The sequence below is a fragment of the Aeromonas sp. 159 genome, assembly GCF_963862045.1.
GTDB lineage: Bacteria > Pseudomonadota > Gammaproteobacteria > Enterobacterales > Aeromonadaceae > Aeromonas > Aeromonas veronii.
The window spans coordinates 1-56,126 of record NZ_CAWLMI010000040.1; the positions used below are offsets into that span (position 1 = coordinate 1).

The 56,126-nt window shown below is 59.4% G+C and carries 52 protein-coding genes, 6 tRNA genes and 1 pseudogene (1 of these 59 running past the window's edge); 29 read left to right on the plus strand and 30 right to left on the minus strand.

All coding sequences use genetic code 11. The features are described 5' to 3' along the window. Positions 1-188 precede the first annotated feature (188 nt). Positions 189-1,688, plus strand: a complete 1,500-nt coding sequence (locus AACR14_RS08245) for a M17 family metallopeptidase (RefSeq protein WP_019445804.1) — start codon at positions 189-191, stop codon at positions 1,686-1,688. Between the two features lie 14 nt (positions 1,689-1,702). Continuing rightward, positions 1,703-2,383 (plus strand): pyrimidine 5'-nucleotidase, encoded by a 681-nt coding sequence (yjjG, locus tag AACR14_RS08250; protein WP_019445805.1) that lies wholly within the window; start codon positions 1,703-1,705, stop codon positions 2,381-2,383. A gap of 116 nt (positions 2,384-2,499) precedes the next feature. Here the strand turns inward: yjjG and AACR14_RS08255 are convergent, their stop codons facing one another. From AACR14_RS08255 to dusC, 3 genes are all read right to left on the minus strand, one after another. Beyond that, on the minus strand, positions 2,500-3,219 hold the full coding sequence (locus tag AACR14_RS08255; protein ID WP_019445806.1) for a substrate-binding periplasmic protein: 720 nt from the start codon (positions 3,217-3,219) through the stop codon (positions 2,500-2,502). A gap of 160 nt (positions 3,220-3,379) precedes the next feature. After that, positions 3,380-3,748 carry a TraR/DksA family transcriptional regulator gene (locus AACR14_RS08260; RefSeq protein WP_019445807.1) on the minus strand — a complete coding sequence of 123 codons (369 nt, stop codon included), beginning with the start codon at positions 3,746-3,748 and terminating at the stop codon, positions 3,380-3,382. A 97-nt stretch (positions 3,749-3,845) separates the two neighbouring features. Further along, positions 3,846-4,790, minus strand: a complete 945-nt coding sequence (gene dusC / locus AACR14_RS08265; RefSeq protein WP_019445808.1) for a tRNA dihydrouridine(16) synthase DusC — start codon at positions 4,788-4,790, stop codon at positions 3,846-3,848. A gap of 123 nt (positions 4,791-4,913) precedes the next feature. On the opposite strand from dusC, the gene AACR14_RS08270 reads away from it, so the two are divergent. The 5 genes from AACR14_RS08270 to nfo all read left to right on the plus strand — a co-directional run bounded on the left by AACR14_RS08270 (position 4,914) and on the right by nfo (position 10,348). After that, positions 4,914-5,291 (plus strand): YbaN family protein, encoded by a 378-nt coding sequence (locus AACR14_RS08270; protein ID WP_019445809.1) that lies wholly within the window; start codon positions 4,914-4,916, stop codon positions 5,289-5,291. Between the two features lie 134 nt (positions 5,292-5,425). Next, on the plus strand, positions 5,426-5,971 hold the full coding sequence (gene apt / locus AACR14_RS08275; protein ID WP_005352403.1) for an adenine phosphoribosyltransferase: 546 nt from the start codon (positions 5,426-5,428) through the stop codon (positions 5,969-5,971). A gap of 172 nt (positions 5,972-6,143) precedes the next feature. After that, positions 6,144-8,738 (plus strand): DNA polymerase III subunit gamma/tau, encoded by a 2,595-nt coding sequence (dnaX, locus tag AACR14_RS08280; protein WP_019445810.1) that lies wholly within the window; start codon positions 6,144-6,146, stop codon positions 8,736-8,738. 114 nt (positions 8,739-8,852) lie between these two features. Then, on the plus strand, positions 8,853-9,182 hold the full coding sequence (locus tag AACR14_RS08285) for a YbaB/EbfC family nucleoid-associated protein (RefSeq protein WP_005333445.1): 330 nt from the start codon (positions 8,853-8,855) through the stop codon (positions 9,180-9,182). A 323-nt stretch (positions 9,183-9,505) separates the two neighbouring features. Then, positions 9,506-10,348: a deoxyribonuclease IV gene (nfo, locus tag AACR14_RS08290; protein ID WP_005333444.1), complete on the plus strand. Its 843-nt coding sequence runs from the start codon at positions 9,506-9,508 to the stop codon at positions 10,346-10,348. Positions 10,349-10,443: 95 nt separating this feature from the next. Here the strand turns inward: nfo and AACR14_RS08295 are convergent, their stop codons facing one another. Beyond that, positions 10,444-11,349, minus strand: coding sequence for a LysR substrate-binding domain-containing protein (locus AACR14_RS08295; protein WP_019445811.1), 906 nt, complete (start codon positions 11,347-11,349; stop codon positions 10,444-10,446). Positions 11,350-11,451: 102 nt separating this feature from the next. On the opposite strand from AACR14_RS08295, the gene AACR14_RS08300 reads away from it, so the two are divergent. The 4 genes from AACR14_RS08300 to AACR14_RS08315 all read left to right on the plus strand — a co-directional run bounded on the left by AACR14_RS08300 (position 11,452) and on the right by AACR14_RS08315 (position 15,894). After that, on the plus strand, positions 11,452-12,444 hold the full coding sequence (locus tag AACR14_RS08300) for a TDT family transporter (protein ID WP_005352390.1): 993 nt from the start codon (positions 11,452-11,454) through the stop codon (positions 12,442-12,444). Between the two features lie 258 nt (positions 12,445-12,702). After that, a complete protein-coding gene (gene lpxM, locus AACR14_RS08305; protein WP_026034980.1) occupies positions 12,703-13,692 on the plus strand; it encodes a lauroyl-Kdo(2)-lipid IV(A) myristoyltransferase in 990 nt (329 codons plus the stop codon). A 150-nt stretch (positions 13,693-13,842) separates the two neighbouring features. Further along, positions 13,843-14,838: an LpxL/LpxP family acyltransferase gene (locus AACR14_RS08310; protein ID WP_019445813.1), complete on the plus strand. Its 996-nt coding sequence runs from the start codon at positions 13,843-13,845 to the stop codon at positions 14,836-14,838. Positions 14,839-15,033: 195 nt separating this feature from the next. After that, the gene (locus AACR14_RS08315; RefSeq protein WP_019445814.1) at positions 15,034-15,894 is read left to right on the plus strand and encodes a PA4780 family RIO1-like protein kinase; all 861 of its coding nucleotides are present in this window, start codon (positions 15,034-15,036) and stop codon (positions 15,892-15,894) included. Between the two features lie 60 nt (positions 15,895-15,954). On the opposite strand, the gene AACR14_RS08320 is transcribed toward AACR14_RS08315, so the two are convergent. The 3 genes and pseudogenes from AACR14_RS08320 to AACR14_RS08330 all read right to left on the minus strand — a co-directional run. Then, the gene (locus AACR14_RS08320; RefSeq protein ID WP_019445815.1) at positions 15,955-16,479 is read right to left on the minus strand and encodes a GNAT family N-acetyltransferase; all 525 of its coding nucleotides are present in this window, start codon (positions 16,477-16,479) and stop codon (positions 15,955-15,957) included. Then, positions 16,476-17,714: a GGDEF domain-containing protein gene (locus AACR14_RS08325; RefSeq protein WP_019445816.1), complete on the minus strand. Its 1,239-nt coding sequence runs from the start codon at positions 17,712-17,714 to the stop codon at positions 16,476-16,478. The genes AACR14_RS08320 and AACR14_RS08325 overlap by 4 nt, the downstream gene beginning before the upstream one ends. Positions 17,715-17,937: 223 nt before the next feature. Then, positions 17,938-18,057 (minus strand): annotated as a pseudogene (locus AACR14_RS08330) (prolyl-tRNA synthetase associated domain-containing protein); the annotation flags it as partial. 166 nt (positions 18,058-18,223) lie between these two features. Between AACR14_RS08330 and AACR14_RS08335 the strand changes: the two are divergent. Together AACR14_RS08335 and AACR14_RS08340 are read left to right on the plus strand one after the other, a co-directional pair. Continuing rightward, positions 18,224-20,650 carry a DNA polymerase II gene (locus AACR14_RS08335; RefSeq protein WP_019445819.1) on the plus strand — a complete coding sequence of 809 codons (2,427 nt, stop codon included), beginning with the start codon at positions 18,224-18,226 and terminating at the stop codon, positions 20,648-20,650. 74 nt (positions 20,651-20,724) lie between these two features. Further along, positions 20,725-20,976 (plus strand): DinI family protein, encoded by a 252-nt coding sequence (locus AACR14_RS08340; protein ID WP_005333426.1) that lies wholly within the window; start codon positions 20,725-20,727, stop codon positions 20,974-20,976. Between the two features lie 177 nt (positions 20,977-21,153). Here the strand turns inward: AACR14_RS08340 and AACR14_RS08345 are convergent, their stop codons facing one another. From AACR14_RS08345 to dcuC, 5 genes are all read right to left on the minus strand, one after another. Then, positions 21,154-22,017, minus strand: coding sequence for a DUF2927 domain-containing protein (locus AACR14_RS08345; protein ID WP_019445820.1), 864 nt, complete (start codon positions 22,015-22,017; stop codon positions 21,154-21,156). Between the two features lie 26 nt (positions 22,018-22,043). After that, positions 22,044-22,547: a M48 family metallopeptidase gene (locus tag AACR14_RS08350; RefSeq protein WP_005333421.1), complete on the minus strand. Its 504-nt coding sequence runs from the start codon at positions 22,545-22,547 to the stop codon at positions 22,044-22,046. A gap of 144 nt (positions 22,548-22,691) precedes the next feature. Further along, complete coding sequence (locus AACR14_RS08355) at positions 22,692-24,335, minus strand: hypothetical protein (RefSeq protein ID WP_019445821.1); 1,644 nt, start codon at positions 24,333-24,335, stop codon at positions 22,692-22,694. A gap of 186 nt (positions 24,336-24,521) precedes the next feature. Then, entirely contained in the window at positions 24,522-26,168 is a 1,647-nt protein-coding gene (locus AACR14_RS08360; protein ID WP_019445822.1) for a bifunctional metallophosphatase/5'-nucleotidase, read from the minus strand. Positions 26,169-26,259: 91 nt separating this feature from the next. Continuing rightward, positions 26,260-27,612 carry an anaerobic C4-dicarboxylate transporter DcuC gene (gene dcuC / locus AACR14_RS08365; RefSeq protein WP_019445823.1) on the minus strand — a complete coding sequence of 451 codons (1,353 nt, stop codon included), beginning with the start codon at positions 27,610-27,612 and terminating at the stop codon, positions 26,260-26,262. A 195-nt stretch (positions 27,613-27,807) separates the two neighbouring features. Here dcuC and AACR14_RS08370 point away from each other — a divergent pair, with 195 nt between their 5' ends. After that, positions 27,808-28,272: a hypothetical protein gene (locus AACR14_RS08370; protein WP_026034981.1), complete on the plus strand. Its 465-nt coding sequence runs from the start codon at positions 27,808-27,810 to the stop codon at positions 28,270-28,272. A gap of 183 nt (positions 28,273-28,455) precedes the next feature. Then, on the plus strand, positions 28,456-29,052 hold the full coding sequence (locus AACR14_RS08375) for a DUF922 domain-containing protein (RefSeq protein ID WP_019445825.1): 597 nt from the start codon (positions 28,456-28,458) through the stop codon (positions 29,050-29,052). A gap of 100 nt (positions 29,053-29,152) precedes the next feature. Here AACR14_RS08375 and mnmC read toward each other — a convergent pair whose 3' ends face one another. Then, positions 29,153-31,165, minus strand: coding sequence for a bifunctional tRNA (5-methylaminomethyl-2-thiouridine)(34)-methyltransferase MnmD/FAD-dependent 5-carboxymethylaminomethyl-2-thiouridine(34) oxidoreductase MnmC (gene mnmC / locus AACR14_RS08380; protein WP_192811951.1), 2,013 nt, complete (start codon positions 31,163-31,165; stop codon positions 29,153-29,155). Between the two features lie 90 nt (positions 31,166-31,255). On the opposite strand from mnmC, the gene fabB reads away from it, so the two are divergent. Continuing rightward, a complete protein-coding gene (gene fabB, locus AACR14_RS08385; RefSeq protein ID WP_005336905.1) occupies positions 31,256-32,467 on the plus strand; it encodes a beta-ketoacyl-ACP synthase I in 1,212 nt (403 codons plus the stop codon). 306 nt (positions 32,468-32,773) lie between these two features. Here the strand turns inward: fabB and AACR14_RS08390 are convergent, their stop codons facing one another. Continuing rightward, a complete protein-coding gene (locus AACR14_RS08390; RefSeq protein ID WP_019445829.1) occupies positions 32,774-34,459 on the minus strand; it encodes an aspartate:alanine antiporter in 1,686 nt (561 codons plus the stop codon). Between the two features lie 137 nt (positions 34,460-34,596). On the opposite strand from AACR14_RS08390, the gene AACR14_RS08395 reads away from it, so the two are divergent. Then, on the plus strand, positions 34,597-34,761 hold the full coding sequence (locus AACR14_RS08395; RefSeq protein ID WP_156808798.1) for a hypothetical protein: 165 nt from the start codon (positions 34,597-34,599) through the stop codon (positions 34,759-34,761). Between the two features lie 471 nt (positions 34,762-35,232). Here AACR14_RS08395 and AACR14_RS08400 read toward each other — a convergent pair. Next, positions 35,233-35,308: transfer RNA gene (locus tag AACR14_RS08400), tRNA-Asn, on the minus strand. 133 nt (positions 35,309-35,441) lie between these two features. On the opposite strand from AACR14_RS08400, the gene uvrB reads away from it, so the two are divergent. The 3 genes from uvrB (at position 35,442) to AACR14_RS08415 (ending at position 38,535) form a co-directional block, all read left to right on the plus strand. Then, a complete protein-coding gene (gene uvrB, locus AACR14_RS08405) occupies positions 35,442-37,454 on the plus strand; it encodes an excinuclease ABC subunit UvrB (RefSeq protein WP_019445830.1) in 2,013 nt (670 codons plus the stop codon). Beyond that, positions 37,451-37,708: a YkvA family protein gene (locus tag AACR14_RS08410; RefSeq protein WP_019445831.1), complete on the plus strand. Its 258-nt coding sequence runs from the start codon at positions 37,451-37,453 to the stop codon at positions 37,706-37,708. The genes uvrB and AACR14_RS08410 overlap by 4 nt, the downstream gene beginning before the upstream one ends. Positions 37,709-37,887: 179 nt before the next feature. After that, on the plus strand, positions 37,888-38,535 hold the full coding sequence (locus tag AACR14_RS08415; RefSeq protein WP_019445832.1) for a DedA family protein: 648 nt from the start codon (positions 37,888-37,890) through the stop codon (positions 38,533-38,535). A gap of 78 nt (positions 38,536-38,613) precedes the next feature. Here the strand turns inward: AACR14_RS08415 and dsbB are convergent, their stop codons facing one another. Then, positions 38,614-39,135, minus strand: coding sequence for a disulfide bond formation protein DsbB (gene dsbB / locus AACR14_RS08420; RefSeq protein ID WP_019445833.1), 522 nt, complete (start codon positions 39,133-39,135; stop codon positions 38,614-38,616). 98 nt (positions 39,136-39,233) lie between these two features. After that, positions 39,234-40,814, minus strand: coding sequence for a Na(+)/H(+) antiporter NhaB (gene nhaB / locus AACR14_RS08425; protein WP_019445834.1), 1,581 nt, complete (start codon positions 40,812-40,814; stop codon positions 39,234-39,236). A 333-nt stretch (positions 40,815-41,147) separates the two neighbouring features. Here nhaB and fadR point away from each other — a divergent pair, with 333 nt between their 5' ends. The 6 genes from fadR to AACR14_RS08455 all read left to right on the plus strand — a co-directional run bounded on the left by fadR (position 41,148) and on the right by AACR14_RS08455 (position 46,716). After that, on the plus strand, positions 41,148-41,861 hold the full coding sequence (gene fadR, locus AACR14_RS08430; protein ID WP_026034983.1) for a fatty acid metabolism transcriptional regulator FadR: 714 nt from the start codon (positions 41,148-41,150) through the stop codon (positions 41,859-41,861). Positions 41,862-42,126: 265 nt separating this feature from the next. Beyond that, positions 42,127-42,267: a TIGR02808 family protein gene (locus AACR14_RS08435; protein ID WP_005345965.1), complete on the plus strand. Its 141-nt coding sequence runs from the start codon at positions 42,127-42,129 to the stop codon at positions 42,265-42,267. A gap of 188 nt (positions 42,268-42,455) precedes the next feature. Continuing rightward, positions 42,456-43,013, plus strand: coding sequence for a YaeQ family protein (locus AACR14_RS08440; RefSeq protein WP_019445836.1), 558 nt, complete (start codon positions 42,456-42,458; stop codon positions 43,011-43,013). A 12-nt stretch (positions 43,014-43,025) separates the two neighbouring features. Beyond that, positions 43,026-43,910 carry an AEC family transporter gene (locus AACR14_RS08445; RefSeq protein ID WP_019445837.1) on the plus strand — a complete coding sequence of 295 codons (885 nt, stop codon included), beginning with the start codon at positions 43,026-43,028 and terminating at the stop codon, positions 43,908-43,910. A gap of 222 nt (positions 43,911-44,132) precedes the next feature. Beyond that, positions 44,133-44,597 (plus strand): hypothetical protein, encoded by a 465-nt coding sequence (locus AACR14_RS08450; RefSeq protein ID WP_019445838.1) that lies wholly within the window; start codon positions 44,133-44,135, stop codon positions 44,595-44,597. A 283-nt stretch (positions 44,598-44,880) separates the two neighbouring features. Continuing rightward, complete coding sequence (locus AACR14_RS08455) at positions 44,881-46,716, plus strand: sigma 54-interacting transcriptional regulator (protein WP_019445839.1); 1,836 nt, start codon at positions 44,881-44,883, stop codon at positions 46,714-46,716. A gap of 169 nt (positions 46,717-46,885) precedes the next feature. Here AACR14_RS08455 and AACR14_RS08460 read toward each other — a convergent pair. The 7 genes from AACR14_RS08460 to AACR14_RS08490 all read right to left on the minus strand — a co-directional run bounded on the left by AACR14_RS08460 (position 46,886) and on the right by AACR14_RS08490 (position 49,266). Continuing rightward, positions 46,886-46,962 (minus strand) — tRNA-Val (locus AACR14_RS08460). A gap of 38 nt (positions 46,963-47,000) precedes the next feature. Next, positions 47,001-47,077, minus strand: a tRNA-Val gene (locus tag AACR14_RS08465). A gap of 34 nt (positions 47,078-47,111) precedes the next feature. Further along, positions 47,112-47,188: transfer RNA gene (locus AACR14_RS08470), tRNA-Val, on the minus strand. A gap of 18 nt (positions 47,189-47,206) precedes the next feature. Further along, positions 47,207-47,283, minus strand: a tRNA-Val gene (locus AACR14_RS08475). Positions 47,284-47,295: 12 nt separating this feature from the next. Beyond that, positions 47,296-47,372 (minus strand) — tRNA-Val (locus tag AACR14_RS08480). A gap of 159 nt (positions 47,373-47,531) precedes the next feature. After that, the gene (locus tag AACR14_RS08485; RefSeq protein ID WP_019445840.1) at positions 47,532-48,911 is read right to left on the minus strand and encodes an MATE family efflux transporter; all 1,380 of its coding nucleotides are present in this window, start codon (positions 48,909-48,911) and stop codon (positions 47,532-47,534) included. Positions 48,912-49,059: 148 nt separating this feature from the next. Continuing rightward, complete coding sequence (locus AACR14_RS08490) at positions 49,060-49,266, minus strand: YaeP family protein (protein ID WP_019445841.1); 207 nt, start codon at positions 49,264-49,266, stop codon at positions 49,060-49,062. A 130-nt stretch (positions 49,267-49,396) separates the two neighbouring features. Here AACR14_RS08490 and AACR14_RS08495 point away from each other — a divergent pair, with 130 nt between their 5' ends. Then, positions 49,397-50,299 (plus strand): DMT family transporter, encoded by a 903-nt coding sequence (locus AACR14_RS08495; RefSeq protein ID WP_019445842.1) that lies wholly within the window; start codon positions 49,397-49,399, stop codon positions 50,297-50,299. 103 nt (positions 50,300-50,402) lie between these two features. Continuing rightward, entirely contained in the window at positions 50,403-51,020 is a 618-nt protein-coding gene (locus tag AACR14_RS08500) for a riboflavin synthase (protein WP_019445843.1), read from the plus strand. Positions 51,021-51,206: 186 nt separating this feature from the next. Here the strand turns inward: AACR14_RS08500 and AACR14_RS08505 are convergent, their stop codons facing one another. The 4 genes from AACR14_RS08505 to AACR14_RS08520 form a co-directional block, all read right to left on the minus strand. Then, positions 51,207-51,410 (minus strand): CPXCG motif-containing cysteine-rich protein, encoded by a 204-nt coding sequence (locus AACR14_RS08505; RefSeq protein ID WP_005336871.1) that lies wholly within the window; start codon positions 51,408-51,410, stop codon positions 51,207-51,209. A 274-nt stretch (positions 51,411-51,684) separates the two neighbouring features. Then, on the minus strand, positions 51,685-52,344 hold the full coding sequence (hxpB, locus tag AACR14_RS08510) for a hexitol phosphatase HxpB (protein ID WP_019445844.1): 660 nt from the start codon (positions 52,342-52,344) through the stop codon (positions 51,685-51,687). A gap of 129 nt (positions 52,345-52,473) precedes the next feature. Further along, positions 52,474-53,652 (minus strand): formate-dependent phosphoribosylglycinamide formyltransferase, encoded by a 1,179-nt coding sequence (gene purT / locus AACR14_RS08515; protein WP_019445845.1) that lies wholly within the window; start codon positions 53,650-53,652, stop codon positions 52,474-52,476. Between the two features lie 85 nt (positions 53,653-53,737). Continuing rightward, positions 53,738-54,628, minus strand: a complete 891-nt coding sequence (locus AACR14_RS08520) for a DMT family transporter (RefSeq protein WP_050547829.1) — start codon at positions 54,626-54,628, stop codon at positions 53,738-53,740. 225 nt (positions 54,629-54,853) lie between these two features. On the opposite strand from AACR14_RS08520, the gene AACR14_RS08525 reads away from it, so the two are divergent. Beyond that, entirely contained in the window at positions 54,854-55,441 is a 588-nt protein-coding gene (locus tag AACR14_RS08525; RefSeq protein WP_005352326.1) for an FMN-dependent NADH-azoreductase, read from the plus strand. Between the two features lie 198 nt (positions 55,442-55,639). Here AACR14_RS08525 and AACR14_RS08530 read toward each other — a convergent pair whose 3' ends face one another. Further along, positions 55,640-55,819, minus strand: a complete 180-nt coding sequence (locus tag AACR14_RS08530; protein WP_019445847.1) for a hypothetical protein — start codon at positions 55,817-55,819, stop codon at positions 55,640-55,642. A 163-nt stretch (positions 55,820-55,982) separates the two neighbouring features. Then, positions 55,983-56,126 carry the 3' portion of a DUF4250 domain-containing protein gene (locus tag AACR14_RS08535; RefSeq protein ID WP_019445848.1) on the minus strand. It continues 45 nt past the right edge of the window, so only the last 144 of its 189 coding nucleotides appear in the window; its start codon lies beyond the right edge, outside the window — the gene reads right to left on this strand; its stop codon occupies positions 55,983-55,985.

Here is a 56,126-nt window from a genome sequence, read left to right on the forward strand (position 1 = left end):
TCCGGCCCCCGCAACCAACTTTCTGAACGTTACCTTCCTGTATCGCCAATCATTGAACAATCCTTCTTGATGCTCGTCACCATCTGGTGATTGCTGCTATTTCTGACGCTTTTTCAAGACCAAAACTGGTCGTATCAACCATTTGTTGGGTATCATCAGGTATCTCTTCATGGATGAGGCACGCGCCTGTGATCACTCCCTTCACCTATCTTCCTCCTGCTATTGAAAGCCGGGATGCCACGCTGGCCGAAGCCCTTGCCCAAGGGCTGCCGTTGCAACTGCTGCTGATCGCCGAAGAGCAGAAGGAGTCTTTACTTTCGCTGCCCGCTCTTGCGGGTCTCCATACCCAGCTTGCGCTGGGGAAAAAAGCGCCCTTTACCCTGATGCACGGCAATACCCTGTTGCAGGTGATGTTTGTGGCCGGCAGTGTGACGCGGGATCACCGCCTCTATAAACAGATCAGAGGCTGGATTGCTCCTCTTTCTGGGCTCAATGTGGAGCGGCTCGGGCTGCATCTGGAAGGTTTTTCTCCCTCCGAGCGAGTGATGCTGGCCGAAGTGATGTTGTCAGCCCTGCTTGCCGCCAATATTTCGTTGCCCACCAGCAAGCGACGCAGTGAAAGCAGCTGGAGCTATCAGCAGATCAAGGTTTCACCCGCAGTGGTGCTGGACTTGGCACGCCTTTACAGCGAAGCGGGGGGCAACGGGCTGGCTCGCCATCTGGCGGTGTTGCCTGCCTCCGAGCTGACGGCCGCCAGCTATCGCGAGTTTGTCAGCAAGCTGGCGCAAGATGAGGGGTGGCAGTGCCATCACTATGATCAGGCGCAGCTGGCCGAGCTGGGGGCGGGGGCGTTTCTGGCCGTTGCTCGTGGTTCGGAAGACAATCAGGGGGCCATGGTCAAGCTCAGCTACTACCCGCCCAAACCGGTGCGCCGCATTGCACTGGTGGGCAAGGGAATTTGTCACGACTCCGGCGGTTACAACCTCAAGGTCTCCGGCAGCATGTATGGCATGCATCTGGACATGGGGGGCAGCGCGGTGGCGCTGGGGGCCCTCTACGCCATCAGCCGAGCTCAGCTACCCTACGAGGTACACTGCTGGCTGGCCATTGCCGAGAACCATATCGGCCCTCATGCATATCGTCCTGGCGAGGTGGTGACTGCCATCAATGGCACCTCCATCGAGGTGGTCGATACCGATGCCGAAGGGCGAATGGTACTGGCCGACACCCTGGCGATGGCGGTGCAGGATACTCCGGATCTGCTGCTCGATTACGCGACCCTGACCGGGGCCTGCAAACGGGCGCTGGGTAGCCGCTACAGCGGCGTCTTTACCAATCGCAGCGAATGGATGACATCGCTGGTCAATCTGGGTCAGCGCAGCGGCGAGCGGATCTGGCCCTTCCCGCTTGATGACGATTACGACGACAACATCGAGAGCGAGTGGGCCGATCTGTTGCAGTGTGCGCCGGGCAGTTCGCCGGATCACATCGATGCGGCCCGTTTCCTCGCCCACTTCGTGCCCGAGCAGACCCCCTGGCTGCACTTCGACCTTAGCGGTTTTCGCAACAAGGGGGGCAATGGGGTGGTCTCCAGCGAAGTGACAGGCTTTGGCGTGCGTCTCACGCTGGATCTGCTGGCCAGCCCGCTTGGCAGAGTTGGTCGCCAAACCTCTGAACAATCTGAATGATAACAAGGAGTTCTGTGAAACAACCAAGCTATGACTGGGTGCTGTTCGATTTGGATGAAACCCTGCTCGATTTTCCGGTCGCCTCCGCGCTGACGCACACCCTGCAGATCTATGGCGTACAGGCTGATGACGCCAGCATGGCGCAGTACCACGCCCTCAACCACGGGCTCTGGCAGCAGTACAACGACGGCGAGATCGATGCAACGGCGTTGCAGCAGACCCGCTTCTCCCTCTTTGCCCAGCAGGTCGCCGCCGATCCCATGGCGATGAACAACACCTTTCTGGAGCAGATCATTGCCCTTAGCATGCCTCTTGAAGGGGTGGTCGAGACTCTGCAGCAGCTGCGCAACAAGGTGCGGATGGGGATCATCACCAATGGTTTCAGCGTGCCCCAGCGGGGGCGGCTCGGCAAACTGGGCTGGAGCGAGTGGTTCGAGCCGCTGGTGATCTCCGACGAAATTCGGGTGACCAAGCCGGCGCCAGCTATTTTCCAGCACACCCTCTCCCTGATGGGGCAGCCGGATCCTGCGCGGGTGCTGATGGTGGGGGATAATCCGAAAACCGATATTGCCGGGGCGGCGGCGCAGGGGCTGGCAACCTGCTGGTACAACCCGGCGCGGCAAGCGGGCGAGTGCGATGCCACCCACGAAATCCACCACTTCGCCCACCTTGCCGACATTGTGCTGGGACGCTGATAGCTAGGTTTAACCATCACGTTATCGGTGACCAAAACGTCCTGGCAAGTTGCAACCAGAGCTGTTTGAGACAGGATTGGGTTTGCTTGAGACTGCAAGGGGAGCATATGCTCCCCTTACTTATGAGTGTTTTCCTGTGAATGCAGGGATCTGAACTGGTAGCGATCGAGGATCTGCTGATAGTCTGGACTCTGTTTCAATTGATCGATAGCCTGATTGATCCGCTGCAGTTGCGCTTCTGTGGTGCTCTCTTTGCTCAGCATCAGGTGAACCGGTGTCTGTTCGATATGCAGCAGAATATACAGCTTGTCCTGCACGCCATCCTTACCCTGCCACTCCTGCAGTCCGTGGGGGTCCAGAATAAACCCCTGGATCCGACCCCCTTGCAACATCTTCAGCAACTGATCCAGCCGCAGGCGCATCTGCAAACGGGGCTGCAGCTCGGGCCTTGCCATCAACTGGCGGAAGGTATTGCCGTAATCAAAGCCCTTGAGCACCCCGATATGGAAGTCAGGGGTGTTGATCAACTGCTCCAGGGTGGTGATCCCGCGCCAGCGTTCGGCATCTTGCCGACGGATGACGATGGCCGTCTCCTCTTCCCGATAGGGGTGGCTGAAGCGGGCATATTGCTGCCGCTCGGCGGTGATATTGGCTGACATGGCCAGTTGAACAGTGCCGAATTTCAGCTCGTGCAACACGCGAGCCCAGGGCATTTCACTGAATTTGGCCTGATAACCGGCCCGCAGGAAGATGGCGTTGAGCAGCTCCACATCCAGTCCGCGGAGCTGTTGCTGTTCATTGCGATAACTGAAGGGCTGCCAGTCGACCCAGCCCACGACCAATGACTCTTGTGCCGTAGCCTGGCAACACAAACACCATAACAACAAGAGTCTGTACACAACGCATACCCTCGAACAGGCTGATACGGTGAGTATTGGACAGGAACGACGGAGTAACCAGTGCTGAGGGTTGAGCGGATGCACAGATGTGCATCCCTCACAGTTCGTGGGCGTGGAATCCCTTGCGATAGCGGGCTTCGCAGCGCGGGCAGCGTTGCAGGGTCGGATCCTGTTCCAGCTGTTCGATGGAAAGCGGCTCTTCACAATCGGAGCAGAGGCCATAGAGGCCGAGATCCATCTGGCAGAGTGCCGCATCGATCCGCTTGAGGCGGGCCACGCTCTGCTCAACCTTCGGCAGATCCAGCCGGCTGGTCAGTTCCACCAGTTGATCCTGCTCGCAGTGACCGACCTGTTCGGCCCACTCGTCACGGCGGCAGGCTTTGAGCTGACCGATCAGCGTTTCTCGTACTTGGGCCCAGTCTGACAGCAGGCGATTACGCCAGACAGTCAACTGTGCTTGCGTCATTTCACACACATTATCCCCCACAGGACAGACGACAGATTCGGGGCAGTATAGGGATCCGATAACTCTATCAAGATGATATGCGTCAAGTTAAACGTGGTTAGCCGTGGCTTTTGGCTGCTTGCAGCAGGGCATCGCGGATGGGAGCCGTCTCTTTGAGCACCCGGATCTCCTGAAACAGCTGGTCCGCTTCGGGATATTCCCGCTTGAGATAGCTGAACCACTGTTTGATGCGGCTGGGGTAGTAGTCGGCTTTTTCGCTGGCCAGATCCTGCTCGGTATAGCTCACCATCAACTGCAGCACCTCGGCCCAGCTCATGTGCGGGCAGCCGGTTTTCATCACGTTGGCCAGATTGGGCAGGGAGATGGCGCCGCGCCCGACCATCAGGGCATCGCAACCCGAGAGCCTGGCGCAGGCGAGGGCATCTTTGTGATCCCAAATCTCGCCGTTGGCGGTGACGGGGATGGGCAGGGCGCGGCGAATGGCGTCCACATACTCCCAGTGAGCGGGGGCCTTGTACCCTTCGCGTTTGGTGCGGGCATGAACGGCCAGCTCGTTGGCGCCCCCCTGGAAGACCGCCTGGGCGTTCTCCAGATAGAGATCCTTGTCATCGTAACCGAGGCGAATTTTGGCGCTCACCGGCAGATGGGCGGGCACCGCCTCGCGCACCGCCTTGACGATGCGATAGATGGTCTCGGGCTCTTTGAGCAGCACCGCACCGCCCTTGCTCTTGTTGACCGTAGGGGCAGGACAGCCGAAGTTGAGATCGACTCCGGGGGAGCCCAGCTCGATGGCGCGCAGGGCGTTCTCGGCCAGCCACTCGGGGTGTTGCCCCAGCAGTTGTACCCGCACCGGGGTGCCTGCGCGGGTTTTGCCATCTTGCAGCAGTTCAGGGCAGAGGCGGTAGAACACCTTGGCGGGTAGCAGCTGATCGACGACCCGGATAAACTCGCTCACGCAGAGATCGTAATCGTTGACGGAGGTGAGTACCTCCCGCATCAGGTGATCCAGTACCCCCTGCATGGGGGCCAAAATAACGCGCATAACGGCTTTCCGACGAGAGTGGCAAGAAAAAAGAGCGCAGATTGTAGTGGGGTTGCGGCCCGCTGTCAGCACCCGCTCAAACTCTGTTAGGCTAGAGGGAGATAAATCACGCAAGGAGAAGGAATGAAGCGTTGGTGTCTGATGGCGCTCGGGTGGCTGGCATTTGCCACCGGTATTGTGGGCATTGTGCTGCCCCTGTTGCCGACTACCCCCTTCATGTTGCTGGCTGCCGCCCTGTTTGCCCGCTCGTCGCCCCGTTTTCATCGCTGGCTGTTGACCCATCCCTGGTTCGGTCCGCCCATCGTCGATTGGCAGCAGTATCGCGGCATTCGTCGTCAGGCCAGACGGCGCGCCATTATCTTCATTTTGCTCACCTTTTCGGTGTCGCTGGCGGTGGTGCCACTGCTGTGGGTCAAGGGGCTGCTGGTTGTCATAATGGTGATCCTGCTCACTTGGTTAATGCGTCTGCCAGTGCTGGAGCCAGTTGCAATGGCGAAGTGAAGTCCCTAAGCTATTGCAGCAATAATGCTATGGAGTCGGCCTGTCATTTTTGCGTGACAGGCTTTTTTATTTCCCGCAGAAGGGAATTGAGAAAAAATGGCCACCCCTGGGTCAAAAAAATAAGCGGTCAACACATGAATCCGGAAACCCTGAAATTTATCGAAGCAAGCATCAAGACCATTCCCGACTATCCGAAGCCGGGTATTCTGTTTCGTGACATTACCAGCCTGATCGAAAACGCCGAGGCCTTCAAGGCCACCATCGATCTGCTGGCCAATCATTATCGTGATCAAGGGATCACCAAGATTGTTGGCACCGAAGCTCGCGGCTTCATCTTTGGCGCGCCGGTTGCCTATGCCATGGGACTGGGCTTCGTGCCGGTCCGCAAGCCGGGCAAGCTGCCGCGCGAAGTGATCGAGGAGTCCTATGCCCTCGAGTACGGCACTGACACCCTGCAACTGCACACCGATGCCATCGTGCCCGGTGACAAGGTGCTGGTCGTGGACGATCTGCTGGCGACCGGCGGTACCGTCGATGCGACCGTCAAGCTGATCCGCCGCGCCGGTGGTGAAGTGGCCGATGCGGCCTTCATCATCTCCCTGCCGTCTCTGGGCGGCGATGCCCGTCTGACTGCCGCTGGCATCAAGGTGGTCTCACTGGTCGAGCTGGCCGGCGAGTAATGCCTCTTCGGCCCGATCTTCTGCATTGGGCCTGCATTGAACCGGTGCCCTTGCGGGCATCGGTTTGAAAATCAAGCGATCCCTCCCGCTCTGACCGATAGCCGATACAGCCAGCCCGCCATTTGTGTTAGCATCCGGCCTCAATGCCCTGTCTTCCCTGCATGATGGATTTATGAGCTATCAGGTTCTGGCGCGTAAATGGCGCCCCCATACGTTTGAACAAGTGGTAGGCCAGCAACATGTGCTGACCGCCTTGACCAACGCCCTGGATCAGGGACGGCTGCATCACGCCTATCTGCTGAGCGGTACCCGCGGGGTCGGCAAGACCACCATCGCCCGTATTCTGGCCAAGAGCCTCAACTGCGAGCAGGGGATCAGCAGCCACCCGTGCGGCGTCTGTGATACCTGCCGCGAGATCGATCAGGGCAACTTTGTCGACCTGCTGGAGATTGACGCGGCGTCCCGCACCAAGGTGGAAGATACCCGCGAGCTGCTCGACAACGTGCAGTACCGTCCGGCCCGCGGCCGCTTCAAGGTCTACCTCATCGATGAAGTGCACATGTTGTCGCGCCACAGCTTCAACGCGTTGCTGAAAACCCTGGAAGAGCCGCCCCCCTATGTGAAGTTTCTGCTGGCCACCACGGATCCGCAGAAGCTGCCCATTACTATTCTCTCGCGCTGCCTGCAGTTTCATCTGAAGAGTCTGGATCAGACCCAGATTGCCAAGCAGCTCGAATGGGTGCTGGATCAGGAGGGGCAGCCGTTTGAGCCGCGCGCCCTGCTGGCACTGGCCAAAGCCGCCGACGGCAGTATGCGCGATGCCCTGAGCCTGACCGATCAGGCGCTGGCCCACGGTAACGGCAGCGTGCGCCTCGACAGCGTGCTGGCGATGCTGGGCACGCTCGATCACCGCCATCTGCACCAGCTGCTGGAAGCCATTTTGCGGCAAGATGCCCCCGCGACCATGGCCAAGATCACTGAGATCGCCACCCTGGGCCCCGATTTTGATCAGCTCCACGCCGAGCTGGAAGGCTTGCTCCATCGCATCGCCATGGCGCAGCTGCTGCCTGCCAGTGTGCAGGAGCAGGGGGCGGATGCCGATTCCCTGCTGCAACTGGCCAAGGCGATGAGCCCGGAAGAGGTGCAGCTCTGCTACCAGATCGTGCTGGGTGGCCGTAAAGATCTGCCCTGGGCCCCCGATGGCCGCACCGCGCTGGAGATGACCTGCCTGCGGATGCTCGCCTTCTCGCCAAGGCGCGATGCCCTGCATCCGGCCAGCCTCACTGCGTTGCCCCCGTCAATGACGAGCAGTGCAACGCCGGTTGGCACCTTGCCGGGAAAGCGCCCGGCCGCTGAATCGGCCGTAGTGGCACCGATCAGCGGCGCCGTGCCTGCACCGCTAGTCAGCCCTGTTGCCAGCACGCCTGTTGCTACCAGTGCAGTGCCCGCTGTTGATGTCTCCCTGCCTGCGATGACGGATGACATCGGCAACCCCGCCGATAGCGAGGAGGAGGCGCAAGCCGCCGAGCTGTTCAGCCAGCAGGATGAGTTGCTGCGCGAGGCTGCGGGCATGGGGTATCAACCCGAGCCCGCGTTGACCCATGCGCAGCCCGATGTGTCTGCGCACTCAGCTGCACAGCCCGCAGATGCTGATGAACAAGCTTCTGCCGCAGCCTACGCGGACCATTCCCGTAGCGAGTCGCTGACCGCTCCCTTCAAGCCTGTACTCGAAGCGACAACCACGCCGGTTAGCGCACCTGAAGCTGTTTCAGCGGTATCGAGCATGCAGAGCCTGCTTGGCAAGCGAAACATGCTGCGCAGCCGCCAGCGTGGTCAGGATGCCCCGGCGGCGCCCGCGCCGCGCGCGGTGCCGGTTGCGCCAGCTCGTCCTGTCGCGGCCGCTGCTGCACCGGCCGTCACCCAACAACCTGCTCCGGTCAGCCAATCGGCCGGGCAGGGGATGGCGACGATGGGTCACTATGATGATCTGCCGCCAGTGGATCTCTATGGCGACGGTTACGAGCCGCAGGGTGACAACGGCGATTACGAAGAGTACCTCAATCAGGGCTTTGCCGGGCAGACTCCGGTGATGAGCCATGCCCCCGTCACGGCACCGGCCCAGCCAACCGATCTGCCCCCCTGGGATCTCGACGGACAGCCGAGCTATCGACCCGGCGAGCGCAGCGCTGCGGCGCCTGCGGTGACGCCCGCCCCTGCGACCCAGCCGCCCGTTGCCAGCACGGCAGTGGCTGCTGCCCTTGTGACGCAGGATGAGCCCGCTCAGCCAGTGATGGAGACCATCGACTGGGATGAGCTCGAGAGCGACAGCGAGCCGCAAGAGGGAGAGGCGACTCGCCTTATCCCCTCCTCGCTGCTTAATGGTTGCGGCGATGCTTGGGCCGAGTTGATCGCCCACACTCAGGTGGGAGGGCGGCTGCGCCAGCTGGCCATCAACTCGGTGATGACGCGGGAAGGGGACAAGGTACTGCTAACCCTCAAGCCCGAGCAGCGCCATCTGGTGAGCGACAAGGCGCGCGCCGATCTGGCCGAGATCATAGGGCCAGCGCTGGGGCAACCAGTGCAGGTCGAGGTGACGCTCGGCGTGGTGCCTGACAAGGAGACCCCGCTCGAGATCGAGCATCGCCTTTATCTCGGGGTGCGCGAGCAGGTGACCCGGGATCTGGAGCAGGATCCCAACGTACAGTTTTTAGTTCAGCGGTTTGGTGCCGTGCTCCATCACGAGAGCATCGAGCCCCTCAACCGCTAAATTCCGTGGCCGGGAGCTCGCTTCCGGTTGAAAAGCAGTTTGGCTGTCCCCATCTAGGACAGACAAGCCCACAGCCCGGCGCTGGATGCCGGATTTCAAGACGAGAGACGACATATGTTTGGTAAAGGTGGAATGGGGAACCTGATGAAACAGGCCCAACAGATGCAAGAGCGTATGCAGAAGGCGCAGGAGCAGCTGGCTCAGATGGAAGTGACCGGTGAAGCCGGTGCTGGCATGGTCAAGGTCACCATGACCGGTAGCCACAGCGTCCGTCGCATCGAGATCGACCCCTCCCTGATGGAAGATGACAAGGAGCTGCTGGAAGATCTGGTTGCTGCCGCTTGCAACGATGCCGTGCGTCGTGTGGAAGAGCAGAACAAGGCCAAGATGGGCGAACTGACCGGTGGCATGCAACTGCCGCCGGGTTTTAAAATGCCCTTCTAAGGCGACTCTCCCCGCGCATTCTTGCTCCCTTGTCGCTAGCCATTCGGGCCACGGCAAGGGAGACGGCCGAGAGACCCAAAGACGCAGCGTTATTGCTCAGGCGATACGTTGCGTTTTTTTATGGGCAGCCATGCTGGCGTGGACGGGCTCTAACTATCCCTTCTGCGGAGCGGTTGCTACAGTGCAGGCCGATTACGCCATGAAACGCAGTGCTTCGATTCGCCAAGGTGGCGCTATTTGTCGATACCCGCTATCGGATATCCCGGTTTGGCGTGGCCGGGCGGGAGCGGCATAATGGCGGCTTGCCGTATTGAGGAGATTGTATGAAATATATCGGAGCCCACGTCAGTGCGGCCGGCGGGGTGGAGAATACCATCGCCCGCGCCCAGGCCATCGGGGCCAACGCGTTTGCCCTCTTTACCAAGAATCAACGTCAGTGGCAGGCGGCCCCCTTGTCGGATGCCACCATCCGTGCCTTCAAGGCGGCTTGTGACAAGGCCGGTTTTCTGCCGGAGCAGATCCTGCCCCACGACAGCTACCTCATCAATCTGGGCCACCCGGATCCCGATGGTCTGGCCAAATCCCGCGATGCGTTTCTCGACGAGATGAAGCGCTGCGAGCAGCTGGGGCTCTGTTATCTGAACTTCCATCCCGGTAGCCATCTCAAGCAGATCCCAGAGGCGGCCAGCCTCAAGCTGGTGAGCGAGTCCATCAACTGGGCGCTGGAGCGCAGTGAAGGGGTGACGGCGGTGATCGAGAATACCGCCGGGCAGGGGACCAACCTCGGCTGGTCGTTCGAGCACCTCGCCACCATCATCGAGGGAGTGGAGGACAAGAGCCGTGTCGGGATCTGTTTCGATACTTGCCACGCCTTTGCCGCCGGCTACGATCTGCGCACCGCCGAGAGCTGCGCTGCCGTCTTTGCCGAGTTCGACCGCACGGTGGGTTTTCACTATCTCAAGGGGATGCATATCAACGGCGCCAAGTGTACCTTCGGTAGCCGGGTCGATCGCCACCACAGCTTGCGGGAGGGCAATCTGGGGGAGGCAGTATTCCACCACATCATGAATGACGATCGCTTCGATCGCATTCCGCTGATCCTCGAGACCATAGACGAGTCTATTTGGGGCGAGGAGATCAGCTGGTTGCGCAGTCTGGCGAAGTGATACTCAGAAGCGAATCAAAGAGAGGGAGCCGTGGCTCCCTCTCTGCTTTTTCCGTTATTGGCGAGCGGGCCTGCCAGCGGCGCTCCGAGCGGGCGTTACTCTGCGCGGCTCACTTCGGCATTGTTCACTTGAGCCCGGCAGAAGTGGATAAAGTGGCGCAGGGAGGTGGAGTGGTACTTCTGCTTGTGCCAGATAAGGGAGAGCTGGCGCGGGAAGCGGCGGGAGAGGGGCAGGGCGATCAGCCGCCCATCTGCCAGGCGATCCGAGGCTGCCAGCCGGGAGATAAAGGAGATGCCAAGCCCCTTCTCCACCGCCAGCATCACCGCCTCCAGGGTGTTGAGTTCAAGCCCAGGTTGCCAGCGGGGCAGCTCGGGCTGGATCTGCTGGATAAACTGCTCGCGGCTGCCCGATTGCGCTTCACGCAGCACCCAGGTCTCGCCCCCCAGTCGGGAGAGGGAGAGCTCTTTCTTGTTGGCAAGCGGGTGACCGGGTGGGGCCACCACCAGCATCTCGTCCTGCAGCCAGGGTTCGGCGAGCAGGTCGGGGTGGTGGTTCTCCCCCTCGATCAGTGCCATATCCAGCTCGAAGTTGGCCAGCGCATGGCAGAGCAGGTGAGTGTTGTTGATGGTCACCTTGGGGGGGAGCCCCAACTCCTGTTTGCTGCTGGCGAGCAGGGTGGGGAGCAGGTAGTTGCCGATGGTCTGGCTGGCACCAAGGCGAAGCTGGCCGCTGGGTTCGGCATCGGGGCTGAACAGGTTCTCGATATCCTGCATCCGGGTCAGCAGCTCTTCGGCGGCCGGTTGCAGCAGGCGTCCCTCGTTGTTGAGCTGCAATCTGGGGTGAATGCGGTCAAACAGCGGGGTGGAGAGCTGGCGCTCCAGCTCCTGCAGCGACTGGGAGACAGCCCCCTTGCTCAGGCAGAGCTCGTTGGCGGCAAGGCCAAGGTTTCCATAACGGGCAATGGTGGCGAACACTTTCAGCTGCTGCAGGGTCAGTTTCATCGTGTTTGGTTTTCCTGAATGATTGATTTAATTCATTTAGATATCGTAAACGATAAGGGACCATTATCCTATCGCCATAGTCATCAATAGAAAGGTGTCATCATGATCGCAAGAACCCGTAAATCACTGGCTGCCGCCCCAACCCCCATGGCGGGTCTGGCGCTGGGCATCGCCAGCCTTGGTTGGTGTTGGGAAAATGCCGGTCACTTCGATGGCCGGATGCAACTGCTGGGCGCTGCCATTGCGGCCGTGCTGCTGGTGATCCTGACCTTCAAGTTTCTGCTTCACCCCCGCCTGCTGTTGCAGGATCTCGCTCACCCCGTGGTGGGCAGTGTGGTTCCGACCTATGCCATGGGCACCATGGTGGTCTCCAAAGCGCTCGGTATGATTGCGCCGCAAGCGGGTGAGGCCCTCTGGCTGTTTGCCGTGGCGGTTCACCTGCTGTTCCTGGCCACCTTTATCTGGCATCGCGCCAAAGAGTTTGAAATCCACCACATGGTGCCGAGCTGGTTCGTGCCGCCGGTGGGGATCATCGTGGCTGACGTCGCCTTCCCGGGGGGGCAGTTTGCCCCGCTGGCCAACGGTCTGCTCTGGTTCGGGATCATCTGCTATGGCCTGATGCTGCCGCTGATGCTCTATCGCCTGATCTTCAGCCATGAAGTGCCGGATGCCGCCAAACCGACCATCGCCATTCTGGCGGCTCCTGCCAGCCTCTCTCTGGCCGGTTACCTGACTGTCAGTCAGGAGCCGTCACTGCTGCTGGTGGCCGTGCTGTTGGGGATCGCCATCCTGATGACCGGTATCATCTATCTGGCCTTCATCAAACTGCTGCGTCTGCCCTTCTCGCCGGGTTATGCCGCCTTCACCTTCCCGCTGGTGATCGGTGCTACCGCCCTGTTCAAAGTGGCCCATCTGGTTGAAGGGTTTGCGCAAGGGAGTCACTACGTCGAGCAGATCAGACTGCTGGCCCACTTCGAGCTTGGGGTGGCTACCGTGATCGTCGGGTATGTGGCACTGCGTTACCTGATGTTTTTTCTGCCGCAGCGTAATACCGAAATGAATAACGGCATGGCCCGCCAGGGTGCTCACCGTTAAATCTTGAAGAAGATGTGACATCGGGAAATGGATAAGCAGTGCGCTCCGAGAGCGACGGGATAAACGACCAGTCATACGATGGATGGACAAAGATCCTCCACCCTGGTTGTGTAACGAGCAAAATGCCCCGCAGTGCAGGGCATTTTTTTATGGTTTTTTGATGTGGCGCCCGTGGCGGGCTATTTGCCATGGATTTAACTGGTATTACCTGTCAGGACGACTACAATGCAGCACCACTTTTTCGCTCGACCCCAATACATGTCGTCCCAAGATCCCGTATTTGACTCCTCTTTTGAAGCCCGTTTTCTGCATCCCCGCTACTGGTTCAGCTGGCTGGCGCTCGGCGTGCTGATGTTGCTCGCCTTTGTGCCGGTGCGATTGCGCGACCGTTTGGCCGAAGCCTTGGCTCCGCTGGTGTTTCGTATCTCGAAAAAACAGATTTATATCGCCAGAACCAATCTGGAGATCTGCTTCCCGGATAAGAGCCCGGAAGAGCGGGATGCCATTGCACTGACCTCGATCCGGGTCGGCCTCAAGAGTCTGTTGGGATTTGGCGAGTTCACCATGCGCAGTCAGCGTTATCTGATGAGCCGGATGCAGGTGATCGGTTGGGAGCATATCGAGGCGGAGCGGACGGCCGGCCGTCCGGTGATCCTGGTAGTGCCCCATACCTGGCCGGTGGATGCCGCCGGTTACTGCTTCACCCAGCGCGGGGTGCCTATGTGCACCATGATGAAACGGGCGCGCAATCCGGTGTTTGATTGGCACCTCAACCGTGCACGAGCCAAGAACGGTTGCCGCGTCTATGAGCGCAGCGCCGGGATCAAGGCGGTGATCAGGACCATCAAGAGCGGTCGCAGCTTCTTCTATCTGCCGGATCAGGATCATGGCCGCGAGAAGAGCATCTTCGCCCCCTTCTTTGGCTATCCCAAAGCGACCCTGCCTGCCTTGCCCCGTCTGGTGCAGGTCAGTGGCGCCAAGGCGGTGCCGCTGCTCGCCTGCTATGACGAAGCGAACCACTGCTACCGACTGGAGATTGAGGCACCGTTCGACAACTATCCCACCGAGGATGTAATGACCGATACCTGTCGCATGAACGACATGGTGCAACAGCAGCTGATGCGCCATCCGGGCCAGTACATGTGGTTCCTCAAGATCTTCGATACCCGTGAAGATCAGGAGGGGCTGGATGGCCTCTACGAAGAGGGGATACGCCGGATCCGCAAGGGATTGTCGCCCCACGGCTGACCCTGAATTTTGATTGATTGAAATGGCCCCAGGTGGGCCATTTTTTATGATAACTAGTCTGATCAGTGCCTTGCAGGCTGATGGCCTGCCTCCCCAGGGTAGAAAAAAATGTCAGGATAACTACAATAACCGTTTGTTTTTGATGACTTGATGGCCGCCATGTCTGCGTTAGATCCGGTATTTGATACCTCATTTCATAGCCGCCTGCTGCATCCCAAATGGTGGGGCAGCTGGTGTGCGCTGGGCCTGCTTTCCCTGCTGGCATTTACCCCCGCGAGACTGAGGGATCGCTTTGCCGATCTGGTCTCTCCAACCCTGCTGCGTTTTTCGAAAAAGCAGGCCTATATCGCCGATACCAACCTCAAGATCTGCTTTCCCAAGCTCGATGCCGCTGCACGGCAGGCGCTGCTGCTCAAATCGATCCGGGTCGGGCTCAAGACCTTTATGGGCTTTGGCGAGCTCAGCTGGCGCAGCAAGGCGCGGCTGACCCGCCGCATCAAGGTCACCGGCTGGGAGCATGTGCAAGCGGAGCAAGCCGCGGGCCGCCCGGTGATCCTGGTGGTGCCTCACACCTGGGCGGTCGACATGATTGGCCGCTACTTCTCCATGATGGGCATTGAGATGTGCACCATGATGAAGAGCCCGAAAGATCAGGTGTTCGACTGGTACATCAACCGCGAGCGGGCCAAAGGAGGCAAGGTGTACGAGCGCAGCGCCGGGATCAAGCCGGCGATCAAGTCGATCCGCGCCGGTGCCAGTTTTTTTTACCTGCCAGATCAGGATCACGGCCGCGAGGCGAGCGTGTTTGTTCCCTTTTTTGGTCGCCCCAAGGCAACCCTACCCGCGCTGCCCAAGCTGGTGAAGCTGACTGGCGCCAGGGCCGTGCCCATCTTCGCCAGCTATGACGAGGATGAGGGATGCTATCTGCTGGAGATCGAGCCGCCGTTTGACCCTTATCCCACCGCCGATCTGCTGGCAGACGTCAACGCCATGAACCGGGTGGTGGAGATGCAGGTGGCGCGCCATCCCGAGCAGTACATGTGGTTTCTCAAGATCTTCGAAACCCTGGAGCATCAGGAGGGGGATGACGGCCTCTATGAAGCGGGGATCCAGCGTATTCGTCAGGGCTTGCCGCCCGAACCTTGAAAATTGGCCCGCTTGCGGGCCATTTTTGTTGGCACAGGCGCCTTTCGTATTAGGCCTGCTGCTGGTGGTTTTTAAGGCGAACAGGTGGACAAAAACAGCGCAAACAGGGGATAACAGGGTGTCTTATGAAAGGGAGAGGCAGGTGAGCGTGCGCGGAGCTATCTTCGAGAGCGGAAATAGGGTAAAAGGGCGGCCATGAAAATTCCAAATCGAATCCAACCTCTGGTTGATGACGGCCTGGTCGATGAGGTCGTCAGCCGGTTGATGAGCGGCAAAGAGGCCGACGTCTATGTGGTGCGCTGCGGCGACGAGATCCGCTGCGCCAAAGTCTATAAAGAGGCGTCCAAGCGCAGCTTCAAGCAGGCGGTGGTCTATCAGGAGGGGCGCAAGGTGCGCAACAGCCGTAGCGCCCGTGCCATGGAGAAGGGCTCCAAGTACGGCCGCAAGCAGCATGAAGAGGTGTGGCAGAACACCGAGGTCGATGCCCTGTTCAAGCTGGCGGCGGCCGGCGTGCGGGTGCCGCAGCCCTATGTCTGCCTCGATGGTGTCCTCTTGATGGAACTTATCACCGATGAGGATGGCAATGTCGCGCCGCGCCTCAACGATGTGGCACTCACCCCTGAGCAAGCGGTCATCGATCACCACAAGGTGATCCGCTATGTGGTGCGGATGCTCTGTGCCGGTCTTATCCACGGCGATCTCTCCGAGTTCAATGTGCTGGTGGATGAACAGGGCCCCGTCATTATCGACCTGCCCCAGGTGGTGGATGCCGCCGCCAACAACCAGGCCAAGGCGATGCTGGAGCGGGACGTCAACAATATGCGCAACTACTACGGCATGTATGCCCCCGAGCTGCTCAAGACCCGTTATGCCCAGGAGATGTGGGCGCTGTTTGAAGATGGCAAACTCACCCCCGATAGCGAGCTGACCGGTCACTTTGAAGAGAGCCGCGCCGCCATCGATCTCGATTCGGTGCTGCAGGAGATTGAGAGCGCCGAGGAGGAGGCCTATGCCCGTCAGGCCCGGATGAAGGCGGAGCAGGAAGACAGCTACTAACGGTCTTGCCACGTTCGCAAAAAGAGCGCCTTCGGGGCGCTCTTTTTATTACTGCTGCGGCTATGGTCGGCTGGGGCTGGGGGCTAGCTGATACATCTCCAGCCAGCGGTGAACCCCCGGGTGGAAGCGCCGCCCCAGCAACACGCCCCCGGCGGCCGTAATGACCTTGCGGGAAGCCAGATTGTCTTGGTCACAGCTGATCAGCACCGGCGCTGCCAGCACCTGTTGTTGCACCCAGCGCAGCAGCACGGTCGCGGCCCCTTCGCCACGGCGACAGGGGCGGGTTTCGTAACCGATATGACCCAGCCACTGGCGGGTTGCCTCATTGTTGCCGTGACGAAGACGCAGGGTGGCGATGATCTCCTCGCCATCGAGGGCAAAATAGGTGGTAGTCGGCAGGTATCCACTGGGCAAGTTGCGCCCTTCTGCGTGATCCAGCAGGCTCTGTAGCCAGCCGTCCGGGTCAAATTGCGCCACCTGATAGAGCGGCTGTCCGTCCTCGGCGCATTCGGTGACATAGCGACGGTAAGCCGGGGCATCTGCCAGTCTGGCCGGTCGGCATTGCAGAGCGAGCACTGCGCTCATGACAGGAGCGCGCAGGGCGGCAGCGGTTGCGGCTCGTTGTGGTGGAGCTCCTGTACGCAGGCCCGTTGCCTCCCAGCCTGTTTGGCGGCGTAAAGGGCCCGATCCGCGCGCAGGTAGGCCGCTTCAAACCCCTCGTCAGGGTGCAGCGAGGTGAGGCCGATGCTGAGGCTGATGGGGCCACCGGCCAGCTCCCGGGTCGCCTCGGCGATCTGCTGTTGCAGGCTGTGGCAGTAGTCGGGCAGGGTCTGCTGGTCCGCCATCAGCAGCAGGGCCAGCTCATCGCCGCCAAGCCGACCGGCCATGCCCTCAGAAGGCAGGGTATTGGTGATCACCCGACCCACGGCCCGCAGCATGGCATCACCGGCGGGGTGGCCGTGGCGGTCGTTGATCTGCTTGAAGTTGTCCAGATCGATCAGCAGCAGCTGGCTAGGGCTAGCCATCTCGCGGGTACGCAGGGCAACCTGGCGTTCGAAATAGTGGCGGCTGAACAGGCCGGTCAGCTCATCCTGATTGGCGCGCCGCTCCAGCTTGCGCTGGGTGGCCAGCAAGGTTTGCTGCTGGCGAGTGTGGACCAGGCTCAGCAGCAGATAACTGCGGGCGATGGTAAAGAGCAGGCTGAGCAGGATCACAGGCCCGAGGAGCGGGTCGGTGAAGGAGTTGGCCGCCTGCTCCGGCTGCCAGAGGTGTTTGGCGATCCGCAGTAGTTGCAACAGCAGTTGCAGGCCGAGCAGCAGAATGGCAAAGCGCAGCACCCGATAGACGGGGGCCAGACGCTGGTAGCGCCAGAGCTGCCAGATAAGCAGTGCAATCTGCAGCGAGAGCACGCCGGAGAGCACGATGATCCGGCTATGCACATCAAAGAGGGGTTGCTGCAGGGCGGTCAGGGCAAACAAAACGAAACCACCGAGGGTAACGGCGGGCAGCAGCCAGCCCAGTTGATCGGCTTCACGGCGAAAGAAGTGGCGCATACCCCGTTCATAGAACAGGGTGGTCGACATCAACAGCAGGTTGGTGCAGAGAATATTGGCAAGGGATGCATTTCCCTCAAGGGGGCGCAGCAGCAGGCAGCAAAAAGCCCCCGCGATAACCAGTTCCCCCGCTGACCAGTAGATCAATGCCCTGATCTGGCGATGGGTGTGCCACATGGCGGCGAAAATGGTGGCGACCCCCACATGTGACAGCGTGACGAACAGCACCAGACTCAACAACTGGGCCGAGGAAAACAGACTTGGCATCAAGGGGCTCTCTGGGAAGTCACCTGTGAACGAACAGGCGATGGGGTATCGCCCGCTGGCAGTCGCCGATCACAACATGAATCCAGCCTATTATCAATTGGTTAAATGGCCGAATGTGCTCACCTCCGACTTCTTGCACGATGGTGACTGCTGACTCGATTTATCAGAGCGCAAGGGGGCATTTTATTGTCTTGTCAGTCAATTGTGTTGCGTGAACGGTGGTTGTGCTGGCAGCGGGCTGGTCGGGTAGCAGCCTGCTCGCCTCCTCACAGGTAAACACCGGAGGATGGTCAAAGCACTGGTAGGGGATAGCCAGCTGATCCAGCAGGGAATAGATTGCCACAAAGACTCCTTTCGTCGGCGAAGAGTGGTCAGAACGGGATGGGCGGGAATAACGTCCGGATCGAGCTTACCAGTTTGACTCCCGCCTCGCAGCCAGCGTGACGATTGCGAGCAGGCACTGTATGAACGTACAATAGTCCCATTCTCGGACAGCCCCTTTACGCTTCATGACTGCAACCCAGCCCACCGTATCCGCCACTCCGCCCCTCGACGGTTTTATCCTGACCCGCCATGGTCGGGACGTGCGCGGTCGCAACGGGCTGCCTGCAACCACCGAAATCGTGATGTGGCTCTGGAGCGCGCAGGGGCCGGTACGGGTGGTGGTGCCGGGGCAGGAGCCGGTGTTCTTCCTGCCGCAGAGCCATATGGCAGAAGCCGCCGAGCTGTTTAAAGGGGCCGGGGTGAGCGGGCGGTTTCGCCGCCTGCCGATGCACACCTTCGACGGTCGCCCTGTGGTGGGCTGCTATTTCGCCACCCTGAGCGCCTTTCACCGCGCCATCGAGCTGTTGCTCATTCGCGGACTGGAGCACTTCGAGGCGGATATCCGGCTGCCGGAGCGGTTTCTGATGGAGCGTTTCATCACCGCTGGCGTGCGCTTCGATGGCCGGGCGGTAAAAAAGGGGGGCAAGCAGGGCTACTGGGAGGTGAACGAGGCGCGCTGCGCGCCGCAGGCGGTGACGCCAACCCTCTCCTGGGTGTCGCTGGATGTGGAGTGCGCCATGGACGGGGCCCTCTTCTCGGTCGGTCTTTACAGCGAGCAAGATGCGCGGGTCATCATGATCGGCACCCCGGAGGCGGATGCCGAGAGCTGGGGCACCCAGGTCCAGTGGGTAGAGGACGAGAGCACCCTGCTGAGTGCGCTGGAGAGCTGGTTCAGTCTGCATGACCCCGACTTGGTGATTGGCTGGAACGTGGTTAATTTTGACTTTCGTCTGCTGCTGCGCCGCGCCGAACTTAACAAGCGGCGACTGCGGCTTGGGCGGGGGCGCGAGCTCTGCTTCTGGCGCTCGTCACGGGGCGATCCCCAAACCGGCAACGTCATTATCCCTGGGCGCATGGTGCTCGATGGCATCGATACCCTGAAAAGCGCCACCTGGCAGTTTGCCAGCTACAGCCTGGATGCGGTGGCGAGCGAACTGCTTGGCCGTGGCAAGGATATCGAGGATGTGGCCAATCGGGGGGAGAAGATCACCGAGCTGTTCCACTCCGACAAGGAGGCGCTGGCCCGCTACAACCTGGAAGATTGCAAGCTGGTGTGGGAGATCTTCGACTACTGCCACCTCATCTCTTTTGCCATTGAACGCGCCTCCCTCACCGGCCTTGAGCTGGACAGGGTGGGGGGCTCGGTGGCGGCCTTTACCAATCTCTATCTGCCGCGGCTCCATCGTGGCGGCTACGTGGCCCCCAATCTGCCGGCCGACGGGGGGCTCGCAAGCCCCGGCGGTTATGTGATGGACTCCAAACCCGGTCTCTATCGCCACGTGCTGGTGCTCGATTTCAAGAGCCTCTACCCCAGCATCATCCGCACCTTCTGCATCGACCCCATGGGGCTCATCGAAGGGCTGCAGCATCCCGAGCACGCCATTCCGGGCTTTCGCGGCGCCATGTTCTCCCGCGAGCGGCACTTCTTGCCGGATCTCATCGCTACCTTGTGGGCGGCGCGGGATCGGGCCAAGGCCGCCAGCAACAAGGCGCTCTCCCAGGCCATCAAGATCATCATGAACTCCTTCTACGGCGTGCTGGGGTCGGGGGGCTGCCGTTTCTATGATCCGCGCCTAGCCTCATCCATCACCCTGCGTGGCCACAGCATCATGCAGCAGACCCGCGAGTGGATTGAGACGAAGGGGTTCGAGGTGATCTATGGCGACACCGACTCCACCTTTGTTCATCTGGGGCGCGAGACCAGCCCCGATGAGGCGGACGAGATCGGCCAGCGACTGGCTCAAATGATCAACGATAACTGGGCTGCACTGATCAGGCGCGAGTTCGACCTGCCGAGTTATCTCGAGATCCAGTACGAGACCCACTATCGCCGCTTTCTGATGCCCACCATCCGCGGGCTGGAGAAGGGCAGCAAGAAGCGCTATGCGGGGCTGGTTGGCAAGGCCAGCGAGGGGTGTGAACAGCTGGTGTTCAAGGGGCTCGAATCGGTGCGCACCGACTGGACCATGCTGGCCAAGCAGTTCCAGACCCGCCTCTATGAGCTGGTGTTTCACGATGAAGATCCCAGCGGCTATGTGCGCACCATGGTGGATGAGACTCGTGCCGGTCGTCACGACGATCTGCTTATCTATCGCAAACGGCTGCGCCAGAAGCTCGAGGAGTATCAGAAGAATGTGCCGCCCCATGTGCGGGCAGCGCGGCTGGCCGATGAGGAGAACCTGCGCCGCGGTCTGCCCCAGCGCTATCAGCATCGGGGCTCTATTGCCTATCTGATGACCCTCAATGGCCCAGAACCGCTGGAATACCGGCGCAGTGCCATCGATTACGAACACTATATCGACAAGCAGTTGCGGCCCATTGCCGACGCCATCCTGCCCTTTATCGGCGAGTCGTTCGACCGGATCTGTGGTCAGCAGCTGGATCTTTTCTGATTGGTGCAAGTTGGCACTTTACTTCCCATGAATACTGGATAAAAATACAGTTATAAATCATGGAGAAGTTTCCTATGCGTCTTGAAATCATCATCGACAGAAAACATCAGATCCCGACCTCGACCATGGAGGCGCTGCGTCAGGAGCTGCTCAAGCAGCTTGGCGAAAAATTCCCCGACATCCATGTGCGGGTCGCGCCGGGCAGCGCCATGGCCCTGACCGTCAGCCGTGCCAGCAAGGAAGACAAAGAGCTGGCCGAAGCCATGGTGCAGGAGGTGTGGGAGAACGCCGAGAGCTGGATGCCGGAAGAGAACGTCGCCTCCTGATCCCCATGGTCAGTGGATAATTCTGGGCGGTGGATAAATGGGTAGCTGAAAAACGGGCATGCCCGCTAACGATTCGCAGAGCCCCGGACAACAAAAAACGCAGCCAAGTGGCTGCGTTTTTTGTGGGTGGTGAGAGGTTCGCGGTGGTTTGTCTGGCTCTGGGTTAAGCCAGGCCCGTTACAACCCCGCCCAGCTTTTCAGGCTCTGCTGTTGCACCCGGCGATTGGCTTCGCGGATCTCCCCTTTAGCGCGCAGATCGGCCAGTGCTATAGGCAGTGCGGCGCGGATCTCGTCACTGCTCATTCCGGTTTTGAGGGCCGGGTGATAGGCCATCTTGAGCAGCACATAGTCCAGCCCGGTCAAAAAGCTGTCGATGCTGTTGTCATTGAAGATGGAGGGAAAAACCTTGTCCGAGTCGTTGGGCAGCCCCATCACCTGGGTGAACTCCTCCACCACGCAGTCGAGAAAGCGCCCCTTGGCCCGGCTGTAATCTACCGGAATGATGATGGTGGCACGGCTGATCTCGTGTTTCGCATTGGTTGCGAAGTTGGCAAGGCAGAGCCCCTCCTTGAGTGCCATCTTGACCGATGGATCCCCCCCCATGGTGCGGTTGGCCCAGCTCTTCATCTTGCTGTAGTCGGTCATGATCAGGGTGAGGTTGGGCTTTGCGGCCACCATGCTGATGGGGTGGCCGGTGATGCGGGCCAGATGGACCGCCTGTACCTTCACCACGTCGGCCTGCAGCGGCTTGTCACCCGACTCGTTGATAAGTTGCAGCCGGATCGGCTGCTGCCAGCGGGCAAAACGGGTCTGCCTGGCTTCGCCATACTCCCGCTCCATGGCGATGGCCATAAAGCTCTCGGTGAGATAGCTGTCGCTCTGCCAGCGCTCATCGGCACGCGCGCTGTGGCCCGCGAGCAGAATCAGCAGGGCCAGCAGCCCGCGTGACGTGACGCGGGGATAGTCAGCGCGGCCCAAGTTGGCCATTACCAAAGTGGCAATAAAGCGGGTGGCACCAAAGGGGATGGCGGCAAATGACATGTTTCCTCCCTGAAACGGTTGTCAGCCTAGCGGTTGGCCTTGTCGATATCGCGCCAGGTGAGCCAGAGCCTGAGATCAAACTCCAGTTGATGATAGTCCGGCTCCATATGCTGGCAGAGCTGGTAGAAACTCTTGTTGTGATCCTTCTCTTTGATATGGGCCAGCTCGTGCACCACGATCATTTTCAGGAACGGGGGCGGCGCCTCCTTGAACAGGGCGGCGATGCGGATCTCGTTCTTGGCCTTGAGCTTGCTGCCCTGCACCCGGCTGACGTAGGTGTGCAGACCGAGGGCATCCTTGATCACGTTGATCTTGCCATCGAACACCACCTTTGACAGGGGCGCCGAGCTCTTGAGGTAGCGGTTCTTCAGCTCCATGGTGTAGGCGAGCAGCGCCTTGTCGCTCTGGATCTGGTGGCTCTCCGGATAGCGTTTGGCCAGCATTTCCCCCAGCTTGCCTGCTGCAATCAGCTGCTGTACCTGTGCCTTGAGGGGGTCTGGATAGCCGCCCAGATAAGTCAGTTCCGCCATGGTGTCACTCGTTACATCAAAAAGAGCGTCATTGTAGTTATCTCGGGCGGGCTTGCCTACTGCGGGCCGTCGCTGCAAGGGGCTTTGGCGCAAGAAAAAGGGCGGCCATTGCAACAATGGCCGCCCTGCGGGGCGTATTGACGATCAGCGTCGGCGATAGAGACCCGGATCCACCTCTTCGTAGTGGCTGGTCAGGTATTGATAGAAGGCGAGATGGGAAGGGGAGCTCGGTTTTTTCAGCTCCTCGCTCACCCGATCCGGCTTGGCGATGATGAACTTCGGAGTCTGGCGCTGGATATCGGCCAGCACCCGCTCGCGCACGTCATAGGGCGGATTGACGTTGGCAAAGAAGAGGTAGGCGGACGCTGGCTGGCGATCGGTCCAGAGATAATATTGCGGCTGGATGCCATCGACCCAGATCTTGTCGCTCGGGCTGGTCTCGGCCTTGATGCGATCGACCCGTACCTGCGCCGCCGGATTGAAGGGGCGACCCTTGAGGGTCCCTTCCCAGGCGTTGTTGATCATCAGCAGCAGCATGGCCAGCGTCGCCAGCCAGGGGGTGGCACTGCGTACATCCCAGGCGCGCCAGAGGGGGATGAGGATCAGCACCGGCAGCGCCCACAGCAGGCTGGTGCCGAGCACCTCGTTGACCCGCTCGAGGGACCACTCCTTGGTGCTCCAGCCAAAGGCGAGTTGCTGGGCCAGCAGCCAGCTGGCGGTGAGCACCACCAGCGAGATGCAGAGCAGGCCGATCGCATCAGCCTGCTGTTCGCTGCGATCCAGCAATACCGCCAGCGGCAGCACTGCCAGTTGCAGATAGAGTACGTCGTAGTGATCGAACACATGGCCGGAGACCGAGTTGGCGATCAGGGTAAACAGCACCCCAAACAGGGTCGCCAGCAGGGCTGGCAGATACCACTCCTGACGGCGGCTCTGCATCAGAATGATGAAGGCGGGCAGCAACATCACAAGGCCTGTACGCAGCAGGCCGACGGCGCCCACCATGGGGGAGAAGCCATTGCCGTAGCTCCCCTCGAAGAAGATGTCGAATGCGTAGTATTTGAAGGCCGCCAGCAGTTCATGCTGCTGGAAGTAGGCGTAAAGCGGGCCGCCAATCAGCGCCAGACCCAGCAGGCTGGAGATGAGCAGCAAGATGGCATCACGCCACTTCTCGTGCAGACACCAGTGGCAGAACAGCACCAGATACCAGGCCCCCCAGAAGGCGCCGTTGTTGGTGCGCATCCAGGCGACGATGGCGAAGGTGAGGGCCGCAACCAGCGCCGGCCACCAGCGAAATCCCTTGTCCAGCAGCAGGGTAATGAAGGCCCACTGGGCGATGAGGGCGAGGTGGAAGGTCCAGTCCTCAGTCATGTTGCCGTAGTAGTAACGGGTGCCGTAGAGAGCCAGCACCGCCAGCATGGCGCCAAGGCGCGCCTTGAACGAGAGGCCAAGTTGGGCAAAGGCCTGCCAGCTGGCCAGCAGTCCGAGCCAGCAGAGCACCCACTCCAGCGCCCAGATCCCGACAAATCCCCCCATTCGATAGCCCAGCGCGTCGAGAGCGAAGATCATCGGCCCCTTGATGTCGATCATGTCGCGATAGAGCACGCCACCTTCGCTCCACATCTTGCCCATCACCGCGAACAGCGAGGCATCAAACCCCGGCGCCATGGCGTGGAAGAGCGGATTGCGCAGACAGAAGAGCAGCGCCAGCAGGGCGGTCAGCAGCACGATGGCTGGCTTGATACCCGGGTTGACGCGAGGGGGAGTGAAACGGATGGAGTGATTCATGAAGTCGCCTGTTCCTGCAGCTGGTCTTGAAAGCGGGCCTATCTTGCCGAGCTAGTGAGTGCGATGCAATGGGGCGGGCCCGTGTGGGGCAAATATTCTCGAAAAAGCCCGGTTCTTGCAGGGAACCGGGCGCTGGCTGCGGCAATTTTGGCCGTCAGGGGATGTGGCAAAGCCATTCCCCCGATATCAACTGAAGTACTCAAGCAGGGGGGGTTGCGCTTCCAGTGTCGGCAGGTGACGGGCCCAGCGGATAAAGGCGTCGGCCAGGGTGATACCGAGCTCCTGATTGTGCTGGGTCAGGGTCCGCGCCAGTGCGGTGTAACCTTCCTTGCCGGAGGCGGTATAGGCGCTCGACACCCCGCGATAGACCTGTTCGGCATTGACCGCTTGCCACTGGCCGGGGGCGGCTTCCCACTCCAGTCGGGTGATGCGCTGGCCCTTGGGCCGATCGGCCTGATAGGTGAATCGCACCCCTGCGGTGTAGGGGAAGCTGCCATTGCCATTGCCGACCACGCCGTTGTTGGTGGCGTTGTCGATGGCATTCTCCAGCGCCTCCGCCAACTCGTGACCGTGTACCCGATAGAGGGTGAGGGGAATGGCAAACGGCAGCAGGCGACCGGCGATATCCGCTTCGCTCAGGGGGCCCGGCTCCAGCGAGCAGCGCACGCCGCCAGCATTGTGCAGGGCAAAGTCCACCTCGCCTACCTGTTCACGGGCGGCGGTCAGCATGGCACGGGCCACCAGCGGGGCGAGCTGGCTGCCGTGGGGCAGGGTGGCATCCGGCAGCCGCTGATGGGGCAACGGCGCCGCCAGCCGGGTGACGATGCGCTGGCTCATGGTTTCAATCTCCGGCCGGTAGCGTTTGGCCAGATGTTGTTCCAGTTGTGGATCCGGCTCGCAGAAGGTGAGCCCAGCGGGTGGGGTGGAGGCAAATGGCCAGGGCTGCCAGGGGAGCCACTCCAGCTGACCCTGACCTTGCACGACGCGGCCCGCCTCATCGAAGGTGAGCTCGCAGACACCGAGACAGAGGGCGCTGTGGCCAGCGTGCAGGATAGCCACCCCGTTGTTCATCAGCGGATAGCTGCCTTCGCTTGGCAGACCCAGCGGCGCGAGATCGCCGAGCAGGCTGTGGGTGTGGCCACCAATGATGAGACTGAGCTCGGGGAAGCGCTCGGCCAGCAGCTTGTCCTGATCCAGCCCGAGGTGGCTCAGCAGCACGATATGGTGGATCCCTTCGCGCCTGATCTCCTGCAACACCCTGGTGAGGGTGTCGGCGACCGCGTGGAAACGGGTGTGGGGATCCGGGTTGGCGATGGCAGCCATCTGGGCGAGGGTGATGCCGAGCAGCGCAAAGGGAACCCCGTCGATCACCTGACGATGCCAGGGCTGATGGGCGTCGTAGAGGTGGGGAATATCCCACAGCCCAAGCGGCGTGTCGGCTGGCTCCTGACTGTTGTCCAGATTGGCGGCCAGCACCGGAAAATCGAGCTGGCGCAAGAACTCCACCAGCGGGCCATTGCCCAGATCGAACTCGTGGTTGCCAAGTACCATGGCATCGGGGGCCAGCATGGCGAGCAGGTCGGCGTTGGCGCGCCCTTTGAAGCGGTTGAAATAGAGAGAGCCCTGAAAGGAGTCGCCACCATGCAGAAACAGAAAACGCTGGCCAGCTGCTGCGGCTTTGGCACGCAGTTGGGTCAGTCGGGTCAGGATCCGGGCATAACCGCCGCACTGGGTGCGCCACTGGCCTTCACCGACAGGGGAGAAGCTCATGGGCGCGCCATCGAAGTGGGAGTGGCAATCACTGAAATGGGCAAGTTGAACCGTAATACTCATCTCGGTCCTCCTTAGGGAGAAAATGAGCACCGAGTCTACTGCAAAGGGGGGGGAAGATACCAGCCCGGCAGGGTGCCGGGCTGGTCAACGATCAGGCGGGTACCATGATCTGGGTGGCGACAATCACCACCAGCAGGCCGACGGCGACCGGCATACTGGTGCGCTTGACCACCTCGAAAGGCGAGAGCTTGCCCATCCCGGCACAGGCGACCACCACCCCGGATACCGGAGAAATGGTGCGACCCAGGTTGGAGGCTTGCAGCATCGGGATCACCAGATAGGCCGGGTTGATGCCAAGGCTGCTGGCCAGGTTGGGAATCAGCTCCACAAAGGCGTAGAAGGGGGCATTGCCCGAGCCGGTGGTGAAGGCGGCCAGGGTGGTGATCACCACCAGTGACAGCATCATGATCAGGCCACCCGAACCGAGATCCTGCGCGTGAGCCAGCAGGGTGTCGATAAAGCCGATGGTCATCAGACCCTGGGCGAAGACACCGGCACCAACCAGCAGCATGACCACACCGGCAAAGGCGTCAGCCATGTTGCGCCAGCAGACCTGCAGACCGTCCAGCAGCTCCTTGCCATTGCGGATCCGCACGAGTTCCAGCAGGCTGGCCAGCACCATGCACATGACGATGATGGTGACGATATCCAGCTGCGGGCCCCATTTGCCGTCAAATACCAGCACCCCGATGATGGGGGTAAAGGGCAGGATGGCGTAGAAGGCTGGCGCAGTCGTCACCAGATCACCCGGGGCGACCGGCTCGTTGTGCTCACCGGATTTTTGGTCAAGGTAGCGCTGCCAGAAGAAGTGGGTCACCGCCATGCAGGCGATCGCCACCAGCGAGATGGGCAGGGTCAGCTTGAAGGCAAAGTCCAGCAGCGGCATGTTGGCGGCCTGAGCAGCCATCACCACGTCACCGGAGGTGGGTGCCAGAATGATCGCGGCTGGCGAGGCGCACACGGCCGCAGCCGCGCCACGGGAGATCCCCATGTTGACCATCAGCGGGAACAGGGTGGCCATCAGCAGCACGCCGAGGCCGGTAGCGGAGCTCACCGCCAGCGACATGGCGCAGGCCACCAGATAGGCGGCAACCAGCAGGATATAGGGGGACTTGATGATGCCGAGCGGTTTGCTGGCCAGCTTTACCAGAATGGTGTTGGCACCGATATGGCTCATGTAGCCGGCAAAGCCGCACAGCACCATGATCAGCATCCCCAGTCCACCGCCACGGTCATTGAGCAGGAAGCGGACGTATTCGAAGATATCGGTTGCGATATAGCCGGTGCTGACCACCTTGCTCGGCAGTACCGGCTTGCCCATCATGGCGGTGATGACCAGTAGCAGCAAGCCGCCGCTCAGCAGCACCCCGGTCGCGGAGTATCCTTTGAAAATGGCACGGCCCACCACCAGGGTGACCAGGGTGCCAAAGATGAGTTCCAGCATATGTTGCCTTCTGATTGGATGAGAGTGGAGGGAGTCTATTCCGATAGGGGTAGAGTGGCGACTGGAAACAGGATGTTGTGTGAGCTAAATCAACGTTTAACCCCATCAACAGAATTAAAGAAAGGTAAAGGTACTTTACCCAGCGGGTTTGGCTACCTACCCTTGCCAGCCTTGGTTGTCTTTTGAGGCTTTTATATGGTTGTTGGTGATTTTTCAGGCATTAAACGCTCTCTTTTCCTGCTTGCGATGCTATTTTCACCTACTTGCGTGTTTGCAGTAACCAATGACGGTTTTCATCAAACCGGTCCTCATCAGGCGGTCGCCATGCGGCGTCTCATGGCTCCTCACTCTTACGGCGTACTGGTGGTTGCCGAGGGGAACAGACCCCGTTTTGCCGCGCTGGCATCCAAAACCACCGAAGCAAACTGTCTGGTCCGTCATGCCATCCGGGTAGATGGGGTCGCGCTGCTGGTCACTCCGAGATTCTATGCCAAAGAGGGAAAACGGGGACTTTGCGAGCTGTGGCTCAATGAGGGGGCAGATCAGGACTTTTTTGCCAACCGCCTTAAAAATGATCATTTTATTCAGATAGATGGTCATGACATCAATGTGAAAAACTATCACCTCGACTGGCAGCGCATCAGCCGTCATGCTCAATAAAAATACAGTTTTGGCCTTGTGCCATACTCTGCTCACGCAACCTGTGAGCGTGCTCTGATTTCTGGGCGCATCATTGTATTGCGCCGCCTCGTCGTCACACATAGGCTATACCCGTCATCTGTGTGGCGGTGGGGTTCACCAAGGTTGGTACTCCGCCCGTGCAATCAAGGAAGGTCGTCTGGCATGGTCAGCAAGGTTTATGGAGTAGTGGGGGTCGGGTTGTTGCTGTTGCCCCTGATGAGTCAGGCTCAGCCGAGCCGGCCGCAAGTGGTGCCAGAGTCCCGCATCAATGTCCGTTTTTATGAGGTCAATGCAACCGGTCCGGAGCAGCTTGCCCGGGCGATTGCCCAGAGTGCTCCCAAGGTGAATGGCAAGCCCGTGCTCGGCAAGGCGAGTTATCAGGTGGACTGGCAGCTGGATACCGAGCAGTTGCCGGGTCGCTGCCAGCTCAACCGGGTGACGGTGACCACCAACGCCACTGTGTTGCTGCCCCGCTGGCGTCAGAGCGCGAACAGTAACGATCCTGCCCGCCAGCGCTGGGGGCGGCTGCTCTCCAGCATGTTTGACTACGAATCCCGCTTCAAGGAGATGGTGCTGCAAGGGGCCAATCAGGTGGGCGGTGCGATTGCGGCGTTACCGAGCCATGCAGATTGCCAGGCACTGCGCTATGCCGCGTGGGCAGCAGGTAGTGGCGAGCTGAACAAGATTAAGGGACGGCTCGACGGATTCCAGCGTCAGACAGGTTACGGCGAACAGCTTGGGGTGCACTGGCCCAAGTGAGCGCTATCTCAAGACGCAATATCCAGCATCGCACGATTTGATAAATAGAATGGCCGCCCGATGGGCGGCCATTCTATTTGTTTGCAGAGTCCGGTTCAGACTAGCGCTTTGCCTTGAGCAGCTTGCGTACCCAGTAACGGGCAGGGTGGAGCGCTTCCAGCAGATCGGCGGCCAGCGGCAGGGGATCGCCGCAGATCTCGCTGGCGAGCAGCTCACCACAGAGCGGCGCCGAGCAGAGACCCCGAGAGCCGAGCGCCCCCAGCACATAGAGGCCGGGGTGAAGGGGGAGTGGCTGGGCGTTGTGCTGATCATGCTGCAACTGCGCATAGTGATCCGCCAGACCTTGCAATCTGGCCACTGGCCCCACCACCGGCAGGTGATCCCGACTGGCGCAACGCACCCCAACGCGCGCCTCGTTGCCGCTCACATCCACCTCGGCGGGCCAGGTTTGCTCCGGCAGGCAGGCTTGCAACCGCACCTGATTCTGGATTTGCTCCTCGGCACGAAACTCAAGGCTGCTCTGGTTGCGGCCATAACTGGCACCAATACAATGTTGATCGTTGTGCATCGGCGTGAGGTAGCCATCGTAGCAGAGCACTGTGTTGAGTTGACTCAAGCTGGCCGTGGTCGGCACATGGCTCACCTGACCGCGCACCGGATAGAGCGGCAGCTCGGCAAAGGGGAGCAGTGCTGGCAACTGGTGACCGGCGGCGACCACCAGATTGGGGGCCTGCCAGTGGCGGTCATCCTGGCTCTCTACTTGCCAGCCATCGGCCTGCTCGGCAATGGCGCTTACTTGGGTGTGGTACTCCACCTGCAGCAGACCACGGGCTTGCGCCTCCTTGATGGCTGCTCGGGTGAGATCGGCCGGGCAGAGCCAGCCACCCAGCGGGTAACTGACGCCGCTGTGGCCGCAGGGCAGGCCGACTACTTGTTCTACTTCCGCTGTCGATAGGGGTTGCATCAGTTCGGACGGGAAGGGGCCCTGACTCATCTTGGCCAGCTTGGCTGCCGATTTGTCGTCATAACCAAGCTGGGTCACTCCGCATAATTCGAAAGCGATAGGATGGCGTTCGGCCAACGCCAGCAGCCGTTGGCGGGCATAGCCAAAGGCGAGCGAATAGAAGCGTGACAGGGCGTCGTGCTCGCCGTTGAGCAGCGGATAGAGGGCTCCCTGGCGGTTGCCTGAGGCGCCGGTGGCCGGTTCGCCATCTGCACACAGCAACGTCACCTTGCGACCCCGATCTACCAGAGAGAGCGCCGTCATGGCCGAGGCGATGCCGCCGCCGATGATCACCACCTCGCCAGCGCGTCCGGCAGGACGGGCATACCAGGGGGCGATGGTCTGCTGCGGCTGCTTGTCGGTGCGATCCCCCACCAGCATCTCCCGCTTGCTACCGTGGCCCTTCACCTTCTTCATGGCAAAACCGGCGGCAATCAGGCCGCGACGGACAAAGCCGGCACAGGTAAAGGTGGCGATGGAGCAATCGGGACGGGCGAGGCGAGCGAGACAATCAAACAGCTCCTGTGTCCACATCTCCGGGTTCTTGGCCGGGGAGAAACCATCCAGATACCAGGCATCCACCAGCCCCTCTGCCCGGTGAGGCACCTGCGGCAGCATATCCTTGATATCGCCAAACCAGAGATCGAGGCGAATGCGGCCGCCCGCAAAATGCAGGCGGTGGCAACCGGAGACCGGCAGCGGCCATTGGGCGACAAGATCCTGACTCAAGTGGCCAAGTTCAGGCCAGGCGGCCAGCGCCTTGCGCAGATCGTCTTGGGTCAGGGGGTATTTCTCGAAACTGATGAAGTGCAGACGGGAGCCGTTACCGGATTGGGGCGCCTGTTCCAGGAAGGCTTGCATTGTCGCCAGAAAGTTAAGGCCTGTGCCGAAACCTGTTTCACCTATCACGAAACTGTCACTATCGTGGTGCGAAAATCGCGCAGGTAGCCGGTTTTGCTGCAAAAAGACGTAGCGGGTTTCACTTAGACCGTTATCATTGGAAAAGTACACATCCCCGAAGTCACTGGAGACAGGAGTTCCCGCTTCATTCCAGTCCAATCGGGCATGATGTAAGGATGTTTGACTCACGTTTTCCTCGGCTCGCGTCACAAAATCGCGGGCATTCTACGTGAAAGCAGACCAGTTTGGCAGCCGAAAGCGGGTAGACTTGGCGCCAGTTTTTCCAGACGAGATGAATTAATGAGAAGAGCAGTGATCACCGGTATCGGCGTCATCTCCAGTATCGGCAACAACAAGGAAGAAGTGCTGGCCTCCCTGAAAGCAGGTAAATCCGGCATCACCTATTCCGAGCAGTTCGAGCAGCACAACCTGCGCAGCCGTGTCTGGGGTAACATCAAACTCGATCCGTCTGAACTGATCGACCGTAAAGTCATGCGTTTCATGGGCGACGCTGCGGCCTACGCCTACCTCTCCATGCAGCAGGCCATTGAAGATGCTGGTCTGGCGGAAGATCAGGTCTCCAACGAGCGTACCGGCTTGGTGGTCGGTTCAGGTGGTGCCTCCGGCAAGAACACCTCGGAATCTGTGGACATCGCCCGTGAGAAAGGGGTCAAGCGTGTGGGCCCTTACATGGTGCCGCGCACCATGTCTTCCACCACCTCTGCTTGTCTCGCGACCCCGTTCCAGATCAAGGGTGTCAACTACTCCATCAGCTCAGCTTGCGCCACCTCTGCGCACTGCATCGGTCACGCGCTTGAGCTGATCCAGCTTGGCAAACAGGATGTGGTCTTCGCAGGTGGCGGTGAAGAGCTGGACTGGTCCTCTACCATCCAGTTTGACGCCATGGGCGCCCTCTCCACCAAGTACAACGACACGCCAGAAAAAGCGTCCCGTACCTATGATGCGAACCGCGACGGTTTCGTTATCTCCGGTGGCGGCGGCATTCTGGTGATCGAAGAACTGGAACATGCGCTGGCCCGTGGCGCTCACATCTATGCCGAGCTGACCGGTTACGGTGCTACCTCCGATGGTTACGACATGGTTGCACCGAGCGGTGAAGGCGCGGTGCGTTGCATGAAGATGGCGATGCAGGGTGTGGGCAAGGTTGACTACATCAACACCCACGGCACCTCCACTCCGGTGGGGGATACCAAAGAGCTGGAAGCTATCCAGACGCTGTTTGGCGCCAACGGTCCCAAGATCTCTGCCACCAAGGCGATGACCGGCCATGCGCTGGGCGCTGCGGGCGTGCACGAGGCTGTCTACTCCCTGCTGATGATGGAACACGGCTTTATCGCCCCCAGCATCAACATCGAGACCCTGGACGAGAAAGCCGAAGGCCTGCCCATCGTGCGCGAGTACGAAGCGGCCGAGCTCAATACAGTCATGTCCAACAGCTTCGGCTTTGGCGGTACCAACGCCTCCCTGGTGTTCAGCAAGTTCAAAGCTTGATCATCCGGTTGATATGAAAAAAGCGCCTCAGGGCGCTTTTTTTGTCTTCGGGATCTGCCATCACTCATTGCTGAGCAGAGCAGAGCAGAGCAGAGCAGAGCAGAGCAGAGCAGAGCAGAGCAGAGCAGAGCAGAGCAGAGCAGAGCATCGACCATTGTGGAATAGGGGGAGTGGGTTGGTGGCAGATTTCAGCGCAGATGGGGGGCGCCACACCAATGAGCCTGCTCCGCACTTGGGAGAAAGGCAGATAGCAAGAAGGGAGCCTGAGGCTCCCTTCTTTGTTAGCGGTAATGTGATGGCTGTTGGCTAGAACCAGAAGCCGATGATAAAGGAGCCCGCCAGGGTTAGCATCACGTTGGCTACCGCATAGGTACCTGCGTAGCCGAGCGCCGGAATGGAGCTGTTGGCTGCCTCGTTGACCACATCCATCGCTGGGGCACAGGTACGGGCACCTGTGATGGCACCGAGCAGCAGCGCCGGGTTCATCTTGAGCACCCAGACCCCGAACAGGTAGCCGACCAGCACCGGCAAGGTGGTCACCAGCATGCCGGAGAAGAGCACTACCGTACCCACCTCGCTGAGGTGGTCGAGGATGCCGCCACCGGCTTTCAGACCCGTACTCACCATAAAGACCGCAAGACCGAGATCCTTGGCCAATCTGAGCGCGCCGGGCGGCACATAGCCGACCGTCGGGTGGTTGGCCCGCAGGTAACCCATCAGAATGCCTGCCAGCAGCAGGCCGACGGCGTTGCCGAGACCGAATTCGATCTGACCGAACACCAGCGAAACGGAGCCGATCAGCAGGCCGAGTACGAAGAAGGTGGTGAAGGCCACCAGATCCGTGGTCTGGCTGTGGATGCTGATAAAGCCGATCTTGTTGGCCAGCAGTTTGACCCGCTGCTTCTCGCCGCTGATCTGCAACACGTCACCCTTTTGCAGCATGATGTTGCGATCGAACGGCATCTCGATCTGGGAGCGTACCACCCGGTTGAGGAAGCACCCTTTCTCGGTGAGGTTGAGCTCCACCAGATGGCGGCCTACCACGGAGTCATTCTTTACCACTATCTCTTCGGTGACGATCTGCAGGTCAAGCAGGTTGCGGTCGAACACCTCTTTACCGTTGCGGTAGTTGACGTCCAGCTTCTCGTGGCTTTCGGGATAGCCCACCAGGGCGATCTCGTCCCCTTCCTGAATAACGGCATCACCATCGGGACTGGCCAGAATGCCGTTGCGGCGGATCCGCTCTACATAGCAACCGGTGTGGGGGTAGATACCGGTCTCTCGTAGGGTACGACCACCTATCCATGCTGCCAGCTCGGGGCCAACCCGATAGGCGCGGATGATGGGCAGATAGGTCTTGCGACTTTCGCTGTCGGAGAGACCCCGCTCACGGGCGATTTTTTGTGCCTCGGTATTGAGGTCGAGGCGTGCCAGCGAGGGGAGATAGCGCACTACCAGCATCAGGCCCACCAGACCCACCAGATAGGTCAGGGCGTAGCCGATGCCCATGTTGTCGAGCACCGCCTGCATATCGGTCTGATGGGGCAGGTTGAGCAGACCGCTGCGCAAGGCATCCTGGGCACCCACTAGCGCCGGAGTCGAGGTGAGGGAACCCGCCAGGATCCCCGCCGCCATGCCCGGCCCCAGATTGAAGAACTTGGCCAGCCCCACCGTCAGCAGCAGGGCGGTCAGCAAGATCACCAGGGTGAGAGTGATGTAGTGAATGCCATCGCGCAGGAAGACGCTGAAGAAGTGAGGGCCCGCCTCAATCCCCACACAGAAGATGAACAGCATAAAGCCGACGTTCTCGGTCGTGGCGGTGAACTCGAAGCCCATCTGGCCAAACAGCAGGGCGGTAAACAGCACACCTATGGTGTTGCCAATCTGAAAGTTGCCAATCCGTACCTTGCCAAGCAGCAGCCCGAAGGCCAATACCACGAACAGCAGCAGGGAGTCGCTTTGATGTAGCAGTGTCACAAAGTCTATGGTCATGCCCGGAAAAACCGAGGAAAAAAGTGGGGCCGATATTGTGCCGGATCTATCCCCAATAAAGAAGCGCAAGGGAGCGATTAATCGGACGTTATCGGACGCTATTTGTGGAACCGGCGGCGTGATAGGGAGACAAGCGGATGAAATCTGGCAATTTTTGCTGTAACCGTCGTTGTCAATTAGTGAAATCTGCTGCCCGCGACCGAAGTACTCTGGCGCAGGCCGATATTTTAGATTCTGCTGTTCAGCCGCTTGGCGGGGATCAGTTTCAGCAGATTCAACCTATGGCCGCCATGGTTGGCTGAGGGGCAAATCAGCTTGATATTTGCCCATTCGCCCATGGGGCATGGGTTGGCAAAAAGATGCTTCTGAAAAGTGCCAATAGAGCCTGTCACTAGGTGGTTCCGGAGGGAGCAAAAAAACAGCATAAAATCAGGTTGGCCAGCAAAATGACTCTTCGCCGGGGGCCATCAAGGGCAATCCCGCGTCCTGACAGGGCTTGCTGCACTTACCCACAGAATCTGTGGATAACCCTGTTTATGAAACTTGTTCATCGCCCTGAAAGCCGCGCCAGCACTGGGATGCAAGGGCTGTTCAAAAAATACCGGAAGAAAAATGTTTGTATAAAAATCAAATAGTTAGATGCGACAGGAGAAAACTCTGTCGAGCAGGAACGGGTAACAAAAGGGATCGTCAGCAGCAAGAAGGATCTTGTGCATTAAAATTGGCAGGAGAGGGCACTAAAGTGGATAACTTGCACCGAGATGGTGAGGAATTGGCTCCCCCGACTGGACTTGAACCAGTGACATACGGATTAACAGTCCGCCGTTCTACCGACTGAACTACGGGGGAACATCAGGCAAGGAGGAGCATCATACAGAAGGTGTCCGAGGTGGTCAAGCCATTCGCGGTATGATGGCACGGGTGTACCGCTGCCAAACCCTCGGTTACACTGCTCCTCTGCTGTTTTGTGTCGGGAGTGTTCATGAGCAAATTGTTCAAGTTAGCCAGCCAGTTTCAACCCGCCGGGGATCAGCCCACGGCGATTGCCCAACTGCTGGATGGCATCGAGTCGGGGCTGGCCCATCAGACCCTGCTAGGGGTGACCGGTTCGGGCAAGACCTTCACCATGGCCAACGTCATCGCCACCCTGAACCGCCCGACCATGATCCTGGCTCCCAACAAGACCCTGGCCGCCCAGCTCTATGGTGAGATGAAGGAGTTCTTCCCCGACAACGCGGTGGAGTATTTCGTCTCCTACTACGACTATTACCAGCCCGAAGCCTATGTGCCGACCACCGACACCTTTATAGAGAAGGATGCCTCGATCAACGATCACATCGAGCAGATGCGATTGTCGGCCACCAAGGCGCTGCTGGAGCGGCGCGACGTGGTGATCGTTGCTTCGGTGTCGGCCATCTATGGTTTGGGGGATCCCCAGGCTTATCTGAGCATGATGTTGCACTTGAAAGTGGGGGATGTGATCAACCAGCGGGATATCCTGCGTCGCCTCGCCGAGCTGCAGTACACCCGCAACGACATGGCGTTTCAACGCGGCACCTTCCGGGTGCGCGGTGAAGTGATCGACATCTACCCCGCCGAATCGGACAAGCTGGCCCTGCGGGTAGAGCTGTTTGATGAAGAGGTGGAGCGCCTCTCCCAGTTCGACCCGCTGACCGGCGCCATCGAGCAGACGGTGGTGCGCTATACCATCTACCCCAAGACCCACTACGCAACCCCGCGGGAGACCATTCTGGGGGCTATCGAGCATATCAAGGAGGAGCTGCGCAGTCGCCGCGAGCAGCTGTTGTCCCTCAACAAGCTGGTTGAAGAGCAGCGCATCAGCCAGCGTACCCAGTTCGACATGGAGATGATGCAGGAGCTGGGTTACTGCTCCGGTATCGAGAACTACAGCCGCTACCTCTCCGGCCGTGCGCCGGGGGAGCCGCCGCCGACCCTGTTTGACTACCTGCCGGGGGACGGTCTGCTCATCATCGACGAGTCCCACGTCACGGTGCCGCAGATCGGCGCCATGTTCAAAGGGGACCGCTCCCGCAAGGAGACTCTGGTGGAGTACGGCTTCCGGCTCCCCTCTGCGCTGGACAACCGGCCGCTCAAGTTCGACGAATTTGAAGCGCTGATGCCGCAGACTGTGTTTGTCTCGGCGACTCCCGGCCCCTACGAGCTGGAGAAGTCCGGCGGCGATGTGGTGCAGCAGGTGGTGCGCCCAACCGGCCTGCTCGATCCGGAGATCGAGGTGCGTCCTGTGACCACGCAGGTGGACGATCTGCTCTCCGAGATCCGCAAGCGGGTCGCCGTCGAGGAGCGGGTGCTGGTTACTACCCTGACCAAGCGGATGGCGGAAGACTTGACCGAGTATCTGGCGGAGCACGACGTCAAGGTGCGCTATCTCCACTCCGATATTGATACGGTCGAACGGGTGGAGATCATCCGCGATCTGCGCCTTGGCAAGTTCGATGTGCTGGTGGGCATCAACCTGCTGCGGGAAGGTCTCGACATGCCGGAGGTGTCGCTGGTGGCGATTCTGGATGCGGATAAAGAGGGCTTCCTGCGTTCGACCCGCTCGCTGATCCAGACCATCGGCCGGGCGGCGCGTAACCTCAACGGCAAGGTCATTCTCTACGGCGATACCATCACCAACTCGATGAAGGTAGCCATTGAGGAGACCGAGCGGCGCCGCGCCTTGCAGCATGCCCATAACCTCAAGCATGGGATCACCCCCAAGGGGCTCAACAAGTCCATTGGCGATGTGATGGACATGGGGGGCAGCCGCACGGCAGGCAAACCAGGCAAGGGGATGCGCAAGGCAGCCGAGCCGCAAGGGGAATACCATGTCCGCTCTGCCAGCGAGATTGCCAAAGAGATCAAACGGATGGAGGAGCAGATGTTCCAACATGCCCGGGATCTGGAGTTCGAACAGGCGGCGGCACTGCGGGATCAGATCCAGCGGTTGCGCAGCGAGTTGATCGAATCATGAGCCGTAAACGCTGGCTGATTTGGCAACGACTTCGTCGTCTCTATCAGGGGTTTCGCCATCCCGGTACCCCCTGGTGGGCGAGGGGCCTGGTGATCCTTATCCTGCTCTATGGCATCAGTCCGGTGGATCTTATCCCCGACGTGGTGCCCGTGCTGGGATGGTTCGATGATGTGACCCTGCTGCTGGTGTTGCTATGGGGTTGGGAGCGTTGTCTTCCCCCTGCAGTGCGCAGCGAGCTGGAACAGGCCTCCTAGTTCACCTTTTCAACACCACGCTCGGTATCTCTCTTTGTGCTCCCACCCTCGAAGGAAGCGGAAAAACGGTTTCATTTGAAGGTGGGCGCTGCGGGATGAAAAAGAGGCAGGCCCGGTGATTGTCGCCCGGATGGCATTGGCGTAGACTCCACGCCGTTCACTTTATGGGTATGGAAAAAATGGATCTGATCCTCTTTGCAATCGACTTTATCCTGCACGTTGATGTGCATTTGAAAGAGCTGTTCGAGAACTATGGCGTCTGGGTTTACGCCATCCTGTTTCTGATCATCTTCTGTGAAACCGGCTTGGTAGTGACGCCGTTCCTGCCGGGTGACTCCCTGCTGTTTGCCGCCGGTGCGCTTACCGTGGGCAGTGTGCTGGACGTCCATACCCTGGCGGTCGTGCTGATCATCGCTGCCGTGCTGGGCAACGTGGTCAACTACACCATTGGTCACTTCTTCGGCGAGCAGCTGTTCCGCAACCCGGACTCCAAGATCTTCCGCCGGGATTATCTGGAGAAGACCCATGCTTTCTACGCCAAGCATGGCGGCAAGACCATCATCATCACCCGCTTCCTGCCCATCGTGCGTACCTTTGCGCCGTTCGTGGCAGGGATGGGGGCCATGACCTATCCGCGTTTCCTGGCGTTCAACCTGGTTGGCGGCCTGCTGTGGGTACTCTCCTTCGTCTATGCCGGCCACTTCTTTGGCAATCTGCCGGTGGTGCGTCATAACTTTACCCTGCTGATCTTCGGCATCATTGGTATCTCCCTGTTGCCCATGGTAATTGGCGCGGTCAAGGCCAAGATGAGCACGGCCAAGGCGTAACCAGAAATACGGTCAATCAGTACGAGAAAGGGGGGGCCATTATGGCTCCCCCTTTTTATCTCCACGCGGGCATGACACTCAGTTGCAGCAGCGCCCTTTCACCAGATTGCCGATGGCCACTATGGTGAAGACCAACAGGTAAGCGGCGAAGATGACGACCAGCCACTGGGGCATGGAGTAACCGAAGAACTGCCAGGTGATCTGGGCACAATCCCCTTCCGGCATAAAGATCCAGGGGAGCCACTGATCGAGCGGAGCCCAGCTCGGGAAATCGGCAAACGGGCTGCAGACGTTGAACGGGGAGGGATTGACCTGATAGTCCACATGCTTGAGGGCCAGCTGGAAGCCGCGGAAGGCACTGTAGCCCCACAGCAACATGGCACTCCAGCGAACATACCACTTATCCGGCGCCACCATGCCGAGCAGACCAGCGGCCAGCACACCCAGGGTCGCCAACCGTTCGTAAACACACATCACGCACGGGGAGAGGCCCAGCACATGCTGGAAGAAGAGGGCGCACAACTCGAGGAACAGGGCTGATGCTGCCAACAGGCCCCAAGCCAGCCGATGGGCGGCAATACGGCGGAGAAACTCGATCATCTAATTGATCTCTCAGAAAAAACAGTGGCTGAATTAGAGCAGAGCGGAACCGAAAAGAAAAGGGCCCTGAAAGGGCCCTCGGAAACCATCTCAATGGATTAATGCAGCGCCGGCTGTACCGCTGGCAGCGCACTCTCCATCACCAGCCATCCGTGCTGATAGAACCACTCGGTGGCAGGACCAAGCAGCAATTCGACAGAGAAAAAGCCGATCAGTCCCAGCACCAATGTGTAGGGCAGCGCCATCCAGACCATGCGGCCATAGGAGAGACGCAGCAGCGGCGCCAATGCCGAAGTGAGCATAAACAGGAAAGCGGCCTGACCATTGGGGGTGGCTACCGATGGCAGGTTGGTACCTGTATTGATGGCTACCGCCAGCAGATCGAACTGGGCGCGGTCGATGGCACCATTGAGCATGGCCGTCTTCACCTCATTGATGTAGACGGTGCCGACAAAGACGTTGTCACTGACCATGGAGAGCACCCCGTTGGCCAGATAGAAGAGGGCCAGCTGGTTCTCCGGTTTGGCTGCCAGTACCAGTTGGATCACCGGCTTGAACAGCTGCTGATCGATGATGACGGCGACCACGCTGAAGAAGACCGCCAGCAGGGCGGTGAAGGGGAGTGCCTCCTGGAAGGCTTTACCCAGCGAGTGCTCCTCGGTGATCCCGGTCAGGGAGGTGGCCAGCACGATGACCGAGAGGCCAATCAGACCAACGGCAGCCAGGTGCATGGCCAGACCGACGATTAGCCAGACCGCAATCAATGCCTGAACGATCAGCTTGGCCTTGTCTTGCGGGCTGCGTTTTGCCTCTTCGTAGCGGTTGTACTCCTCCATGATGGCGCGCACCGTGTCCGGCAGGCGGGCGCCATAGCCAAACCAGCGGAACTGCTCCACCAGCACGCAGGTCAGCAGACCGCAGATAAAGACGGGGACGGTCACAGGGGACATACGAATGGCAAATTCAGCGAAGTTCCAGCTTGCTTGCTCGCCGATGATGAGGTTTTGCGGCTCGCCCACCAGAGTGCAGACACCACCCAGCGCGGTACCGATGGCGGCATGCATCATCAGACTGCGCAGGAAGGCGCGAAAATCATCGAGATCCTGGCGATTGAGCTCGGCGACTTCCTTATCATCGGTATGGTCATGGCTGTGACCAAACTCCTTGCCGGACGAGACCTTGTGATAGATGGCATAGAAACCGGTGGCAACGCTGATTACCACGGCAATGACCGTCAGTGCATCGAGAAAAGCCGACAGGAAGGCGGAGACCAGACAGAAGGAGAGGGAGAGCAGGATCTTGGAGCGAACGCCGATCAGCAGCTTGGTGAAGACATAGAGTAGCAACTGCTTCATGAAATAGATGCCTGCCACCATGAACACCAGCAGCAGCAGCACTTCGATATTGGCGACCAGCTCGTGCTTGACCTGATCGGCGGAGGTCATGCCGATCAACACGGCTTCGATCGCGAGCAGACCGCCCGGTTGCAGGGGGTAGCACTTGAGGGCCATGGCCAGGGTGAAGATAAATTCAACGACCAGTAACCAGCCTGCAATGAAAGGATCAAGGTGGAAGGCGATCGGATTGATCACCAGAAATAGCAAAATGGCGTTTTTGTACCACTGTGGCGCATTGCCCAAGAAGTTCTTGGCGAATGCCTGCCCTAGGCTTATTGGCATGATAATGGGTCTCAACTTTGTTGTTAGGATCTGCTTCTATGCAGTCAAGGATGATTCGACCTGTGCCTCCGGATGTTGGCCTTTATCTGTCTGATTCCTCGTGATTTTAATCAAAAAGCGTGACGATTATAAATGATAGCCGATGGATCTCTGCCCATCTGTCTGTTTTATAACCACCTTGTCGGGGTTGGCCGGCTTCCTCGTGGCGATTAGATACATATTCCCGACACTATATTTGCCATATGTGAGCAGAGGACTGACCTTATGCTTGCCAGCCATCATCGCTTTGATATCATTCGTCAGCCTTTTTACGCATTACAACAGAGTCAATTCATGGTTATAAAAGCGCAGAGCCCAGCTGGGTTTGCCGAGGAATACATCATCGAGTCCATCTGGAACAATCGCTTTCCTCCCGGATCTATTCTGCCCGCCGAGCGTGAATTATCCGAGTTGATCGGGGTGACGCGGACTACCTTGCGCGAAGTGCTGCAGCGGCTGGCCCGTGATGGCTGGTTGACCATCCAGCATGGCAAGCCGACCAAGGTGAACAATTTCTGGGAAACCTCCGGCCTCAATATTCTGGAGACGTTGGCCCGTCTGGATCAGGACAAGGTTCCTGATCTGATAGCTCAGTTGCTCTCAGCCCGTACCCATATCTGCACCATCTTTATCCGCGGGGCGATCCGTCACAATCCGGAACAGGCCGCCGAGATCCTGCGTGGCGCCGATGGGGTCGAGAACAACGCACAGGCTTATGCCGAGTTCGATTATCGCCTGCACCACCAGCTGGCGTTTGCTTCCGGTAATCCGATCTACGCCCTGATCCTGAACGGTTTCAAAGGGTTGTACAGTCGGGTTGGCAGCTATTACTTCTCCGACAAGCAGGCCCGCGAGACCGCAGATGCCTACTACAAGACCCTGCTCAATCTGGCGGAGACCAAGAACCACGAAGCCGTGTTCATGACGGTGCGTCAGTACGGTATCGAGTCCGGCAAGCTGTGGACCCGCCTGCGTCAGGACATGCCAAGCGATCTGTGCGACAACTGATCCCTTGCCTGTGCTGTCCAAGAAACGCGCCATCCGGCGCGTTTTTTTATTCTGCCGTGTTTGTGTCTATCCTTGATTGGCAGTGGTAATTGCTTGAACTGCATGGATATTTGGCCAAAAAGCTTGATCCAGCGCAAATGAACCCTGCATTTATCACTTTGGTGGCATAGGACCCAACCGCTGATTGAGGTCAAATGGAGGCATCAAGAGCGGAGCCAATATCCGCCAGAAGGAACACACCTTTCACCGGATGAAGGACACAACAATGAGTCTTCTTGAACACACCATCTGGACAGTACTGGGATACGGGGCCATGCCCTTTATCTTTCTGAGCGGATTCGTGGCGGTGGCAGTGACCTGTTGCATGCTGCTGAACGCGTTCGGGGTACAGTCCGCCGAGAAGTGAGTCGCTTCTCATGCCGCCAAATGCCAGTCTTCGGACTGGCATTTGTTTTTTGTGTCTTTTAAAGCACTTATCCCGGCAGGGAAGGGGAAATCTTTGGTCCGGATGGTCGAACCTGCCGCCGATTTTGATTACACTGGCGCCCGTATTTCCCACTCACCCTTCTCTAATCCAGGTGTTCAAGGTTTTCTATGGCTCTCAAGGCAACCGTATTCAAGGCCCAGATCAGTTTGTCTGATATGGATCGCAATCTGTATCAGGACTTCTCCCTCACCCTGGCGCGCCACCCCTCCGAAACCGATGAGCGGATGATGATCCGGCTGGCGGCCTTTGCCTGGCACGCTGCCGAGCGACTGGAGTTCACCAAGGGATTGAGCGCCGATGACGAACCCGAGCTATGGTGCAAGAACTACTCGGACGAAATAGAGCTCTGGATCGAGCTGGGCCAACCCGATGAAAAACGGCTGAAAAAGGCCTGTAACCGTGCTCGTCAGGTGGTGCTCTACCTCTACGGCGGTCGTGGCACCAGCGTCTGGTGGAAGCAGAACCAGGGCAAGCTGAGCCAGCATGACAACCTCAGCATCATCGAACTCTCCGACAGCCAGACTCTGCCGCTCACCGCCATGGTCGAGCGCACCATGCAGCTCACCTGCACGATCTCCGATGGTCAGCTCTGGGTCAGTAACGGCGCACTGGAAGTGACGCTGGATCCGGTGGTGCTGATGGGCAAACCGGTCCGCGAACTGTAACGGACGCCGCCCATGTTCAGCGCCTTGCTCAATATCGTCATTCCGGTGTTCGGTGTGGTCGGGCTCGGTGCCCTCTATGGGCGATTGCGACCGGGGGCCGCGCTCGGTTACGTCAATCGGGCCAATATCGAGCTGTTTACCCCGGCGCTGGTCTTCTCCGCGCTGGTCAAGAATCCGTTGGTGCTGGCGGAGCATCTGCCGCTGATTGCGGCGGGGGCGCTGGTTATTCTGTTACCCGGTCTGCTGCTCGCACTGCTCAAACTCAAAGGGATTGAGCGGGCAGCCCTGATCTTGCCCGCCATGTTCCGAAATACTGGCAATCTTGGTATCCCCTTGATGGTGCTGGCGTTTGGCGAGCAGCAACTGGGGGCCATCGTGATCCTCTTTGTGCTCTCCAATCTGCTGCACTTCTCGGTCGGCATGTTTATTCTCTCGGCTAATACCTCCCGCTGGCTGTGGCTGCGCAGCCCTGTGTTGTGGGCCGCGCTGGCCGGTTTGCTGGTGGCCAACCTGCACATTACGCTGCCGGAATATGTGGTGACCACGGCCTCGCTGCTCGGCCAGATCTCGGTGCCCCTGATGCTCTTTGCGCTGGGCATTCGCCTGATGGAGGGAGAACTCGATCACCTGGGCCTCGCGCTCAAGTGCAACCTGCTCTATCTGCTGGCGGGGGGATTGTCGCTGCTGCTGGCGATCTGGCTGTTGCCGCTCAAGACGGAGTGGATCCCGCTGTTGATGTTGTCGGTTTCCTTGCCCCCTGCTGTGTTGAATTACATGCTCTGCGAGCAGTATCACTGCCAGCCGGACAAGGTGGCCAGTATCGTGCTAGGCGGCAATGCCCTCTCTGTGCTGGTGATCCCGCTGGCGGTCTGGCTGGCACTTCATCTGCCCGGCTAAGTCAGATTGCATCGGTGCGGCGGTGCGACTCACTGGTCTATTGCTTGATCGAACCGAGTCGCAGTAGTTCGCATCTAATCCATGCCATCTCTGTCCATTATTGCCTCGTGATACATCTGTCGTCCCCCTATCCAACCCTGAGCCCCGGGCCTAACGGCGACAGCTATAGTATGAAAAAGAGCTGACTGACACTGTTTAACCAATGCCAGTGAGGGAAACCGGATGAGCACAAGTGAGCAATCTGAGCCTGTGGGGCAGGAAAAATCGCGCTATGACCCGGCATTGCCTACCGGTTATGACTGGCGCAGACACCGCCGCTTTATCCTCAGTGGTGGTGGTTACAAGGCAGAATGTCGCCGTCGCAACTGGTTTCTGGAGTTGCTCAACCCGGTGCCCTATGTGGTGGTGCGCGACATAGCCATCGGCGGCATCGGTATTCTGGGGGCCATACGGTTGAAAGAGGGGGATGAGCTGGTGATTGCCATTCCCTCTGGCGAGAAACTGCGCGGTCTGGTCGTGAGATCCCAGCCAGACCCACTCTTTCCCAAACTCTATCGCACCGGTATTCGTCTGCATCGTTATCCAACGGCCGAGCTGTTTGCCCGCTGGCAAAGTTACATTCAGCCGCAAGATAAAGCGGATTTCGACCATGAGTGCCAAGTCTTGAAACAGGTACGCGGCGCGTGAGCCAGATGCCATTTCAGTGGCTGTTTTCCCCACCTTTAGCATGATATGTCGATGGACTTCGCGGATCAGCAGGCTTGGCTGGTCTGAGTGGTTTATCTCACTGCATGTGTTTTCATCTTTATGTTTTTATTGAATTTTATCTGTACCTCTGAAGTCGCAGAGGATGCGGATCTTTTTCCCTTTTCGTGATCCCCCCCGAAGTAGTTCCCCCTGATATCCCTTAGTATCTGGCCAGCATGACTCCCTTTCGGGGGAGGATAACAAGAACAAAAAGGAATGATGGATGAGATCCGTGAGCAACCAGTGTCTGTTGATGCAGATCCAGCCGACCATCTTGCGCTTTGCCAAGATGCTGGCGAGTGTGCTGCAGCTTGAGGTCGAGATTGTGGATGCCGATATGGTTCGGGTGGCTGGCACCGGGCCCTATGGCAAGTTCTTCGGACGTCAGCTGGAGGGGGATTCCCGACTGCTGCGCTATGTGATTGATAACCAGCGGGAGAAGATCGTTACCCACACCAGCGATGATCCCGTGTGTGACGGTTGTACCTGCAAGGAGAGCTGCCGTGAGCGCGCCTTCCTCGGGGTGCCCATCATGGTGGACGAGCGCTGTATCGGGGTGATCAGTCTGGTGGCCTTCAGCGACGAGCAGCAGGCGCGCCTCAACAACAATCTGCAGGATGTGTGCGACTATGTGCGCCATATCTCCACCATCTTTGTGGCCAAGTTGCTCGATTCACGCGGGCTGTCGGATGGGGTCAACAAGGTGTTCCTCAATCTGATGACCAACATGGATCAGGGCTGCCTGTTGCTCGATGACAAGAGTCAACTGCTCTACGCCAACGAGGTGGCACTCCATCATCTGGGTTGCCAGCAGGAACAGCTGCAGGGGCGCGAAGTGGGGATCCGACCGCTCACCTTCTCCCAACAGGGGCTGAGTGGTCATCTTCAGCACATCATCACCTTTGAAGGTCGTCAGGAGCTGATCATCGGCCAGCTACATCATGTGCAGGGCCAGCAGCTCTTTCTGATGGCCTTTCACCAGTCCCACTCCGGCCAGGTTCAGGAGCCGGACCCGGATGTGCGGATCGATCAGCTGATCGGCGAGAGCAAGCCGATGCGCACCCTCAAACGACTGCTGCATCGCATCGCCCAGAGTCCCTCCAGCGTGCTGATTTGCGGCGAGAGCGGCACCGGTAAAGAGGTGGTGGCCCGCGCCGTCCATCGCTTGAGTCCGCGTCAGGACAAGCCTTTTATTGCCATCAACTGTGCCGCTATTCCCGAACAACTGCTGGAGAGCGAGCTGTTTGGCTATGTGAAGGGATCGTTTACCGGCGCTTCCAGCGGTGGCAAGCAGGGCCTTATTCAGGCGGCCCATCAGGGCACCCTGTTCCTCGACGAGATTGGCGACATGCCGCTCACCATGCAGGCCAAGCTGCTGCGGGTGCTGGAGCTGCGGGAGGTGACCCCCATCGGGGCTAGCCGACCGGTGCCGGTGGATATTCGCATCATCGCCGCTACTCACCAGCATCTCGATCAATACATCGTCGAAGGGAAGTTTCGCGAGGATCTCTACTACCGCATCAACGTCATCCCCCTCAACCTGCCGCCACTGCGGGAGCGGGAAGGGGACGTGGAGCTGCTGACCCACTACTTCCTCAACCTGCACACCAGCCGCATTGGCATTGTCTATCCCGGTCTGGCTCCCGAGGTGATGGCGCTGCTCAAGGGGTATCGCTGGCCGGGCAACGTCCGCGAGCTCAGCAACCTCATCGAATATCTGGTCAACGTCAGCCAGGCGGGCGAAGTGATTGACGCCAGTCTGCTGCCCCCCAACATCATCCGCAATCAGGAGCCCCATCGCGTGGCGGCCCAGTCGATCCCGGTGACCAATCTGGATGCGGCGTTCAATGTGCCTGCCACAGCTCCGCTCGCCGCCACGCCGGAGAAGCTGCCTGAACCCGTTCCGGGTGAGAGCGGCCTTGAGAGCATGGAAAAACAGATGATAGAAGAGACCCTGCAGCGGCTCGGCAACAAAAAACTGGCCGCACAGGCGCTGGGGATTGGGATTGCCACCCTCTATCGCAAGATAAAGAAGTACGAGATTGCCGTGCAGAGCTGAGGCGCTGGCGGCATCTATCCGGCCCGTGTCGTTTATCGGATGGCACGGGTTTTTTATGGGAACAAGGTTCTGCGCCATTGCCGAATTGTGCTGAACGGATTGGCGGGGCAGGGGAGTGGCTGCATGGCAGAATGCAAAAAGCCCGCTCGATGAGCGGGCTTTTTTAATCTGGTGCGTCCTAGTGGATTCGAACCACCGACCCCCACCATGTCAAGGTGATGCTCTAACCAGCTGAGCTAAGGACGCAGGGTGCGCGATGCGACTTTTATTTCTTTATGCAGAAGTGGTGGGTTTAATTGGATTCGAACCAACGACCCCTACCATGTCAAGGTAGTGCTCTAACCAACTGAGCTATAAACCCACATCTGGAATAACTGCAAAGTTTTGAAACTGAATGGTGCGTCCTAGTGGATTCGAACCACCGACCCCCACCATGTCAAGGTGATGCTCTAACCAGCTGAGCTAAGGACGCATAATCAGTGTTCTGTAATGGTGCGTCCTAGTGGATTCGAACCACCGACCCCCACCATGTCAAGGTGGTGCTCTAACCAGCTGAGCTAAGGACGCATCACAGAAAAGTGGTGGGTTTAATTGGATTCGAACCAACGACCCCTACCATGTCAAGGTAGTGCTCTAACCAACTGAGCTATAAACCCACTTTCTCTTACTTCACTACGCCAGCGCTGCTGACGTGGTCGGCATACTACCCATGCCCCCCAAGGCTGTCAACAGGCCATATGCATAAAGGAGACTGTTTGCCCAGTTCTTGCGCAGCCTGTTGATTTTGCAGGCGAGTTGTCGCTTGCCAAGCTCTGTTACTGGGCCCGCGACAGGGTAGTGCAGGCTTCCGGAGTGGCAAAACGGCCGTAGATGTAGCGCAATCTCGCCCCCAGCATCAGGGCCGCGCTGGTGAGGCCGACGATAAAACCGATCCAGAAACCCTGCGGCCCCATCCGTGGCACCACCCAGTCGGTCAGACCCAGGATCATGCCGGTGGGCAGACCCAGTCCCCAGTAGGCGACGATGGTGACGTAGAAGATCGCCTGGGTATCCTTGTAACCGCGCAGTGCGGCGGCCGCGACCACCTGCACCGAGTCGGAGATTTGATAGATGGCGGCGAAGAACAGCAAGATGGCCGCCAGGACGATCACCTGCTGATCATCGGTATAGATGGAGGCGATCTGCTCGCGCAGTAGCACCGTCATGGCGGCAGTGGCAGCGGCGATGGCCATCCCCAGCATCAAACCGGTGCGAGCCGCTACCCGAGCATGATGGGGCTGCCCTTCACCGATGCTGTGGCCGACCCGGATGGTGACACCCACCCCGATGGAGAGGGGCAGCATAAAGACCAGGCTGGAGAAGTTGAGGGCAATCTGGTGACTCGCCACCGTCTCGGCACCGAAGGGGGCCAGCATCAGGGCCACCACGGTAAACAGGGTCACCTCGCAGAAGATCGCCATGGCGATGGGGAACCCTAAGCGGAACAAGCGCCAGATCCGGCTGCCGTTGGGGCGAGCCAGTTGGGAGAAGAGGCGGATCTCGGTGAAGTGACGGGAGAGCTTCACATAGAGGATCATCGCCAGCAGCATGGCCCACAGCACGATGGCCGTGGCCACGCCACAGCCGACCCCGCCAAGCTTGGGCATGCCGAAGTGACCGTGGATGAAGATGTAGTTGGCGGGAATATTGACCGCCAGCCCGACAAAGCCGATCACCATGGTGGGCATGGTGTGGGAGAGCCCCTCACTGAAGTTGCGCAGCACCTGGAACAGCACGAACGCGGGCAGGCCCCACAGGATGGCGTGCAGGTAACCAGTGGTCTTGGCCGCCATCACCGGCTCCACATCCATGAACTGCAACGCCAGCGGGCTGTAATAAAGCGCAATCATCGCCAGCGGGGTGACGATCAGGGCCAGCCAGAAACCCTGATGAACGGCCGGACGGATTGTCTCCCGTTTACGGGCACCATTGAGCTGGGAGACGATGGGGGTGAGCGCCATGATGATCCCCTGCACCAGCAGGATCACCGGTAGCCAGAAGCTGGACGCCACCGACACGGCGGCCAGATCGACTGCACTCACCTGACCCGCCATCACGGTATCGACGAAGTTCATGGCGACCTGGGCCACTTGGGCGACCAGAATGGGGCTGGCTAGACGGACGAGCTGCTTCGCCTCGGACCAATAACGTTGCACTGACACCTCCGAGTGGATCAGATAAGAGTAAAAAAGAGCGGAAATCGGGAGAGCCTTTGCACTTTCGGACGAAAGTGCAAAGGGTGGGGGAGGCATTCTAGCCTGAAATTCAGCCAGGACGAAATAGTTGCCGCCCTGGGGGGCAGGATCAAGCGTCTTCGTGATCGCTGATCAGCAGGTTGGCAGCGGCATAGGCAGCCTGCTCGCGCAGCTCGGCGGGTACCCGCTCATCGGCGGCGACCGCGTTGAGGGCGCGGATAGCGGCGGCGATGGCCTTCGGCACATAGCCCTGCTCGCCGGAGCCAATCTGGTTATAGGCGATACGGATCGCTTCACAGCACTCATAAACCATCATGATTTGCTTCCTTGAAAGTAAAAAGGCGAGCAAATATAGCGGTTTTGCTCCCATTTTGTCAGTCTCGCGGTTGTAATTTGCGGCAAGCCCGTTAGTTTGGTTACCCCCTTTTCCTGTTTCGGCCTCTTTGATGCTGCTCTCTTCGCGCAATTCACTGGCGATCTTTCTGACGTTGTTTGCTCTTCTCGCCCTGACGCTTAAGGATGGCGCGGACAAATATCTGGTACACCATGGCTACTCCGTGATGGAGATGGTCTGGTTTCGCTTCTTTGTTCCTTTTCTCGGTCTGCTGCTGTTGTTGCCAAGGCGCACCGTGTCGGCGCTGCTGGCGGTGGATCGCTGGTTATTGCTGCGCTCGCTGCTGTTTCTGGTCTGTGCGCTGGTCTCGGTGATTGCGCTGGCCCATGTACCGCTCAACGTCTACACCATCATTTGCCAGCTTGGTTCGCTGGCTTTCGTGGTGGCGGGCGTGATCTTTTTCAGGGAGCGTCTGACCCGGGCCAAGGTGGCGGCCGTGCTGTTGGGGTTGTTTGGCGTGCTGGTGGTGATCCATCCTGACGGGGGCGACGCGAACCTCTACTATCTGCTGCCACTGGTCATTGTACTGGCCAACACCGGCTACAACCTCATCACCAAGCTGGTGGATCCACGTCTGACCACCCTCGATATCCTAATCGTCACCTGCTTCATGCTGGGGATGGTGGCAATGGTCGCACTCTGCTGGCAGCCTGCACTGTGGCGCTTTCCGACGCTTGCCGACTGGCCCTATCTGCTGGCGCTACCGGTGGTGACCCTGCTCTCCCAATATTGCCTTATCAAGGCGATGCAGTATGCGCAGGCCTCTACTCTGGCGCCCTTCTTCTATTTCCAGATCTTTTTTTCTACCCTCTGCGGCTATCTGATGTTTGGTGAAATGCCGACCCTCAGTAGTATGGCGGGGTGTCTACTCATCGTGCTGGCTGGCATAGTGGTCATCCATTCCCAGCACCGGGCTCGTGTGCTGGCGCGGTCTGAGGCGGCGGAGCAGGTGTGACAGTTTGTACGAAACGAATTGTGTAAAAAACGGATTATGTAAAAGAAGCGGCCACAGGCCGCGATAAAAAACAGAGCGTGTTACCAGAAACAAAGAGGTGATGATGTTTACCGGAATTGTGCAAGGTGTGGCCGAGCTGGTCGCCATCGAAGAGAGAGCTTCATTTCGTACCCACGTGATCCGCATGCCAAGCTCGGCGTGGGGGGAAGGGCTGGCCCTCGGCGCCTCGGTCGCTCACAACGGCTGCTGCTTGACCGTCACCCGGGTCGAGGGGGATCTGGTCAGCTTCGATCTGATGCAGGAGACCCTGCGTCTCACCAACCTCGGCCTGTTAAAGGTGGGGGACAAGGTCAATGTGGAGCGGGCTGCCCGCTTTGGCGACGAGATCGGCGGTCATGCCATGTCTGGCCATATCATCGGCATGGCAGAGGTTACCTCGGTGATCGACACACCCAATAACCGTCAGGTGTGGTATCGCCTTGCTCCCGAGCTGATGAAATATGTGCTGACCAAGGGATACATCGGCATCGACGGCATCAGCCTGACCATCGGTGAGGTGCGCGAGCGGGAGTTTTGCGTTCACTTGATCCCCGAGACCCTGGCTCGCACCAACCTGGGTTGGGTCAAGGCTGGCTGGCAGACCAATATCGAGATCGATCCCCAGACCCAGGCCATCGTCGATACCGTGGAGCGGGTGCTGGCGGCACGCGGGGGTCACTGAAAGGAAACGGCTCGGTTTCAATCCCCTCATAAGCAAGGGCCTGCAGTGTGCAGGCCCTTGTTATTTACATGGTGAAAATATCTATTCAACTTTTTATGACTCGCATTCTGACTCGCAGTCACAACATCTGCTCAGCTCTTTGCGACTTGCATGCAAAACAGCTGCTCGGCCTTTTGTGACTCGTAATCAAAACAGTTGCTCGTCGTCTGCATCCACAAACAACTGCAAACAGTCGCGTGCTTCGTCGCGGTGAAGCCGCAGATGGATCGGATTGCAACAGGCCATGCAATCTTCGTAAAACTCCTGATCACCCTGACTGGCATCCAGCTCGACCCGGGTATGGTGGCCACAGTGAGGGCAGACGATGCGCTTGCTGGTGTACTCGATCATGATAACCTCCTCGGGCCCTGAGGCCGCCTATCTACCCTGATTCTAGTCGGGCTGAAGGGGGTTAACCGCGAGCAAACGCACGTTTATGACAGAGATCAAGCCTGAGCGATGGCAAGGTGCAACTGGTTGGAGTGGTCGTGTGTGAGAGGAACAATCTGGTTGTGAATGACAGGTGAAAAGAGGGGGGATTGCCAACGGTTTTGTCTGGTAATAACAGGGGGCTGGAGCCCCCTGCGGATATGAGAACGCGAGCGCAGCAAGACGCCGATAGGCGCTACTTGACCCAGCTGGCCAACATGTCGGCATTCAGCTCGGCCAGCGAGCTTAGCTGGTAGTTGGCGATGGCCAGACGCGGGTCTCCCACTAAAGCCGGATCCGGCACGATCAGCGCCTTCATCGAGGCCGCCTTGGCCGCCAGCAGACCGGTGAAGCTGTCTTCGATGGCCAGGCACTGCACCGGCTCAACCCCCAGCTTTTCGGCGGCGTGGATATAGACATCCGGGTGCGGTTTGCCGAAACGCTCCACCTCGGCGGAGTGAACCGCCATAAAGCGATCGCGAATGCCGAGTTTGCCGAGCACAGCTTCCACCATGGCAAAGGGGGAGGAGGTCGCCAGACCCACTTTCAGGCCGCGCGCTTCGATAAGGTCGAGCGCCTCCAGCACGCCGGCCTTGGCCTGACCTTCGGAGAGGATCAGGGCGTTGACCCGATCCAGAATGCGCTGCACCACCTCGTCCTGGCTCGGGCCGCTCCACGGGCGCAGACGATACCAGTGGGCCACCAGCTGATCGATGCGCACGCCGATGGTCGACTCACAATCCTCGACGGTGTGGGGGTGGCCCAGTTCGGAGAACACGGCGATCTGGGCCCGTTGCCAAAAGGGTTCCGAGTCGATCAGAACACCATCCATATCGAAGATCACGGCAGCTAACATCTTGTACTCCTGACAAATTTGAAGAGGGGATTATAAGCCTGACGGGCAAATGCAAAAGGGGCATTGCCATGCCCCTTGCGCCCGATCACACCGGCAAACGTTTGTTTCGGTGCGGCGAAAAAACAGCGTTTAGAAAATGACCTCGACGCTGGTGGCAACTGCCTTGGCCTGCTCGACTGCCTCGCGGCAATCTTCACCCCGGGCCAGTGCCACGCCGAGACGGCGGCGACCGGCGATCTCCGGTTTGCCAAACAGTCGCAGCTGGGCACCCGGCACCTTGGCAAGCGCCTCGCCAATCCCCTGATAGCGGATATTCTGACTGTGCCCTTCGCGCAGCACCACGGCGGAGGCGCTCGGCCCGTACTGGGTGATGGTGCCGACCGGCAGCCCCAGAATGGCGCGCACATGCAGGGCGAACTCGGAGAGATCCTGCGAGATCAGGGTCACCATGCCGGTGTCGTGGGGGCGCGGAGAGACTTCGCTGAACCACACCTCGTCACCCTTGATGAAAAGCTCTACCCCGAACAGGCCGTAACCACCGAGGGCCTCGACCACCTTGGCCGCCACGGCTTTGGAGCGGGCCAGCGCCAGTTCGCTCATCACCTGTGGCTGCCAGGATTCGCGGTAGTCGCCATCTTCCTGACGGTGGCCAATCGGCTCGCAGAAGTGAATGCCATCGACGGCGCGTACCGTGAGCAGGGTGATTTCGTACTCGAAGGGAACGAAGCCCTCAACGATCACCTTGCCACGACCGGCACGGCCACCCTCCTGGGCGTAAGTCCAGCTCTCATCGAGCTTGGCGAGATCGTGCAGCACGCTCTGTCCCTTGCCGGACGAGCTCATCACCGGCTTCACCACGCAGGGCAGGCCGATGGCCTCAACGGCGGCGACAAACTCCTCCTTGCTCTGGGCAAAGCGGTAGGGGGAGGTGGGCAGGCCCAGGGTCTCGGCGGCGAGACGGCGGATCCCTTCCCGATTCATGGTGAGCTGGGTGGCGCGGGCGTTGGGCACTACCTTGACCCCCTCCTGCTCAAGGGCTGCCAGCGTATCGGTGGCGATGGCCTCGATCTCGGGGATGATGAGGTCGGGTTTGATCTCGGCGACCAGCTCGCGCAGGGCTGCGCCATCGAGCATATCCAGCACCCGGGCGGCATGGGCCACCTGCATGGCGGGGGCATTGGCATAGCGGTCGGCGGCGATCACTTCGATGCCGAAGCGCTGCAACTCGATGGCCACTTCCTTGCCGAGTTCGCCGGAGCCCAGCAGCAGGGCGCGGGTGGCGCCGGGGCGGGTTGCGGTTCCAAACATACGATCTCTCCTGATGTCGTTGGTCATTGTTGATGATCGCTATCGCACGAATAGCGGGCAAAAAAAGAGGCACGCATGGCGTACCTCAGGAAACGGATGGTCGGGCGCGCTGCTCCAGATGGGTCAGCAACGTGATGGCGCCAATGATGATGGCGGCGCCAAGCCACAGTCGGCCGGGTGGCGCCCAGCCAAACACCAGCCAGCCTGCCAGTACGTTCATCGGCAGCTTGGCAAAATCAAAGGGCTGGATGAAGGAGGCCTCCGCCACGCTGTAGGCGCGAGCGATGGACATGTGCGCGAGTGCCGACAGAATGCCCGCTGCCGCCAGCAGCAGCCATTGTGGCTCGGTGGGCCACTGCCACTCTGGCAGCGCCAGCATGGCGTTGAACGGGGTACTGAAGATAAGCAGGTAGACCACGATAGTGTGGGATGATTCGTTGGCCGCCTGATAGCGTACCAGCAGGGAGTAGCCCGCCCAGAACAGCGCCGCCGCCACCGGCAGCAGGGAGGCCCAGCTGAAATCGTCAGCCCAGGGGGCGAGGATCAGCATGGCGCCGGCAACGCCCGCCAGAGTGGCCAGAATACGGGCCCGGCTCACCTGCTCCTTGAGCAGCAGGGCAGAGCCCAAGGTGGCAAACAGTGGCGAAGTCATCAGCAGGGCGATCCCCTGCCAGATGGGGACGGGGTACGCCAGTGCCCAGAGCCAGAGCTGGATGCCGATCACTGCCAACAATACCCGCAACAGGTGCAACCGGAACTGATTGGTCATCAGGGATTGGCGCAGGCCATGACGAACTAGCCAGGGCAGCAGGCAGATCAGGGCGATCAGGTATTGATGGAAAGCGACCTGGGTCGATGGGAGGCCGAGTTTGAAGCTGATATACTGGCTCAGGCTGTTGACGGCGGCGAAGCAGAGTCCTGCCACCATCATCCAGACTGCACCGGCCAAAGGAGAGTGCCTGCGCGAGGGTATCATGGGATCCTGGTCGCTGGAAAAAGTGCGGCGGATCATAACGGCAATCGTTTGTTCTGCCAAGGGTTGAAGCACGGCCGCAGGGCTGGCTGGCGAGGAAGTGGCCTTTCATCAAAAAATTTGAACAAGTTGAGCATCTATTTTCGCTATCAGCAAATAAGCACAATGTTTAGAGTGACCTCCATCGACAGCAACGCTGTTCAACCGACAACCAAATGGAGTTTCACCATGGCCAATATCCTCGTACTCAAATCCAGCATCCTGGGTCAATATTCCCAATCCAACGCCCTGATCGACGGCTTCCTGGCTGATCATCAGGATGATGCCGTCACCGTGCGTGATTTGGCTGCCCTCAACCTGCCGGTGCTGGATGGCGAGTTGGCCTCCGGCCTGCGCGGTGGTGACAACCTCAATGAACGTCAACTGGCGGTGATCGCCCAGTCCGACGAGCTGATCGCTGAACTCAAAGCGAGCGATCTGGTGGTGATTGCGGCCCCCATGTACAACTTCAACATCCCGACCCAGCTGAAAAACTGGATCGATCTGGTGGCTCGCGCTGGCGTCACCTTCCGCTATACCGAGACTGGTCCGGTCGGTATGGTTGAAAATACCCGTGCGCTGGTGATCAGCCCCCGCGGCGGCATGCACGTTGGCAGTGCCACCGATCTGGTCACTCCCTACATGCGTACCGTGCTCGGTTTCATCGGTATCAAAGAGGTGGATTTCATCTACGCCGAGGGGATGGGTATGGGCCCAGATGCCCAGAGCAAGGGGATGGAAGCGGCCAAAGCGCAGCTTGAGGCTCTGGCTATCTAAGGGCTCTCTCTATAAGGGCTATCTATCCCGTTAGGGGTTATCTCTTCAGGGGTTGCCCCGCCAGATACAAGAACGCAGCCATCAGGCTGCGTTTGTTTTTTGGCTTGGTGTGATTGCGACAGACGTTATTGCGACAAGACCGTAATGCTACAGAGAGTATCGCGGCAAGCTGTCGGTATAGACGTTCCGGCGGAGTCACTACTCCATCATAAAGCGGCGACAACCGCGCACCAGTAGCAGCGCCACCGTGACCAGCAAGCCAAGCAAGAGGGTGGTCAGCCACTGTTCGGTACTTTGCGGCATGTGGGGCGTGAAGAGGCTGATCATCAACAGGGTACAGAGCGTGATCAACAGGCTCTGTCGGGTCATCAATATCATGGGGTCATCCTTGGTTTGCTCACCTGAAACGATTTTAATGCCCTCTTGTGACAGGGTGATGTATCCGTGCATCACCCTGTTGGGGCTTTTCAGACCATATCAGGTTTTTACCGCAGAGCCAGCGCCATCACTGGCGCTGTGATCCCGATCCCGCTAGCTCTCTTTATCTGAACTGTTTCTGCGCTGGCTGGTAGTGAAAATCGCCGCTGGCGAGCCGCGCTTCCAGTGCTGCCTGATCGATCTCCTGCGCCTTGCAGAGATCATCCAGATCGTCATAGCGATCACGCAGCTGCATATTGACGACGCT

Bases quoted from the DNA above. Each gene is read 5' to 3' on its own strand.
- AACR14_RS08335 (WP_019445819.1), top strand. From the start codon at position 18,224: ATGACTGCAACCCAGCCCACCGTATCCGCCACTCCGCCCCTCGACGGT.
- AACR14_RS08315 (WP_019445814.1), top strand. From the start codon at position 15,034: ATGAAAATTCCAAATCGAATCCAACCTCTGGTTGATGACGGCCTGGTC.
- AACR14_RS08410 (WP_019445831.1), top strand. From the start codon at position 37,451: ATGAGCCGTAAACGCTGGCTGATTTGGCAACGACTTCGTCGTCTCTAT.
- fabB (WP_005336905.1), top strand. From the start codon at position 31,256: ATGAGAAGAGCAGTGATCACCGGTATCGGCGTCATCTCCAGTATCGGC.
- AACR14_RS08435 (WP_005345965.1), top strand. From the start codon at position 42,127: ATGAGTCTTCTTGAACACACCATCTGGACAGTACTGGGATACGGGGCC.
- dnaX (WP_019445810.1), top strand. From the start codon at position 6,144: ATGAGCTATCAGGTTCTGGCGCGTAAATGGCGCCCCCATACGTTTGAA.
- AACR14_RS08395 (WP_156808798.1), top strand. From the start codon at position 34,597: ATGAAATCTGGCAATTTTTGCTGTAACCGTCGTTGTCAATTAGTGAAA.
- AACR14_RS08300 (WP_005352390.1), top strand. From the start codon at position 11,452: ATGATCGCAAGAACCCGTAAATCACTGGCTGCCGCCCCAACCCCCATG.
- AACR14_RS08530 (WP_019445847.1), bottom strand. From the start codon at position 55,819: ATGATATTGATGACCCGACAGAGCCTGTTGATCACGCTCTGTACCCTG.
- AACR14_RS08445 (WP_019445837.1), top strand. From the start codon at position 43,026: ATGTTCAGCGCCTTGCTCAATATCGTCATTCCGGTGTTCGGTGTGGTC.
- AACR14_RS08325 (WP_019445816.1), bottom strand. From the start codon at position 17,714: ATGCCAAGTCTGTTTTCCTCGGCCCAGTTGTTGAGTCTGGTGCTGTTC.
- nfo (WP_005333444.1), top strand. From the start codon at position 9,506: ATGAAATATATCGGAGCCCACGTCAGTGCGGCCGGCGGGGTGGAGAAT.
- dcuC (WP_019445823.1), bottom strand. From the start codon at position 27,612: ATGCTGGAACTCATCTTTGGCACCCTGGTCACCCTGGTGGTGGGCCGT.
- AACR14_RS08350 (WP_005333421.1), bottom strand. From the start codon at position 22,547: ATGGCGGAACTGACTTATCTGGGCGGCTATCCAGACCCCCTCAAGGCA.
- uvrB (WP_019445830.1), top strand. From the start codon at position 35,442: ATGAGCAAATTGTTCAAGTTAGCCAGCCAGTTTCAACCCGCCGGGGAT.
- AACR14_RS08310 (WP_019445813.1), top strand. From the start codon at position 13,843: ATGGCCGCCATGTCTGCGTTAGATCCGGTATTTGATACCTCATTTCAT.
- AACR14_RS08450 (WP_019445838.1), top strand. From the start codon at position 44,133: ATGAGCACAAGTGAGCAATCTGAGCCTGTGGGGCAGGAAAAATCGCGC.
- AACR14_RS08495 (WP_019445842.1), top strand. From the start codon at position 49,397: ATGCTGCTCTCTTCGCGCAATTCACTGGCGATCTTTCTGACGTTGTTT.
- AACR14_RS08360 (WP_019445822.1), bottom strand. From the start codon at position 26,168: ATGAGTATTACGGTTCAACTTGCCCATTTCAGTGATTGCCACTCCCAC.
- AACR14_RS08285 (WP_005333445.1), top strand. From the start codon at position 8,853: ATGTTTGGTAAAGGTGGAATGGGGAACCTGATGAAACAGGCCCAACAG.
- apt (WP_005352403.1), top strand. From the start codon at position 5,426: ATGAATCCGGAAACCCTGAAATTTATCGAAGCAAGCATCAAGACCATT.
- AACR14_RS08375 (WP_019445825.1), top strand. From the start codon at position 28,456: ATGGTCAGCAAGGTTTATGGAGTAGTGGGGGTCGGGTTGTTGCTGTTG.
- fadR (WP_026034983.1), top strand. From the start codon at position 41,148: ATGGTTATAAAAGCGCAGAGCCCAGCTGGGTTTGCCGAGGAATACATC.
- purT (WP_019445845.1), bottom strand. From the start codon at position 53,652: ATGTTTGGAACCGCAACCCGCCCCGGCGCCACCCGCGCCCTGCTGCTG.
- AACR14_RS08525 (WP_005352326.1), top strand. From the start codon at position 54,854: ATGGCCAATATCCTCGTACTCAAATCCAGCATCCTGGGTCAATATTCC.
- dsbB (WP_019445833.1), bottom strand. From the start codon at position 39,135: ATGATCGAGTTTCTCCGCCGTATTGCCGCCCATCGGCTGGCTTGGGGC.
- AACR14_RS08340 (WP_005333426.1), top strand. From the start codon at position 20,725: ATGCGTCTTGAAATCATCATCGACAGAAAACATCAGATCCCGACCTCG.
- AACR14_RS08390 (WP_019445829.1), bottom strand. From the start codon at position 34,459: ATGACCATAGACTTTGTGACACTGCTACATCAAAGCGACTCCCTGCTG.
- lpxM (WP_026034980.1), top strand. From the start codon at position 12,703: ATGTCGTCCCAAGATCCCGTATTTGACTCCTCTTTTGAAGCCCGTTTT.
- dusC (WP_019445808.1), bottom strand. From the start codon at position 4,790: ATGCGCGTTATTTTGGCCCCCATGCAGGGGGTACTGGATCACCTGATG.
- AACR14_RS08505 (WP_005336871.1), bottom strand. From the start codon at position 51,410: ATGATCGAGTACACCAGCAAGCGCATCGTCTGCCCTCACTGTGGCCAC.
- nhaB (WP_019445834.1), bottom strand. From the start codon at position 40,814: ATGCCAATAAGCCTAGGGCAGGCATTCGCCAAGAACTTCTTGGGCAAT.
- AACR14_RS08455 (WP_019445839.1), top strand. From the start codon at position 44,881: ATGAGATCCGTGAGCAACCAGTGTCTGTTGATGCAGATCCAGCCGACC.
- AACR14_RS08270 (WP_019445809.1), top strand. From the start codon at position 4,914: ATGAAGCGTTGGTGTCTGATGGCGCTCGGGTGGCTGGCATTTGCCACC.
- AACR14_RS08320 (WP_019445815.1), bottom strand. From the start codon at position 16,479: ATGAGCGCAGTGCTCGCTCTGCAATGCCGACCGGCCAGACTGGCAGAT.
- AACR14_RS08520 (WP_050547829.1), bottom strand. From the start codon at position 54,628: ATGATACCCTCGCGCAGGCACTCTCCTTTGGCCGGTGCAGTCTGGATG.
- AACR14_RS08415 (WP_019445832.1), top strand. From the start codon at position 37,888: ATGGATCTGATCCTCTTTGCAATCGACTTTATCCTGCACGTTGATGTG.
- AACR14_RS08295 (WP_019445811.1), bottom strand. From the start codon at position 11,349: ATGAAACTGACCCTGCAGCAGCTGAAAGTGTTCGCCACCATTGCCCGT.
- AACR14_RS08500 (WP_019445843.1), top strand. From the start codon at position 50,403: ATGTTTACCGGAATTGTGCAAGGTGTGGCCGAGCTGGTCGCCATCGAA.
- hxpB (WP_019445844.1), bottom strand. From the start codon at position 52,344: ATGTTAGCTGCCGTGATCTTCGATATGGATGGTGTTCTGATCGACTCG.
- AACR14_RS08490 (WP_019445841.1), bottom strand. From the start codon at position 49,266: ATGATGGTTTATGAGTGCTGTGAAGCGATCCGTATCGCCTATAACCAG.
- AACR14_RS08370 (WP_026034981.1), top strand. From the start codon at position 27,808: ATGGTTGTTGGTGATTTTTCAGGCATTAAACGCTCTCTTTTCCTGCTT.
- AACR14_RS08345 (WP_019445820.1), bottom strand. From the start codon at position 22,017: ATGTCATTTGCCGCCATCCCCTTTGGTGCCACCCGCTTTATTGCCACT.
- AACR14_RS08440 (WP_019445836.1), top strand. From the start codon at position 42,456: ATGGCTCTCAAGGCAACCGTATTCAAGGCCCAGATCAGTTTGTCTGAT.
- AACR14_RS08260 (WP_019445807.1), bottom strand. From the start codon at position 3,748: ATGACGCAAGCACAGTTGACTGTCTGGCGTAATCGCCTGCTGTCAGAC.
- AACR14_RS08355 (WP_019445821.1), bottom strand. From the start codon at position 24,335: ATGAATCACTCCATCCGTTTCACTCCCCCTCGCGTCAACCCGGGTATC.